This window comes from Ruegeria meonggei (assembly GCF_900172215.1).
In the GTDB taxonomy this organism is placed as follows: Bacteria; Pseudomonadota; Alphaproteobacteria; order Rhodobacterales; family Rhodobacteraceae; genus Ruegeria; species Ruegeria meonggei.
In genome coordinates this window covers 113,274-170,944 of record NZ_FWFP01000001.1, presented here as the reverse complement: position 1 = coordinate 170,944, position 57,671 = coordinate 113,274, and the positions used below count along the sequence as shown (strand labels likewise).

The following is a 57,671-nucleotide window of genomic DNA, read 5'->3' as shown; positions in this document are numbered from 1 at the left end:
AACCTGCTCCGAAGGTTTCGCCAACAAACCCTACCAAATCAGAGGGTCGGGTGAGTGTCAGACCTGCCACAGTACCGGTTTTGCCACCTGCCGGAGCTATGGCCGACGTGAAACCAAGTTTTTGCGCTTCTTTCAACCTGTTTTCGGTCTGCGGGGCGGGTCTAAGTGCCCCGGATAACGAGATTTCTCCGAAAACAACCGTGTCGGCGGGCAAGGCGGTGTCTTCACGCGCACTCAGCAAGGCAGCGGCGACGGCGAGGTCGGCAGCGGGTTCACTGATTTTCAGCCCTCCGGCGACGTTCAGATAGACGTCGAGCCCCGCAAACGGGATGCCGCAGCGCGCTTCGAGCACCGCGAGGATCATCGCCAGGCGCCCACTGTCCCATCCCACGACGGTGCGGCGGGGCTGAGAATGGGGTGAGGGGGCGACCAGCGCCTGCAACTCGACCAGCACCGGTCGGGTGCCCTCGATACCTGCAAACACGGCTGATCCAGGGCTGGGCGTGCCGCGTTCCGACAGAAACAGCGCCGAAGGGTTGGTGACCTGCGCCAGCCCCTTGCCAGTCATCTCGAACACGCCGATCTCATCAGCGGGACCAAAACGGTTCTTAACCGCGCGCAGGATGCGGAACTGGTGGCCGCGCTCGCCTTCAAAATACAGAACGGTATCGACCATATGTTCAACGACACGAGGGCCCGCAATCTGGCCTTCTTTGGTGACGTGGCCGACCATGATGATTGAAACGCCATGTCGTTTCGCAAACGTGGTCAATTCATGTGCTGCGGCCCGGACTTGTGAAACTGAGCCGGGGGCACTGTCCACATTGTCGGCCCACATAGTCTGGATCGAATCAATGATGGCAAGGCCGGGCTTCTCGGCCTCAAGCGTCGTCAGGATGTTGCGTAGGTTTGTCTCGGCCGCCAGTTGCACCGGAGCGTCTTCCAGTCCCAGACGACGCGCGCGCATGCGGACCTGCGCGCTGGCTTCCTCGCCCGAGACATAGATGGTTTTGACACCTGCACGCGAGAACCGCGCTGCGGCCTGCAACAACAACGTGGATTTGCCGATGCCGGGATCTCCCCCCACCAGCAAGGCCGAGGCGGGGACGAGGCCGCCGCCCAGCACGCGGTCCAACTCCTCGACCCCGCAGAGGGTGCGAGGTGGGGGCGTTTCCTCGGTGGACAAGTCCGTGAGTGTAATGGACTGGCCGCGCTTGCCACCGAGGGATTTTTTGGCGGGGCCAGCCGAAAGGGGGACGTCCTGCGTGATCGAATTCCATTCACCACAGGCGTCACAACGCCCGGACCAGCGCGAATGCGACGCGCCACAGGCCGAGCAGGAGAAAGTCGTCTTTGCCATGCGGCCCTTGGTGCCCGAGGATGGGCGGTTCTTCAAGCCCTTGCAGGGCTTTCATCGCCGCCGGTTGGGCGCCGTGTCCTCAGGCCCTTTGGACCATCGTCCGCAGCGGGCGCTGGCGCGCCTATTCCGCCGCGCGAGGCGGCGACATCGCAATGACGCTGGAGGGCTTGGGCGCGCGGTCCTTGGACGGTGTTTGTAACTGGGTTGACAGTTCCGGCAACAACTCGAACAATTCATCGCGCAGGCGAGTTAGTTGTGACTTGGCAATGGTTTCCTCCATCTCGACATCGCGTGTCCATTGCCGTAATTCGTTCTGGATCACCTGCGCTTCTTCGATCCGCTGCTGGAATTGTTCAATCTCTTCCTGGCGCTGTTGCAGGAACATACGGGCGCGCGAAACCTTGGTATCGCTGTAGGTCTCGGCCAGTTCGTGGCTAATCTGGCTCATCTGTGCGGCCAGCTCCAGGATCTCGGGCTCAAGCGCTTGCAGGTTGGGGTGGTGGCGCAGAAAGGCCATCCGCTCTTTGACCGCGTCAAATTCGGACGACATCACGAACAATCCGCCACGATCCTCGGCATGGGCCATCTGATAGGCATCAGCGATGTCGTGCATGTTCAGGGCAAACTTGCGATGGTTGCTTTCCAGCGCCATCATCCGCGCATTGGCTGGCAAGTAGAATGCCAGCATGAGAATCAGGGCGGTCAGGCCAATCTGAATGAACATCCCTGCATCGCTGACCGGGCCGGCGCCGAAGCCGGCCTGCATGGACAGCCACGGCAAGACACCAAGGGCGGATAAGAGGGTGGCTGTGACGGCGAAAAATGTCGCCGCGCTGATCAGGAAAAAAGTAAGTCGTAAAAAGGCATTCTGAAATTGCAATGTTATGTTGTGGAGGGCGGTCATGATCGACGATCTCCTTCTGGAACCGGTACACACCGGACCCAAGCGGAGGTCATCCAAAACACACAGATTGATCCGCTACGGATCCGAAAACTAAAAACTTACTGCTCGAAATATTAAGATGATACTCAGATAAATGTTTTCAATCAATTACGTCTGAGGATTTCGTGATCTGGATGTCATTTCCGTAATGTGACCCAGTGCGAGAGAGGCCAGAATACAGCCGGTGAACAAATAAAGGCCCCAAGCGGTTTCAATGGTCGCGTACGAGATGCCCTTTGCCAGTGTAATATAGAGCGCGATCAGGAAGATATCAGCCATCGCGAGCTTGCCCATGATGTTCAGTGCGGGTTGAACACGCGGGTCCAGAAGGTTCCATTGGATCAGCGCGGTGCCGATGGTTTTGATGTAAGGCGCGACTAGGGCGAAGACCGTGACGACCAGCGCCAGAAAGATGTCGGATTTCCAGAGGGACTGGAGCCCGGTGATAACGCTGATCTCACTCAGACCGAAGATCGGGAGGAGCCCTGCGCGCATCAATGGGGCGAACCATGCGATGGGGTAGAGGATCAGGAGCGAGAGGGTTGCGAGGCGGAGGATCATTTGTCGGCGCTAGGCGATCATTTTGTCAAAAGATACGGCCCAGCCAATAATGTAGATGAGAGCGATGGCGCTGACAGTGCACTCAGCAGCCACCTTATTTGATACTTCGGAGTGAAGTTTCCGGTGCAGAATGAAGCCTGAAACAACATAACCGGCTTCTGTAGCCCAGTTCACGATTGGACCTTCCAAGCTTAGCGCCTCCAACAAAAATAAAGATAACAGAACTGCTGGGAAGACGCCTTTTAATGCAGCGAGCAATACCGGAAGGAATATCACCTCGGCTTTAAGAAAGCGCGGAACTCCTGATTTTTCGCCAAAAAGATGAATGATGAACCAAGTTGCTACCACCGACACGAAATAGGTGAAGGGTAGTAGGTGCAGAATGAGCGCAATGGAATCCACTACCTCACCGCCTCAATCGGCCCCTCAGCACTCCCACTGATGAACTGCGCGACGTAGGGATCGCCCGAGGCATCCATCTGGGCAACAGGGCCGGTCCACTGGATCACCCCGTCATGCAGCATCGCTACGTTGTCGGCGATTGCGCGAACCGAGCTCATGTCGTGGGTGATGGTCATCGCGGTGGCGCCCATCTCGGTCACGATCTCGCGGATCAGGTCGTTGATGACACCCGACATGATCGGGTCCAGGCCTGTGGTGGGTTCGTCAAAGAAAATGATCTCGGGCTCGGCAGCGATAGCACGGGCAAGGCCCACGCGTTTTTGCATGCCACCAGATAGCTCAGAGGGAAAGCGGTCGGCCACGTCCGATTTGAGACCCACGCGGCGCAGTTTCTCAATTGCGATTTCGCGGGCATATTCCGGCGGGCGCTTGAGCGGGCCGCGCAGCAAGCGAAAGCTGACATTCTGCCAGACGGGCAGTGAATCAAACAGCGCCGCCCCTTGAAACAGCATCCCGAACCGGGCCAGAAACGCGTCTCGGTCGCCTTTTTTCGCGTCCTTGCCGTCAACATAAATCATGCCGCTGTCGGGCTTGATCAGGCCAAGGATGCATTTTAGGGCCACGGACTTCCCGGTGCCAGAGCCTCCGATGATGACCATCGACGTGCCTTTGGGAATCTCAAGGTTCATGCCTTGCAGAACCCGATTGTCGCCAAAGGTTTTTTGTACGTTCTCCATCCGGATCATAGCGAGAAGAACACCCCTGTCAGAATGAAGTTGGCGGCCAGAATCATGATTGCAGCGGATTCGACCGAAGACTTTGTGGCCCGGCCAACGCCCTGCGCGCCGCGACCGGAATTCATGCCGTAATAACAGCCCATTAGCGCTGCGATCAGACCGAAGACTGCACCTTTGACGAGGGATGAGACGATGTCGCGCAGCTCAAGGAAATTGACGGTGTTTTGCAGATAGGTCGCGGCGTTGAAGCCCAGGTTCTGGGTCGCCACAACATAGCCGCCCGCAATGCCGATGATATCGCCGATCCCAACCAACAGAGGCACGGTGATCAGCGCCGCCAGAACGCGAGGGGCGGTCAGGTATTTCATCGGGTGGGTGGATAGGGTGACCAGCGCGTCGATCTGCTCGGTCACTTTCATCGTGGCGATCTCGGCCGCGATCGAGGAAGTCACGCGCGCGGCGATCATCAGACCGACGAGCACCGGGCCAAGCTCGCGCACCATGCCGATGGCGACAATCTGGGGCACCACCGCCTCGGCGTTGAAGCGCGCGCCTCCTGCGTAGATCTGCAGGGCCAGCGCGCCGCCGGTGAAAATGGCGGTCAGGCCCACCACGGGCAGGGACAGCCAGCCGATATTCATCAGCGCAACACCAAACTCGCGCGGGTAATATGGCGGGCGAAAGACATGTGAGATCGCATCCATCGAGAACAGCGCAACTTGGCCAAACGTGGCCAACAGCGTCAGAACGGCGCGGCCCAGACCACCCAGCAGATACAAAGGGTTCATTCCACGTAGCCCCGGGAAAAGCGCGCGCCAAGCGATGTTAGGATTTCATACCCGATGGTGCCTGCGGCCTCGGCCAGATCATCAACGGTCTGATGGCCGTTCAGAATGCGCAGTCGATCGGGGTCTTCCGGCAGGTCGGTGACGTCGACGGTGATCAGATCCATCGAGATGCGACCGACCAACGGGCAGGGCTGGTCACCGGCAAAGGTGTCGATGCCGCCGCCAATAGCCCGGTGCAAACCATCCGCATAGCCTGCTGCAACGGTTGCAATACGGGACGGCCGCCGGGCCACCCAGCTGTTGCCATAGCCCACGGTCTCTCCAACCTCGACCGCGCGCACCTGAATAACGGGCAGGTCCACAGTGACGACGGGTTTGGCATCGACAAAGGGCATGCCGCCATAGAGGCCAATGCCGGGGCGACAGAAATCAAAATGAAAATCAGACCCCAGCAGCGTGCCGCCCGTGGCCGCCAGCGACCGGGCGGCTGTCACACCGTCGGTCATATCGCGGAAGGTTTTCAGCTGTTGTCGGTTCATCGGGTGATCGGGCTCATCCGCGCAGGCCAGATGGGACATGACCACCACTGGGTTCATGGCCTCCATCTCTGGCCGCAATTCGGCCCAGTCGGCGGGCTCAAGCCCAAGGCGATTCATACCACTGTCCAATTGAACTCCGAAGGGGCGATCCGGCATTGCCTGTTGGAGTCTCTTAAATTGTTCTGGCGAATTAATCAAAGGGATCAGATTGTCCGCATAAAGTAGGCCATTGTCCCCCTCCATAAAACCGGAGAAGACAAAAATCTGGGGCTCGGGCCCTACGGCTTCGCGCACTGCAACGCCTTCTTCGGCGGCGGCGACAAAGAACTTGCGGACACCTTCTTCGGCCAAGGTCGCGGACACAGGCCCAACGCCCAAACCGTAGGCGTCAGCTTTGACAACTGCCCCGGTCTCGACTTCTGTTTTTGCATCCAGCGCCCGCCAATTGCTGGCAAGCGCATGAAGATTGATCGTTAAGTGTGCGATACTCATGGCGCCGTTCATGACATTGGATTGCGGCAGGTCAAGGGGGTAGGTCGCAATTCTTGAGGAGATTTTGCGCGTGCTGAGCAGCTTCTGGCCGCTATTGCTGGGGCAATGGTGGAATTCCTGACTTTGGAGGGCTTTAGGGATGCCGCGGCATTGTATCCGTCACGTATTCAACGGATGTTATGTAAGTAAATCGTTTACTCTGTTCGGGACCATGAGGTGAGTGGAAACGCATGCTGAAACTGACCACCAACTACCACAGCCGGGCGACCGATCTGCCTGACCTGTTCCGCGATGTGTTTGCGGCGTCCGAGGGCGAAGAAGAGGGCACTTTGATCGGCGCGCTGGTCAGCGATCTTTTGGCGACGACGGAGAGAGATGATCTGATGGTGTCTCTGGCTCTGGACGGTGACTTGCTGGTGGGTTGCATTCTGTTTTCGCGCCTGCGCTATGATCAGGATCCGCGTCAGGTGTTTCTGATGGCGCCGGTGGCGATCAGGACGGATCGTCAAAAGACCGGTATTGGCCAAAAGCTGATCGGGTTTGGGTTGGAGGAACTGCGCCGGCGCCAGGTGGATTGGGCGGTGACCTATGGCGATCCGGTTTACTACACTAAATCCGGGTTCCAGCCGATCACCGAAGAGACTGCCCGCGCGCCAAAGCCGTTGAGCATGCCGCACGGGTGGTTGGGTCAGCCGCTGAATGGTGAGGCGATGAAGCCAATCAAAGGCCCGTCCCGCTGCGTCAGCGCCTTTGATAACCCAGGACTGTGGTAGGGGTCAGTAGCCTTCGATCTGACCGTCTTGTTGCCAGGGTTTGACCAGATTGCCAAAACGGGTGAATTGCGCCTCGAACGACAGTTCGACCGTACCGATGGGGCCGTGGCGCTGTTTGCCAACGATGACCTCGGCTTTGGCATGCAGGCGCTCCATGGCCTGCTTCCACTCTTCCATCTTTTCCAGCTCGTGATCGCCAGGCTTTTCACGTTCCTTGTAGTATTCCTCGCGGAACACGAACATCACCACATCAGCATCCTGTTCGATCGAGCCCGATTCCCGCAGGTCTGACAATTGCGGGCGCTTGTCGTCGCGGTTTTCAACCTGACGCGAGAGCTGGGACAAGGCGACCACCGGAATCTGCAGTTCCTTGGCGATGGCCTTCATGCCCATCGAAATCTCGGCGATTTCGTTGACTCGGTTCTCGGCCATGCCACGGCACAGCTGCAAATAGTCGATCACCAGCAGGTCCAGCCCATGGGTCCGCTTCAACCGCCGCGCACGCGCTGCCAGTTGTGAAATCGGCAGGGCAGGCGTGTCGTCGATGAACAACGGGCAGGCTTCCAGTTCCTTGGCGGCGTCCACGAAACGGCGGAACTCGGCCTCGGTCATGTCACCCTGACGGATCTTGTGCGACGAAATCTCGGACGCTTCGGCCAGAACCCGGCCTGCCAACTGCTCGGCGCTCATTTCCAAGGAAAAGAACCCGACCACGCCGCCATCAATCGCGCCTTCAGTGCCGTCGGGTTTCAACCCGCGCTTATAGGCTTTGGCCACGTTGAATGCGACGTTGGTCGCCAACGAGGTTTTTCCCATCGAAGGACGCCCAGCCAGAATGATCAGGTCAGAGGGATGCAATCCGCCCAGCTGTTTATCCAAGTCGGCCAGACCGGTGGAAATCCCTGCCATGCCGCCACCGCGCTGGTAGGCTTCGTTGGTGACGTTGACGGCTTCTGTGACCGCCTTGAGGAAGGATTGAAAACCTTGTTCGGTCTGGCCCTGCTCGGATAACTGATAAAGCTGTTGTTCGGCCTCTACGATCTGTTCTTTCGGCTCGCTCGCCACATCAACACGCGCCGCCTTGTCTGAGATGTCGCGGCCCAGCCGGATCAACTCGCGTCGGATCGCCAGATCATAGATCATCTGGGCGTAATCATGCACCGCAAAGGCGCTGATCGAGGCTCCGGCCAGTTTGACCAGATAAGCGGGTCCACCCAATTCCTTCAGGCCCTCATCTTCGGCCATGAAGGATTTCAGGGTCACCGGAGATGCCAGCGCGTTCTTGGCGATCCGGGTCGCGGCGACCTCATAGATGCGTGCATGGACCGGATCATAAAAGTGCTCGGCCCCGATGATCGAGGCGACCCGATCATACAGATCGTTGTTGGTAAGGATTGCCCCCAGAAGCTGTTGTTCAGCCTCAATGGAATGCGGCATGGTGTCGGCGTTCTGAATTTGCGCCGCTGCCTGCTCGATACTGCTGATCTCGTTCATATTGTCCCCGCTGCCCACGGTGGTTTTAGGCGCTTTTGTTGCCCTTAGGCTATCTGGAAATACCTGTGGCTAAGTTAGGGTAAAGCCTTGGGATAACTTTCGGGACGGCCAGAAGTTTATAATGGGTGTGCCGCATTATGTAGCAAACTGGAACAAAGTCACTAGATATTGTTCCGTCTGCATTGATTCTACTGGGCTTATCCCCAATCGATCCACAACAAGTTTACGTGGATTTATTGGTTTCCTGCCAGGCGCGCGGGTCGTCCAGAAAGGCCTCGACCCCGTCAAGTGTTTCGGGATCAAAGGCTTTCTGGGCTTTGGCCTCGGCCAGAACGTCCCACCATGTGCATAGGTGATGCAATTGCACGCCGTGATCGCCCAGCGTCTTCTCGGTCTCGGGGAAGATGCCATAGTAGAAAATGACCGCAGTGTGCCCGCAGGTCGCACCGGTGTCGCGGATCGCATCAACAAACGACAGCTTTGAGCCGCCATCAGTGGTCAGGTCTTCTACCAACAGAACGCGCTCGCCTTCACCCATCGCACCTTCGATCCGTGCGTTGCGCCCGTACCCTTTGGGCTTTTTGCGCACATAGGTCATCGGCAGAGCCATCCGCTCGGCGACGAAGGCGGCAAAGGGGATACCTGCGGTTTCGCCACCCGCGATGTTGTCAAATGCCTCAAACCCTGCATCGCGCATCACGGTGACCGTCAGAAAATCCATCAGGGTCGAGCGGATACGCGGATATGAGATCAGCTTGCGACAGTCGATATAGGTCGGGCTGGGCAGGCCCGAGGCCAGCGTGAATGGTTCGCGCGCATTGAAATGAACGGCCTTGATCTCCAGCAGCATCCGCGCGGTCAGGCGGGCGATTTCGGTGCTATCGGGAAAGGAACTGGGGATCATGGCGGAACCTCGGGGCAAAATGACGTTGCGGGCTGATAGCCTGTCCCCGGACCCGGAGTCGAGAGGGTTGCAAGCAAAAGAAAAGCGGACCTCGGGGGGAGGTCCGCTTTGGCCCTTGCGGGCAGGTGGCAGCCAAGGTGGGCTCAGCTGCTCATATCATAGGCCCGTTCGCCGTGTACCGACAGGTCGAGCCCGTTTGTTTCAGTCTCTGCGTCTACGCGAAGTGGCGTAATCAGTGCAACTAGCTTGATCAGGATAAATGTCACAACTGCCGTAAAGGCACCTACGATAACCAGCCCGCCCAGTTGTGCAGTCCAGGTGCCCAGACCAAAAGCGGCGATCATGATTGTTCCAAAGATGCCACCGACGCCGTGCACTGCAAAGACGTCCAGCGTGTCGTCGATATTGAAAACGTTACGAACCGCAGTAACGGCTTCCTGACACAGAATGCCCGCCACCGCGCCAATGATCAGTGCCTGCACCGGATCAACATAGCCCGAGGCCGGGGTGATCGAGGCCAGACCCGCAATCGTACCGGTCACCAGACCAACCATCGAGGCTTTGCCATACTTGATACGCTCCCACAGTGCCCAGCTGAGTGATGCCGTGGCGGCCGAAATATGCGTCACCGTCATCGCCATCGCAGCGCCACCGTCAGCGGCCAGTTGCGAGCCGCCGTTAAAGCCGAACCAGCCGACCCACAACATCGCGGCCCCGATCATAACGAAACCGGGATTGTGCGGTGGGGTTGTCCTATTGCGGCGTGGGCCAAGTGCAACGGCGATGATCAGCGCGGCCAGACCCGCTGTTTCATGTACCACTATGCCGCCCGCAAAGTCCCGAACGCCGACCTCACCCAGAATTCCGCCGTCTGTCAGAATGCCGCCACCCCAAATCCAGTGAACGACCGGTGCATAGCACAACAGCATCCACAGGCCCGAGAAGGTCAGAACAAAGCCAAAGCCCACCCGCTCTACATAGGCTCCGACGATCAGGGCTGGGGTAATGATGGCAAAAGTCATCTGGAAGGCAAAGAACAGCACCTCGGGCAGGTTGCCTGACAGGCTGTCGGCATCGACACCGTTCAGAAAAGCTTTGCCCAGCCCGCCCCACAGGCCCGAGCTGCCGTCGCCAAAGGCGATAGAATAACCCGCAACCAGCCACAGGATGCTCATCAAACAGGCGATGCTGAAACAGTGCATGAAAACACTCAGCACGTTGCGGGCGCGCACGAGGCCGCCGTAAAACAGTGCCAGTCCAGGCAATGTCATGAACAGGACCAGTGCGGTTGCAACTATGATCCAGGCGGTATCGGCTCCATTCATCTGCCGGTCTCCTCTTTGCGTCTTCAACTTGCTTGGCGCGGGTTGAAGCGCAGAGCGGGCGGGGAAAAAAGAGGCAAACCCCAAAAAGCACGCCTGTTTATAGGGCTTTTTGCTAACCGGTGATTAAATGAGCGTCATGTTGTGTGATTTGCCTTAATATTAGGCATCGTAGGAAAGGCCCTGAGACAACAGATCCAGCGCGTGGTCCCGTGCCGCACGGCGAACATTGTCGCGGCCAAGTGCTCCGAATTCGACGGTTTCCGTCACGGTTGGTTCCCCGCTGACGGCCAGCCCAAAACAGACACGCCCTTCGGGCTTGTACTCGGACCCGCCAGGGCCTGCGATCCCGGTTACGGACACGGCCAATTGCGCGCCAGAGTTCCGCAAAGCTCCTAGGGCCATTTCGCGGGCAACCTCTTCGGACACAGCGCCGTGGGTGTCCAGAGTTTCGGCCAGTACGCCCAGCATCTGCTGTTTGGCGGTGTTGGTGTAGGTGACAAAGCCCCGCTCGACCACGGCAGAGCTGCCGGGAATGTCCGTCAACGCGGCGGCGACCATACCGCCAGTGCAGCTTTCGGCGGTGGCGATCATCACCTGCTGCGCCTTGGCGCGGTCAAGAAGTTGAGCAACGGTCACAGGCCCAGTATCCCATGTGTAATGCCAGCCAGGATCAGTACGCCAATCGCTGCAAACACACCGGCAATCACGTCGTCCAGCATAACGCCCATCGCGTCATTGCGCCGATCGGCCCAGCCGACCGGGCCGGGTTTGGTGATATCGAACAGTCGGAACAGCAGGAAACCGGCCACCCAGCCGGGCCACAGAGCGGTGATCTCAATCCCATGGGCCCAGGACGGGTATGAAATAGCCCATAAAGCGATGAACTGTCCTGCGACCTCATCGATGACAATCTCGGACGGGTCGTGGTTTTCTTTGCCTGCTGTCATCGCCCGCGTGGCCCAAAGCCCGCCAAAGAAAACCGCAACAGTGGCGAGAGCCAGCAGGGGAAAGCCGCCCAACATGTGCAGACCCCAGGCTAGGGGCAGGGCGGCCAGTGATCCCCATGTGCCCGGCGCGGGGCGCAGGTATCCGACGCCGCAAACGGTTCCGATCCACTGAGCTGCGGTCATGATTTCACCAGACAGGCCGTGGCCAGCGACGCAATACCTTCGCTGCGGCCGGTAAAGCCCAACCGTTCCGACGTTGTCGCCTTGACCGAGACCTGATCACCGTGCAGCCCCATAATACGCGCCATCTCCGCGCGCATTGCGGGCGCATGCGGGCCAATCTTTGGGAATTCGCAGACCAATGTGCAGTCGATATTCGAGATGCAATATCCCATTTGCCCAGCCAATTCGACCGCGTGGCGCAGGAAAATCTCGCTGGCGGCGCCTTTCCATTGCGGGTCTGAGGGCGGGAAGTGCTGACCTATATCACCCTGCGCCAACGCGCCGTAAATTGCGTCGGTGACTGCGTGCATACCAACATCCGCGTCCGAATGGCCTTGAAGGCTACGGTCATGCGGTACTTTCACTCCGCACAAGATCACATGATCCCCATCACCAAATCGGTGTACGTCGTACCCGTTGCCCAACCTTACATCCATATCCGTTCCCAATATGCGTTCCGCCCGGGCAAAATCCTCGGGCCGTGTGATTTTGATGTTATCCGCATCGCCTTGCACGATGGCTACATCCATGCCCGCCGCGCGAGCAACTTCGACATCGTCCGCAGCACCGCCTGGATGCGTCTTATGTGCCGCAACAATCGAGTCATAGTGAAAACCCTGCGGGGTTTGCGCCGCAAAAAGACCCGCCCGATCCTGTGTTCCGGTTACAACGGACCCATCCACAGTCCACAGCGCATCGGTGACAGCTAGCCCGGGCGCGGCGGCGGGATGCTCTTGTAGCGCGGTCAGGACCTGTTGAATGGTCTCAGAGGACACGCAGGGCCGGGCAACATCGTGGATCAGGACGTTGGTGACTGACATCCCGTCCAGCACCTGCAACCCGTTGCGCACGGACCCGGCCCGGTCACGGCCACCTTTGGTCAAGATCAATGGGCTGTCCTGGAATTCCGCCCACGCGTCGTCGTCATCTTCGGACAGGACCAGAACGACGTGGTCGACTTGCCCGCAGAAACGCTTAATCGTCCAATCCGCGACACGGCGGCCCGCAAGCGGTCGCCACTGTTTCGGAACACCTCCCCCGGCGCGCAATCCACGTCCTGCGGCAACGATAATGGCGGCGGTAGTCATGGGGCGGTTTCTCCGGTGATCTAAGGGCAATGTTTAGGGTGCGGTGAATACAGAGGCAATCACCTGCGTTAAGCTGCCTAAAAAATAGGCAAGTGATGATTTTGCGGGCTTGCTGGCCGCCGATTTGTTGTTCATATGCGCGGAATTCGATATCAAAGCCGCAACTGCCCAAGGATTAAGCACGTTGACTCTGCTGCTCTCTAACAAAGATCTGAACCCGCCGGTGATGCTGGCCCCGATGGCCGGAATCACCGACCGACCCTTTCGCGATCTGGTGATGCGCTTTGGCGCAGGGATGGTCGTCAGCGAAATGGTTGCCAGCCAGGAAATGGTGCAGGCCAAGCCGGGCGTGCGCGAACGGGCCGAGCTGTCCGCGGACGTCGAAAACACAGCCGTGCAACTTGCCGGGCGCGAGGCGCATTGGATGGCCGAGGCCGCCCGGCAGGTTGCAGACCGTGGTGCGCGGGTGATTGATATCAACATGGGATGCCCGGCCAAAAAGGTCACAAACGGGTATTCCGGTTCCGCTCTGCTGAAGACCCCTGATCATGCGCTGACGCTGATCGAGGCGGTGGTCGAGGCCGTCGACGTGCCGGTGACGCTGAAGACGCGTTTGGGTTGGGACGACAAGCTGTTGAATGCGCCGGACGTGGCGCGGCGCGCACAAGAGGCTGGCATCAGTATGGTCACGATCCACGGGCGCACCCGCTGCCAATTCTACAAGGGTCACGCGGATTGGCACGCGATCCGGGCAGTGAAAGAGGCAGTGTCGATTCCGGTCATTGCCAATGGTGACATCGTGGATACCGCCGCAGCGCGCATCGCATTGGCGCATTCGGGTTCAGATGGCGTGATGATCGGGCGGGGGGCACAGGGCAAGCCCTGGCTGCTGGCTCAGGTTTGTCACGACCTGTTTGGGACAGGCGCGCCGGTTGTTCCAACGGGACCCGATTTGATCGACATGGTGCGTGCGCACTATCAGGCGATGCTTGGATTCTACGGTACTGATCTGGGCCTGCGTGTCGCGCGCAAACATCTGGGGTGGTACATGGATGAAACTGCCACACCCGCTGCTCTGCGTCGGGCTGTTCTGACCTCACGCGATACGGACGAGGTGCTGGGAATACTCGGGGACGCCTTGAATGCCGGTGCCGAGGTGGCCGCATGACCTCGGACCAGAACATTTGGACCTCGTTGCCGGTTCCGGCCTTCATCATTGATACCGAAGACCGGATTACAGATGTGAACTCGGCAGGTGAAGGATTCCTGAACGCATCCCGCAAGGCGGTGATCGGGCACCCAGTCTGGGATCAGATTGCGGTTGATGCACCGTTGGAAGAGTCTTTTTTGAGGGCCCGACAGCAGGGAACACCGCTGTTTGTCAACGACGTGGACGTGGGCTCGGGCAATCGGGCACCGCTGCAATGCGCGCTACAGATCGCACCATTGGCCGGGCATCCTGGATCGATGATTATGATCATCTCGCCGCGTGAATTGGCAGGGCGGATGACCGGGGGTAATACGGTAAAATCCGCAGCCCAGTCGGCCATCGGCATGGCCGAGATGTTGGCGCATGAGATCAAAAACCCGCTGGCTGGAATCACTGGTGCTGCACAATTGCTCAGCATGAATATCTCGCAGCAAGACCTTGAACTTACAGATCTTATCGTGGAAGAAAGCCGCCGAATCGTGAAACTTCTGGAACAGGTCGAGCAGTTCGGAAATCTCTCAGAGCCCGATTTCAAGCCAGTCAATATCCACGACGTTCTGGACCGTGCGCGGCGGTCGGCGCTGCTGGGCTTTGGTGCTCATATGACCATTATTGAGGATTATGACCCGTCCTTGCCGTTGGCTTATGGGGACCCGGATCAGTTCCTGCAGGTGGTGCTGAACCTGCTGAAAAACGCCTCCGAGGCGGCCGATCCCAAGGGGGGGAAAATTCGGCTGCGAACATATTTCGAACATTCCTTCCGCCTGCGCCGCAGTGACGGATCGGGCCATTCCCTGCCTTTGCAGATCGAGATCATCGATGACGGTCCGGGTCTGCCAGAAAAAATCCGCGGTGATATCTTTGATCCGTTTGTATCGGGCAAGGAAAACGGCACCGGCCTGGGGCTGGCGCTGGTCAGTAAAATTATCTCGGACCACAAAGGCTGGATTTCGGCTGACTCGGTTCCGGGGCGTACCGTGTTTCGCTTGTCTCTCAGGCGGGCACCGAGTGAAACAACATGAGAAGACACACGCCGACAAGAGCAGGAACAAGGAGAGCACCCGATGGATGGCACAGTACTGGTCGCAGATGACGACCGCACGATCCGCACCGTTCTGACCCAGGCCCTGACACGCGCCGGGTGCAAGGTGCACGCGACCTCTTCGCTGACAACACTGATGCGATGGGTGGGTGAAGGCAAAGGCGATGTGGTGATCTCGGATGTGGTCATGCCGGACGGGAACGGGTTGGAGATGCTGCCAAAGATTGCTCAGGACCGGCCCGGACTGCCTGTCATCGTGATCTCGGCCCAGAACACTATTATGACGGCGATTCAGGCGGCCGAGGCGGATGCGTATGACTATCTGCCCAAGCCGTTCGATTTGCCTGATTTGATGAAACGCACAGCGCGGGCGTTGGACCAAAAGCAACGCGTGCAGGCGGAAGTGGCGGAAACAACCGGGGATCGCCCCGAAGAGCTACCTCTGGTGGGTCGAACGCCCGTTATGCAGGCGTTGTACCGGCTTGTGGCGCGGGTGATGAACACTGATCTGTCGGTGATGATTTCCGGTGAAAGTGGCACGGGCAAGTCTTTGATTTCACGTGCTATTCACGATTTTTCAGACCGCCGCACATTACCGTTCGTGACCGCTACGGCAGCAGAACTGCGCGATCTGGAAGGCCCGGCGCGGGTAATGGCGCGGGTGCGGGGCGGAACGCTGTTGATCGATGAGATCGCAGATATCGAGGATGAGCTTCAGGCCCGTATCGTGCGGATGATGGACACCCCCGGCGATCACGTGCCGCGTTTCATGGCCACCAGTCAATCGGACATGACCGAGGCTATGGAAAACGGGCGTGTTCGTCAGGACCTGTATTACCGGCTGTGCGGTGCGACTGTGCATGTGCCGGCCCTGCGCGAGAGGGTGGACGATATCACCTTGCTTGCTGATCATTTCCTGGCAAGGGAAGAGCGTGAGCATGGCGCAAAACGTTGGCTCAGCCCCGACGCGGTTGAACTGGTGCGCCGGTATTCCTGGCCTGGCAATGTACGGCAGTTGGAAAACGCTATTCGCCGCCTCAGTCTGACCAGCCGCGCGGATGAGATTTCAAAGGCAGAGGTGGAAATGGTTCTCGGCAGCCAGCCCGAGGCGGAACCGATTCTGGGTGATGGCGAACGCGAGAAACTTTCGGCCTCGGTCGAGCGACATTTGCGCCGGTATTTCGACCTGCACGGGAATTTACTGCCCCCACCAGGCCTGTATCAGCGGATCCTGCGCGAGGTTGAAGCCCCTCTGATCGAACTTGCGTTGGACGCAACCGGCGGAAATCAGGCGAAATGTGCCGATCTGCTGGGGATCAACAGAAATACGCTGAGAAAAAAGATTACAGATTTAGATATTCAGGTGACACGCCGTCGCAAACTGATGTAATATCGCCACACAAACCGTGGCATCCGGGTCCGTTCCCGGCAACGACCACGATATATGGCGGTAAGCCGCGCAAGCGGCACATCAGAATGAGGGCAGACGGTGGCAACCCGGGCACAGAGCGGGCCGATTCCAGCGATCAATCGGTGGCGGAAATCCCGAAGACTGCGCAATTTTGGTACCTTGGGGCTGGTTCTCCTGGGTCCCATTTTGGCGTTTGCAACCTATCTGGTCATTGGCCCGTTTGATCTGGGTGCGACGGCGCCAACGCTGCGGCTGATTCTTCTGGCAGACCTTGTGTACGTGCTGGTCGTCGCGGGCCTTGTTCTGGGCCAGGTTGGGACATTGATTGCGGCCCGTCGGGCAAAATCAGCCGGATCGCGTCTGCACCTGAGGTTGATTGGTGCCTTTACGCTGTTGGCGCTGGTGCCGACTGTGACCGTTGCGGTTTTTGCTGGTCTGACGGTGAATATCGGCCTTGAAGGGTGGTTTTCGGACCGGGTGCGGCAGGTCGTTGGCTCTTCTCTGACAGCGGCCGAGGCCTATGAGCAGGAACACCGTGAAGGCCTGACGCAGGATGCAATTGTGCTCGCGCGGTTCTTGGACAATGCCCGGGCAGTGGATTTTTACATCTCGGACGCGGAACTGCGCGAGGTGCTGGCGCAAGGGCAGGGGCAAATCCAGCGTGGCTTGCGTGAGGCTTATGTGATTGATGGCAGTGGTGAGATTAAGTCCCGCGGGGACCGTTCTTACCTGTTCAACTTTGAACCGCCCACACCTGAGCAGGTTATTGCGGCCACAGATGACGGATTGCTGATCATTGCCGACTGGCAGAACAGTGAATTCCGCGCGCTGGTGCCGTTGCAGGCCTATCTGGACCGCTATCTGTATGTCAGTCGCGAGGTCGACGGGCAGCTGTTGACGTTGCTGGATGACACCAAGGAAACAGTGCAGTTCTACCAACAGTTGGAAAGCGAACGGGGCAGGGTGCTGTTCGAGTTCGGGCTGTTGTATCTGGGTTTTGCGGTGATCCTTATCCTGGCGGCGATGTCGCTGGGTATGTGGTTTGCCGAACGCCTGTCGCGCCCTGTAGGTCGTCTGACCACGGCGGCGCAGCGCGTAGGTGCCGGGGACCTGGGCGTGCAGGTGATCGAAGAGGCCAACGATGACGAGATTGCCATGTTAGGCCGTTATTTCAATCAGATGACGCGTCAACTTAAAGGTCAGCGCGACACGCTTTTGGAAAACACCCGTCAGATCGAACGCCGCCGACGCCTGTTTGACTCCGTGCTCAGTTCGGTCACGTCTGGTGTTGTCGGTGTTGATCCTGATGGTTGCGTGACCTTTGTGAACCGTTCGGCTGAACGTCTTTTGGATTGGGCGCAGGTAGATGAACAGCTTGCCATCGGTATTGCTGTTCCGGAATTCCTGCCCCTTTTCGAAGGTCTCAAGGCAGGGACCCAAGAGGCCGTTCAAGGAGAGATCAAAGTGTCCCGCAAGGGGCGGCTGGAAAACCTGCTGGTCCGAATGGCGACCCGCCGGGGTGAGGATGGTGGCCTGGAAGGCTATGTGGTCGCCTTTGATGATGTGACCGATTTGGTCAGCGCCCAACGAATGGCCGCCTGGGGCGATGTCGCGCGGCGGATCGCGCATGAGATCAAGAACCCGCTGACCCCGATCCAACTGAGCGCAGAGCGGATCAAGCGCAAGTTCTCACGCAAGCTGGACGAAGAGGATTGTTCCAGCCTCGAATCCATGACCGACGTGATCGTGCGGCAGACCAACGACCTGCGACGGATTGTTGATGAATTCTCAAAATTCGCGCGTATGCCTGAACCGGTTCGGCGCGAAGAAGACATTGTTGCGCTGGTGCGCGAGGCAGTTCTGCTGCAACAGGCCGGGCAGCCGGACGTTCAGATTGACGCGAAGCTGCCGGATCAGCCCGTTCTGGCGGATCTGGATGCAACGATGCTGAACCAGGCGCTGACCAACCTGATCAAGAACGCGGGTGAGGCCATAGAGACCTTGAAAAGAAAAGGCCCGCCAAAGAACCTTAAGCCGCAGATCAAGGTGGATGTGTCCAGCGACGAGGCGGGGACAGTTATTACCATCGCGGATAACGGCATAGGCCTGCCTGAAGATAGAGCGCGGCTGTTTGAACCATACGTGACGACACGGGACGAGGGCACCGGTCTGGGTCTGCCCATTGTCAAAAAGATAATCGAAGAACATGGCGGTGCGCTGACACTTGAGGATGCGCCCGTCTTTGACGGACAGGACCATTTTGGCGCAATGGCCGTGATCCGTTTACATGGGGGAAGCTTGTCCCCGACCGCAGCGCCACAGAAGCAGGCAATTCAATCAAACAAACTGAAAGCAGGCTAAAGATGAGCGACATTCTGATCGTAGATGACGAACGCGATATTCGCGAACTGGTGTCCGACATTCTGGAGGACGAAGGCTATTCAACCCGGCTGGCGGCAAACTCGGACGAGTGTATGTCGTCGATCAACGCCGAGCCGCCGGGACTGCTGATCCTGGATATCTGGCTGAAAGACAGCCGCATGGACGGAATCGACATCCTGAAATCGGTCAAGCGCGACAACCCCGATGTGCCGGTGGTAATCATTTCCGGTCACGGCAACATCGAAATTGCGGTGGCGGCAATCAAACAGGGGGCCTACGATTTTATCGAAAAGCCCTTTAATATAGACCAGTTGATGGTGGTCATTCGACGTGCGATGGAGACCTCTCGCCTGCGCCGCGAGAATGCCTCGCTGAAGCGCAAAGAGGTCACCAATTCGGATATGATTGGCAAGTCGGCTTCGTTCCGGGCGATGCAAAGCCAACTGGACAAGGTCACCAAGTCAAACGGCCGCGTGATGCTGAGCGGCCCGGCGGGCTCGGGCAAGGAAATTGCGGCCCGCTATATTCATGCGCATTCAAACCGGGCGAACGCGCCTTTTGTGACCGTGAACTGTGCCGGGATTGAACCCGAGCGGGTCGAAGAGGTGCTGTTTGGGCGTGAATCCACAGAACGCGGTATTGAATCGGGTCTGCTGGAAGAGGCCCATGGCGGTCTGATCTATTTCGACGAAGTGGCCGATATGCCGCTGGGTACCCAATCCAAGATCCTGCGTGTGCTGGTTGATCAGCAGTTTCAGCGCGTAGGAGGTTCGGACAAGGTGCGCGTTGATCTGCGGGTCATCTCGTCGACCAATCGCGATCTGGAAGAGGAAATCGCCGCCGACCGGTTTCGTGAAGAATTGTATCACCGGCTGAACGTGGTGCCGATCGCAGTGCCTTCGCTGGAAGAGCGGCGCGAAGACATCCCAGTTCTGGCACAACATTTCATTGAGATGTGTCATGAAACCCAGGGCCTGAACATGCGTGAAATCTCGGAGGAATCTGTCGCCTTGTTGCAGACAATGACTTGGCCTGGGAACGTACGTCAGCTGAAGAACTTGATTGAGCGTGTGCTGATCCTGGGTGACGGAAGCGGGCCGATTGAGGCCAAGGAACTTCCAACTGAGGAAGAAAAGACAGACGAGTCGGGTCGTGTGGTTTTGTCTGGCGCCCTTGCAACCTTGCCCCTGCGCGAAGCGCGCGAGGCGTTCGAGCGTGAGTACCTTCTAACCCAGATCAACCGGTTCGGGGGCAATATCAGCCGCACGGCCAGCTTTGTCGGGATGGAGCGCAGTGCGCTGCACCGCAAGCTGAAATCGCTGGGGGTTGTGACCTCGAATAAATCCGGTGCCCGCGTGGCGCAACTAGATGAGCCAGAACCGGCGGAGTGATCCGCCGGTCGTTATCCGGCCTGTCCGGGGGTGATGATCTGAAACGAGCCGTCGTCAAATTTCACAAAACATGATTCCGTGCTGAGCGGCGGAAACACACTTGTCCGAACCGCGGGCACACGCGACTTTACACCTTGCCGACAAGGCGGCAGGCTGACCGGGCGAAAGCCTTTGGCAGCCATGCATTGCGCCTCGACCGTATTGCGCAGCCCCTTGTTGACATCGACGGTGTAGACCCGCCCGGGTTCCCACCAGCCGGGGTTGCGATAGCACCGACCTCGGCCGTCGCAATAGGTGCGACCGGGCCAATAGGTAGGAGGGCTTTGGCGGACCTGATTGGCCACCGGCACATCCTTTAGCGCCTGAACCTGACATTTGGTGGTTTCCGTTTGCATACGCGAAACGCTCTCACCCTCGCGATAATAGAGCGAAAGCGGTCCGCACGAAGACAGGACAAGTATCGGAATAAGCAGACGAAGCACTGTTTTCATGGGCTTACCTTGCCTTAGCCGGGCGCCTATGACAATTCAATTGACCACTATAGGGGCATCTGTCATTCAAAGATTTCAGGCAGAAGGGCCAAAAACATGAAGGTCATCATTTGCGGTGCTGGTCAGGTTGGCTGGCAGATTGCACGGCACCTTTCGGGCGAACTGAATGACGTCACCGTGGTGGACAACAACCCCGATCTGGTGCGCCGCGCGACCGAGACGCTGGATGTGCAGGGGATTGCAGGCTTTGCCAGCTATCCGGATGTGCTGAACCGCGCCGGGGCCCGAGATGCCGATATGATCATCGCCGCGACCCATTCGGACGAGGTGAATATGGTCACCTGTCAGATGGCGCATTCCGTGTTTTCCATTCAACGCAAGATCGCGCGGTTGCGGTCCAAGTCTTACCTCGAGGCGATCCACTCGGACCTGTATCGCCGCGATCACTTGCCTATCGACGTGGTGATCAGCCCCGAACGCGAAGTGGCCGCCGCCGCAATGCGTCGCCTGTCCGCGCCATCCGCCTTTGACACTGAGCTTTTCATGGATGGCAAAGCACAGCTTTTGGGCATTCGGATCGATGAGGACTGCCCCATCGTCAACACGCCTTTGCGGCAATTGACGGACCTGTTTTCTACGCTCAGCTCTATCGTCGTTGGGGTCCGGCGTGAGGGCAGCTTGTTTGCGCCTGAATCCGAGGACCAGCTGTTTGTCGGCGATGAATGCTATGTCTTTACCAATGTCAAAGACGTCGCTCGTACGATGGAGGTCTTTGGCAAGACTCAAAAGAAACAAGACCGCGTGGTGATTGTGGGCGGCGGCAATGTCGGGCTTGAGGTTGCGCGCACGCTGGAAGAAAGCGAAAGCCGGGTGCGTGCCAAGATCATCGAACGGGACCGCCACTGCGCCGAGCTGGCAGCTGAAGCACTGGAGCGGACGATTGTTTTGAACGGCGACGGTCTGGATGCGGCGTTGCTACGCGAAGCCGGGATTGATCGTGCGGATGCGATGCTTGCCGTGACCGACGATGACCGCGCCAATATGCTGGCTGCCGTGCGCGCCAAGGCCGAAGGCTGTGCGCTGGCGATTGCACTGATCAATGACCCCAGCATGGTGGCGCTGATGGGGCCGCTTGGTATCGACGCTTATATCAACCCGCGCGCCACCACGGTCAGCTCGATCCTGCGCCACATTCGGCACGGTCGCGTGCGGCAGGTTTATTCTATCGGGGATGCCGAAGCCGAGGTGATCGAGGCCGAGGTGCTCTCTACCTCACCCATGGCCGGACAAAGGCTGCGCGACATTGATTTTCCCGAAGGTGTTCTGGTCGGTGCGGTACGCAAAGGCGATGAGCTGCTGCGTCCAACTGGCAGTTTAAGGATCGAAGAAAAGGACGTTGTTGCAATCTTTGCCATGGCCAAGGACGTACCCGAGGTCGAACGGTTAATGCAGGTTTCGATCGATTTCTTCTGATGGCACGGGCTAGAACACAACGGATCGGACTGGTGCGGCGATTGCCGCTGTTTCTGTTGATCTGGGGTGTGTTCGCATTTTCAATGTGGGTGCCGGCGATCTATGCTTTGGCGCTGGATGATCACGACGTTTCGCGGTCGTTCTTCTATTCGGGGTTACTGGGGTTGTTTGTGGTGGCGATTGTTGCGCTGGCCTCGTCAAACCGGGTGCCACGACGGGGGACGTTGGGCCAGTTGGCGGTTTTGCTGGGCTGCTTTACGGTTTTGCCTTTGTTTTTAGCGATTCCGCTGCATGATGCGCTTGGGAATACGACCTTTCTGAATGCCTATTTCGACATGGTCAGCGCGCTGACAACCACGGGGGCTGACCTGTTCCCTGACCCCGACCGCCTGACAGCGCCGCTGCATTTGTGGCGCGCGCTGGTGGGGTGGATGGGCGGTTTGCTGATGTGGATATCTGCGGCCGCTATTCTGGCCCCGCTATCGCTGGGCGGGTTCGAGGTGACGGCGCGCGGACAGCCCGGCCGCCCTGTCTCGGGTGTGGCTCAAAGTGAAAAGGTCGATCCACGGGGGCGTCTGATCCGGGTAACGCGGACGCTGACACCGGTTTATGCAGGCCTCACAGCTGTGATCTGGCTGTTACTGCTGATCGCGGGGGAACAGGGGCTGACTGCCATTTGCCATGCAATGTCGACCATGGCGACCTCGGGGATATCTCCGGTTGGTGGGCTGGAGGGCGCACAGGCCGGAATCACAGGTGAGGCTATTCTGTTTCTGTTTCTGTTCTTCGCCTTGTCCCGCCTGACGTTTTCGACGGACACGGCCACAACAGGGTATTCCCGGCTAGACAAGGACCCGGAGTTTCGGATCGGCCTGATGATTGTTGTCGCGGTTGCTGCGCTGTTGTTCTTTCGGGTGATGGCCGGGATGCAAGAAATTGGCGCGCAGTTGGAACCGTTTCAGGCCCTGAGCGTGGTTTGGGGCATGGTCTTTACGGTGCTGTCCTTCCTGACAACGGCCGGGTTCGAAAGTGCCAACTGGAACGACGCGCAGCAATTGTCGGGGCTGGGTACTCCTGGCCTGATCCTGATGGGGTTGGCTCTGATCGGTGGTGGTGTCGCCACAACGGCGGGCGGGGTCAAACTGCTGCGTGTGTTCGCGCTGTATCTGAACGGCGCGCGCGAGATCGATCGCCTGATCTATCCGTCCTCTGTCAGTGGCGTGGGCGGCGGCAATCGGCGTATCCAAAGCGATGGAGCCTTTATCGCGTGGATCTTTTTGATGATGTTTGCGCTGACTGCGGCCATGTTCAACCTGCTATTGGCCGCCATGGGGGCAGGGTTCGAACAGGCCATGGTCCTCAGCGTGGCCGCGCTCAGTACGACGGGTCCGCTGATCGAATTGGCGACCGATGTTCCGATCCGGCTGGTTGATTTGTCGGCAGGTGCCAAGCTGACCATGTGCGCCGCAATGGTGATCGGTCGGCTGGAAACACTGGCGATCATTGCCCTGATCACGCCAACTCTCTGGCGAGACTAAGAATCAACACCGGCGTTAATGACTGATTTTTAATCTGGAAACTCGGTTAACTCCACTCCATACTCCGCCGGAGGGAGCGCGTTGGTCCGCAGCGCGTAGCAAGAACAATGGCGAGATTATAAAAATATGGCTTCGGACAGACAGAATCTGCAGGACGCGTTCCTGAATAATGTAAGAAAAGCAAAAGTCCCGGTCACGATATTCCTGATCAACGGTGTGAAATTGCAAGGTGTAATTACCTGGTTCGACAATTTCTGCGTATTGTTGCGCCGCGACGGACAGTCGCAGCTGGTCTACAAGCACGCGATTTCGACCATCATGCCGTCGCAACCGATCAGCTTGTATGAGGGCGAAGACGCCTCTTGATGGAACACGACAGGACGCGCACCCGGGCTTGGGTGCTGCATCCGGAAATCAAATCAGATGAACAGCGCCGTGTCCCCGAACCAGCGCTGGAAGAGGCGGTGGCACTGGCCGTCGCGTTGCCCGATCTGGATGTGATCGGCTCTGAAATTGTACGCCTGCCACGGGCGCAGCCAGGTTTGCTGTTCGGCAGCGGCAAGATCGAAGAACTGGGAGAGCGCCTTCACGACAGCGAAATTGAACTGGTCCTAATCGATGGCCCCGTAACGCCGGTCCAACAACGCAATCTTGAAAAGGCCTGGAAGGTCAAGATTCTCGACCGGACCGGGCTGATCCTCGAAATCTTCAGCGACCGCGCGCGCACCCGCGAAGGTGTGTTGCAGGTCGAGATGGCCGCGCTCAGCTATCAGCGCACACGTTTGGTCCGAGCCTGGACGCACTTGGAGCGTCAGCGGGGCGGGTTGGGGTTTGTCGGCGGTCCGGGTGAAACCCAGATCGAGGCCGACCGGCGCGCCATCGATGACCAGTTGGTGCGGCTGCGCCGTCAGTTGCAGAAGGTGATCAAGACCCGGACGCTGCACCGCGCCGCGCGAGCCAAGGTGCCGTACCCGATTGTTGCGCTGGTGGGCTATACCAACGCGGGCAAGTCCACGTTGTTCAACCGCCTGACCGGGGCCGAAGTGATGGCCAAGGACATGCTGTTCGCCACGCTGGACCCGACCATGCGCCGGGTCGAGCTACCGGATGGTCCCGAAGTGATCTTGTCGGATACGGTGGGCTTTATCTCGAACCTGCCAACCGAATTGGTGGCCGCATTCCGTGCCACGCTCGAAGAGGTTCTGGGCGCGGATATCGTTGTGCATGTGCGCGACATCAGCCACAAGGATTCCGAAGCGCAGGCGCAGGACGTCGAAACGATCCTGACCTCGCTGGGGGTGGATGATGAACGTCCGCGGCTTGAAGTCTGGAACAAAATTGACTTGCTCAGCGCCGAGGATCGTGAAGCCACGCTGGCCCGGGCAGATCGGGATGCGTCCATTTTCGCTATCTCTGCGGTGACGGGCGAAGGTATCCCACCTTTGCTGGCCGAGATCGCGACCAAGATGCAAGGCGTTCGGCACGAGATCACGTTGATTCTGGGTTTTGCCGAAGGTGACAAACGCGCGTGGTTATTCCGACAGGATGTTGTGCGATCAGAACAGCAGACCGAAGACGGCTTTGAGATCACCGTCCTTTGGACCGATAGGCAAGCGGCGCAGTTTTCAGCGCTTTAGCCGCTATATTCCGGCGATCTGCCGTTGATAGTCCTCGGCATCAAACCAGCCTAGCGAGGACTGGACCTTGTGATCTTCTGTCATCTCCCATTCTTCCCAACCCCGGGTGACGACATGGTTGCCGGTTTTGGCATGATGGCCTTCCCGGGTCCACACAAAGATGGCGTGGGGCCCGGCCCAACGTAACATATCGCACCTAACTTCAAGATCGGGGAAATCGGCATAGTATCCGCGCGCCATTTCGGCCACCGCAGCGCGCCCAACCGTCGGCTCACCGCGGTTGATAATGATTTGTCCGTCCGGTGCAAAAAAGCTGGCGACCGCGTCTGCGTCGCCCGAGCTCCAAGCGATTGCGTAGTCGCGCGCCAGATTGTTCAGCCTATCCCGTAAACTCGCCATTTGTGCCCCCGGTCGCGATATGTCGACCTACAGATCGTATGCGAAAACGACCTCCAAGGTCCACGGTGCCCATTTCGCGGGGGCAAGGTATTGCCGAAACTGGGGAAATCAGCGCGGTATCAGGTTTGTCACGCCTACAGCGGCGGCCCGGGCGAGGTCCAGATCCAGCGACATTGGGATATATTCGCCCCGCCGCCACAGTTGGGCCTGATCGTCATAGTAGCGCGACAGGAAATGGCCGGATTGACCAGTTGCGGTGATAAACACTGAACTGTCCGGATCGGCAAAGTCATAGACCCCGCGATAGCCTGCGCCGTGCACGTTCTGGAATGGGTCAGGCCCTTCGCCAGAGGTGCGCCCGCGCAAAAGCGTATTGTCACCGCCGCTTGTCGATTGACGGATGTTCACAAAAAACCGCAGCACCGGGACCTTGCCAAGAACCGGGTGGTCATGAGTGGCCTGATGTGCATCGCCCCAGCGCAGAGATTGAAGCGCGCCGCCATAGTTTTCCGAGATCCAGATCAGCGCGTCATCCAGCGCCAGTCGTGCCATATCCGTGCAGGTCTCGGTCGGGGCGCTTTGACGGACATCACACCAGACTGATGCGCCGTCGATATCGCGATAAACCCGTTCGATGAACAGCGGCTCAACATGATTGTATTCGGCGGCCAGCGGGCCCAGCTCGTCCGAAATCAGCCGGGCTTGCAGCGCCCGTAGCCACGCGGCATAGATCAGGGGCTCGGGCAGGTGTTCGTTCATTTCCCCGTTCCATTCTGCCAGAAGGGACAAGGCGATCCGGCGCTGGCGATCTGGTGTGCCTTCGGGGGCGGATGCGCCAGTAAACCACAGGTCCGCACCGATCAGCGGCAACAGCGAGCGGGCGGTAAAGCTGACCGTGTCGAGCTGCGCTTCGATAAAGCTGTCGCGGGTGTGAACCTCGCGCGATTGCATCAGGCGTTCCCAGCGATGGATGCGCTGCGTGTCGCCCCATTCATACGAGACATGTTCAGGGAAGGGCCGGTCGATGATCTTGTTGTTTGTGTTGCCCAGAATACCACCAACAGGAGCCACGAATTCCGGGTTGTCGGCATAGGGTAGGCGTCCTTGCCACATGTTTTCCGCCAGCCAACCGGGGGTCGGGATGCGGCCCCGGCTTTGATTGCGCAGATCTCGCTTAGGCATAGCGCCTATCAGCTTCATGCCGATGGCGGTCTTGTCGACCAAAGACAGGTTCTGCGAGGGGGCGGTAAACAGTTCTGCCACATCAATGGCTTGCTCAACATTGTCGGCATTCATCAGCGCCATTGAGGCCGTCATCGAGGTGTCTCGTGCGCTGAGTGCAGTCCAAGACAGCGACGCTACATGGCCGGGCGGGGTAATTGTATCCAGATCATAGCGGCTGCCGGGCAGGACGGGACCATTTTCCGTCCAGCGCAGGGTCAGGGTGATCGGGGCCTCGTCCTTGATCTCGATGATTGATGGGCGAGTGCGGAACCGTTTGAACCCGTCCGGGGTCAGGTACTCTTCGGAATTGTCTGGGTTCAGCCGTTCAATATGGATGTCCTGATCATCCAGATATGAGGATGTCAGGCCCCACCCCAACCGGTCGCTGCGTCCGGTCATGACGGCGGGAATGCCAGGGATGGTTGCGCCGATCACACCGCCTTTGGACAGTTCCAGCCGGGCCAGGTACCAGACGCCGGGCGCGGTGAAACCCAGATGCGGGTCATTAGCCAGCAGTGTCCCCCCGCTGGCCGAACGCGATGGTGCAGCTGTCCACGCGTTTGAGGCACCAGCCAACCCGCGTTTCGAGACGGGCGACAAGGGCGTGTCGGGCATCGGTGTGCCGCGCGCATAGCGGGGCACGTTGGGAAACAGCGCCGCATATTCCGGCAAGGCTGTAATACCTGGGCCGGGCACATCGGGCAGGATGTCTACCAGCCTCGCGGGGTTGTTCAGCATCAGCGAGGTTCGGGCGCGCAGCACTTCGTCCTGCAAGTGGCCGGACAATTGCAGACTCATAAGCTTGATCACTGCGATACTGTCACCGGGCTGCCAGGGGGATACAGGCGCGTTGAACAGGAACATCTCGGGGGCGCCACGACCCAAAGCGGCTTCGTTGATCTCATCCAGGCGGGCGTTCACCCCTGCGGAATAGGCGCGCAGTGCTGCCTTGGTGTAGTCGTCCTGCTCCTCGACCGAGCGGTGGGCCAGACCGTACAGATCCAACCGTCGCAGCAGCTTGTCGATAGAAACCGTGCGCGCCCCGAACACTTCGGACAGCCGACCCTGCGCGGTGCGGCGCATCATGGTCATCTGCCACAGGCGATCCTGCGCATGAGCATAACCCAGTCCAAAAAATACATCGGGATCGTTGCCGGCAAGAATGTGGGGCACATTTGCAGTGTCGCGAATGATCTCAACCGGGGCACTCAGACCGTTTACTTCGACTGTCTGATCGTAATCGGGCAGGGATTGGCTGGCCAGAAAATACACCAGTGCGACGGCGGCCAGCGTCAGCAGGATCAGGCCCGAGGTGATACGCACCAGCCAGCGAAATACGAATCCCATTTACAGCCCACTATCCTGATCAAATTCCGGTTGCGGCGAGAGTAAAGGATGGCTGTGCCGACCGAAAGAGGAACAGCCCGGGAATATCCGTGTTTTCAGCGCTATAAACGCGAAACCCCGCCACAGCAGGGGCTGATGGCGGGGCCGCAACAGGGGGGTCGTTCTGTATTAGGGAATGATCCGCGTGTATTTGGTACCTTCGACCGTTGCACCGAATTTCAGGCCAGCCTGACCAAAGACTGCGGCCAGCACCGGCGAGCGCAGAGTGGTGGTGTCGGTCGACAGATTGTCACCGGTTGCGTCGACGACGTATCCGATATCGGCCCCGGCGGTCCAACCACTGGAGCGGCGGAAATCGTTCAGCGCATCCTGTGTCATGAAAAACAGGACATGAGCATATTGCTGCGCGCCGATCTGCAAGCCGGCACTGCCCGACACGGCCGAGTAGTAATCGACAGTTGCGCCCTGAATGCGCAGCGCGCCTGTGCCGTAGGCCCCGCCAAAGATAAAGCCCGCCTCGGTGATCAGCGGCATAACAAGCATGCCGGTGGCTTTGTTGGCGATCTCAACGGTGTTGGGATAGCTCGCGTACATTTCGGTCAGCGTGGCGTCGACGCGGGCGTCGATGGTAGCTGCGTTTGAGTTGCCGACGCCGTTGCCGCACGCGGCGGTCAGGGTCAGCCCGGCCATGCCAAAAGCAAAGCCGCGACGGTTCAGTCGGGGTAAAGTGGAACTGCTCATGTGTTTTTTCTCTGTATGACTGCCTGATATGTCGGGTCTTCCCGATCTTATGTGCAAGAATACGCCGATTGCGCCCCTGTGTCACGGGAAAGCTGCGGGAGCGCTCTGTAAGATCGGCGAAAACTCGCGAGGATTTGGGGTTTTAGCCCTGTAGGATGCGTGCGACTTCGGGCGCGAAATAGGTCAGGATGCCGTCACAGCCAGCGCGTTTGAAGGCCATCAGGCTTTCCAGCATAACTTTTTCACCGTCGATCCAGCCATTCTGCGCCGCCGCCTGAACCATCGCGTATTCACCGGACACTTGATAGGCGTAGGTCGGCGCGCCAAAGGTGTCTTTCACGCGGCGGCAGATATCCAGATAGGGCATCCCCGGCTTGATCATTACCATGTCGGCGCCCTCGGACAGATCTCGTTCGATCAGGCGCAGGGCCTCGTCCGAGTTGCCAGGGTCCATCTGATAGGTCTTCTTGTCACCGGTCAGCGCGCCCGATGCACCAACCGCATCCCGGAAAGGCCCATAAAAGGCGCTGGCGTATTTCGCCGCATAGCTGAGGATCATCACATTGTGATGGCTCGCGGCCTCAAGCGCCTGTCGCATAGCACCAATCCGACCGTCCATCATGTCGGACGGTCCGATGATATCGGCCCCGGCATCGGCCTGCGCCAGCGTCATCTTGACCAGCGCCTCGACCGTCTGGTCGTTCACAATCTCGCCATCGACGACAAAGCCGTCATGGCCATTGATGTTGTAAGGGTCCAGCGCTACGTCGGTCATGACCGCAATGTCCGGTGCCGCCGCCTTGATGGCGCGAATGGCGCGGTTGGACAGGTTATTTGGGTTCCAGGCCTCGGCGCAGTCTTCGGTTTTCAGGCTAGCATCGGTATAGGGAAAAATGCAGATCGCGGGAATTCCCAGCGCCTGCGCCTCGACTGCGGCTTTTGCGATCAGATCGACCGAACGGCGCATGACGCCTGGCATCGAGGGAACGGGCTCTTCCACACCCTCACCGTCACGTACAAAAACCGGCCAGATTAGATCATCTGTGGTCAACGTGTTTTCCCGAACCAGGCCGCGTATGGCTTGCGATTGACGCGCGCGCCGGAACCGGGTCATGGGATAGGGGGCGATGGTGGGTTTCATGTCGCGCTCTCCTTGAATAATTCCGCATTGGGTGGCATGAATTCCCGGTGGTCTCAAGGGTAACGATCGACGCGCTTGCGCAAAAATAGCCCCAAAGGACAGTGAACAAAGGGCTGACGCTTGGACTTATACTCTTCGATTTTCGAAATCATCGACATGCGCAGCTTTTCGAATCTGTGGTACTGGATCGGTCTGGCAGTGTTGTGGTCCTCGGCGAGTCACTGGGCGATGGGGGTTCCTTATGATCTGGTGTCACGCGCCCGCCGGGTCGGCGGTCAGGCCGAACAAGACCTTTTGGACATTGTTCGGATCAACGGGAACCGGTTGCTGTACATTGTGGATGTGTCCGGTCTGGCCATTCTGGCGCTAAGTTGTTTTTTCTTCACCGGGCTTGCAACGCTTGGGTTCTTTTATGGGGTCGAGTTCGCACAGGCGGTGTTCTTACTACTGTTTCCCGTGTGTTTTGTGATGCTGATCAACATATCAGCCGCCCGTAAACTGCGCCGCACAGATCCCGGGTTGGAGATTGTTACTAAAACCCTCAACCGGTGCAGGATTTACACCCAGATCATTGGCATGATTTCGATCTTGATTACGTCTCTTTGGGGGATGTATCAGAACTTCTCAATCGGCGCTCTGGGCTGATAAAATCAGAAAGGCAAGGCGATGACGGCGCTGAACCATTTGACGGTTGGCGGTGCCCCCGAGGGGTTTGACGCACAGCTTGTCCTGAACGAGATCGCACGTTCTGGCGGGCCGGTCTGTCATGTGGCGCGTGATGACAAGCGGATGGAGGCGATGCGGTCTGCGCTGGCCTTCTTTGCGGCGGATATACCGGTGTTTGTCTTCCCCGGTTGGGATTGTCTGCCATATGACCGCGTCTCACCCAACCCTGATATCGCGGCGGCGCGTGTGGCGACACTGGCCGCTTTGGTGCATCAGATGCCCGACCGTTTCGTGTTGCTGACCACGCTGAATGCCGCAACACAACGAGTGCCCGCGCGCGAGGTTCTGCGCGAGGCTGCGTTTACCGCGCGCGTCAATCACCGTGTGGACGAAACCGCGCTGCGCAACTTCCTTGTTCGTATGGGGTTTACTCAAAGCCCAACAGTCATGGAGCCCGGAGATTACGCAGTACGGGGCGGCATCATCGATATCTATCCCCCCGGCGACCAGGGGCCGGTTCGCCTTGATCTTTTTGGCGATGTTCTTGACGGGGCCCGCAGGTTCGACCCGGTGTCTCAGCGCACGACCGAAAAGCTTGAGGTGGTGGAACTGTCGCCTGTATCCGAGGTCATTCTGGATGACGCGGCCATCACACGCTTTCGGCAGAATTACCGCATTGAATTTGGCGCTGCCGGTACGGACGACCCATTGTATGAGGCCGTCAGCGCCGGCCGAAAACATCAAGGCCTTGAACACTGGCTGCCGTTTTTCCATGAAAAGCTGGAGACCTTGTTCGATTACTTGCCGGGGGCCACGATCTCGCTGGACGATCAGGTCACGCCTGCGCGTCTTGCCCGGTGGGACACGATTGCCGACCAATACGAAACCCGGCGGTTGGCACTGGAAAACCGCTCGCGCATGGATACGGTCTATAAACCCACGCCGCCTGCGCTGCTGTATCTGGATGATGCGGCGTGGGACCGGACAGTGAGTGATCGGCGGGTGATGCAGTTCAACCCTTTGCCACAGGCCAGTGGCCCCGGTGTGATCGACGCAGGCGGGCGGATCGGGCGGAACTTTGCGCCCGAAAGGCAACAAGAAAGCATCAGCCTGTTTGGCGCGCTGGCCAGCCATATTACCGACAAGATGGCTAAGGGGCCGGTGCTGATTGCCTCGTATTCCGAAGGCGCGCGCGAGCGTTTGACCGGGCTGATCGAAGACGAAGGTCTGGCCGAAGCCGTTCCGGTGTCCGGTGGCACCCGTATCGGCAAGCGCGGCCTGCATCTGGCTGTCTGGGCGCTGGAACATGGGTTCGAGACGCCCGGCATGACTGTGATCGCCGAGCAGGACGTGTTGGGTGATCGCCTGATCCGCCAACCCAAGAAACGCCGCAAGGCCGAGAATTTCCTGACCGAGACTCAATCCCTCAGCCCCGGTGATCTGGTGGTTCATGTGGACCACGGCATCGGGCGCTACATGGGGATGGAGGTAGTCACCGCTGCCGGGGCCGCGCATGAATGCCTGCTGCTGGAATATGCGGAACAGTCCAAGCTGTATCTGCCGGTTGAAAACATCGAATTGCTGTCCAAATACGGCCATGACGAAGGTCTTTTAGACCGGTTGGGCGGTGGGGCGTGGCAGGCCAAGAAAGCCAAGCTGAAAGAGCGTATTCGCGAGATGGCGGACAAGCTGATCCGGATCGCCGCCGAGCGGGCGCTCCGCAAGGCTCCGGCTTTGGACCCGCCGCCACACGCTTGGGAAGAATTCAGCGCACGCTTTCCTTATCAGGAAACCGACGACCAGTTGCGGGCCATATCAGAGGTGATGGAGGATCTGCAGTCCGGCGCGCCGATGGATCGCCTGATTTGCGGCGATGTGGGCTTTGGCAAAACCGAAGTTGCCATGCGTGCGGCCTTTGTTGCGGCAATGTCCGGGGTGCAGGTGGCGGTGATCGCGCCGACTACTTTGCTGGCCCGTCAGCACGCGGCATCTTTCAAAGACCGCTTTCGTGGTTTCCCGTTAGAAGTCCGTCAGCTGTCTCGTTTCATCTCGGCCAAAGAGGCACAGCAAACCCGAGACGGGCTGGCACGTGGCACGGTAGATATTGTGATCGGGACCCACGCCCTGTTGGCCAAAGGCATCCGGTTCAACAATCTGGGCCTGCTGATCATCGACGAGGAACAGCATTTTGGCGTCGGCCACAAGGAACGCCTTAAACAGCTTCGCAGCGATATTCACGTCCTCACCCTGACCGCGACGCCGATCCCGCGGACGCTGCAACTGTCCCTGACCGGAGTGCGCGATCTGTCGATCATCGGCACACCGCCCATCGACCGTCTGGCGATCCGCACCTATGTCAGCGAGTTCGATGCGGTCACCATCCGCGAGGCACTGCTGCGTGAACATTACCGTGGTGGCCAAAGCTTTTACGTGGTGCCGCGTATCTCGGACCTGCCCGAGATTGAAGAGTTCCTGAAGGAACAGCTGCCCGAGCTGACCTATATGGTTGCCCATGGGCAAATGGCTGCGGGAGAGCTCGATGACCGGATGAATGCGTTCTACGATGGCAAGTATGATGTGTTGCTCGCCACGACGATTGTGGAAAGCGGGCTGGATATCCCGACAGCAAATACGATGGTTGTGCACCGGGCGGATATGTTCGGACTGGCGCAGCTCTATCAAATCCGGGGTCGAGTGGGGCGGTCAAAAACCCGCGCCTATGCCTATCTGACAACCAAACCGCGTGCGCGACTGACCGCTACGGCCGAAAAACGCCTGCGGGTTCTGGGCTCGTTGGATACGCTTGGGGCAGGATTCACGCTGGCCTCGCAGGATCTGGACATTCGCGGCGCAGGTAACTTGCTGGGCGAAGAGCAATCGGGCCAGATGCGTGACGTCGGCTATGAGCTTTACCAGTCGATGCTGGAAGAGGCGATTGCCAAGATCAAAGCCGGTGAGATGGAGGGGCTGTCGGACGCCGATGAACAATGGGCACCACAGATCAATCTGGGCGTGCCGGTTCTGATCCCCGAGGATTACGTACCAGATCTGGATGTGCGTCTGGGCCTTTATCGTCGCCTGTCATCGCTGTCGACCAAGGTTGAACTGGAAGGCTTTGCAGCTGAATTGATCGACCGGTTTGGCAGCCTGCCAAAAGAAGTGAATACCTTGATGCTGGTCGTGCGCATTAAGGCGATGTGCAAACGGGCTGGGATTGCCAAACTGGACGGTGGGCCAAAGGGTGCAACGATCCAGTTTCACAACGACAAGTTCGCCTCACCCCAGGGGCTGGTCGAGTTCATCCAGAACCAGCGCGGACTGGCTAAGGTCAAGGACAACAAGATCGTTGTACGCCGCGACTGGAAGAAGGATAGCGACAAGATCAAAGGTGCTTTTGCTATCGCCCGCGATCTGGCTGAAAAACTTGTGGCCGAAAAGAAGAAGGCCAAGGCCTAGTCACCGCTGACAAAGGTACAAAGCTGCCACGTGCCCGCGTCTGATTTCACAAGTGCGGCGCGATGCCCGACCATGGACCACAGAAAGTCGCTGTGCATGTAGCCCGTTGTTCCGTCTGTCAGTAGAACGCGTTGGTACTCGGACGCATCCTGATATTCGGGGACGATCACGATTTCATGGCTGATCAACCCTAATATTGGAGCCCCGCGCAGCGCCTCCTGTCGCAGAGTCACATCCTGGCCGGTCACAAAAAACGCCTTATACGGGTCCAAAGTGGCAGGCAGGGTGATCTGCCATTGATGCGGCATCCAGAATTCACCCTCGTCATCGAAATAGCCGGGTTGGGACAGGGTGTTTTCCAGATCAGACCAGCGGTTTTCACGTATCTGATCTGCGTTCTGTTGGTCTTGGTCAGTCAGGGTGTCGGCGACCAGGGTCGCACGCAACTCGTCCGGTCCGCCATTGCCCCCATGGCTGAGGTAAATGTCCGGGCAGGCCGCAGCGAGAACACCATCAACATCCCGCGCCGCCACTTTGGCCAACAGATCGGTGCGAAAGGCCACAAGTGACGGATCCCGTTCGGCCTGATCGACAGGGGGAAAGGACTGACGGTCCGCCAGTGCGGGGCCGCAGATCAGGGCGGTCAGCAGCAAAGCGTATTTCATTCCGCAGCCTTCATTGCGGCCTGAGCGCAAAAGCAGGACGCCCCAACTGCCCGGTCCGCGCGCGCCAGGGACAAATCAAGACGTTGTTTGACCTGTGTGATCTCAGTGTTTTCGCCCCGTGCTTTCAGACAGTCATGCAACCCCTTGAGGCTCCAGACATTATCCGGATGGATCGAGGCTCGGCTTAGGGTGCCGCCCAGACCAAGATCCTCGCGATAAACCGCTTCGGCCTCGGCGACGTGGCCCTGCTCAAACAGCAATGCCCCCAACGCATGACGGGTCGGCTGCATCCAGCCCCAAGGTTCGTCATAGGGCAGCGTATCGTCCAGTTCGACCGAGCGGCGCAGATGGGCAAACGCGAGGTCATAGTTGCCCTTGCGATATTCGATCTCGCCTCGCAGCATTTCACGGGCAATCTCCAACAGATCGATTACGCGGTTATTGTGCAGCAATCGGGATTCCGGCACGCAGGCTTTGGCCGACAGGAACAGCTGCTCTTCCGCCTCAGCCTCGGCCACCTGATCTGTTGCGGCATAGGCAACTGCGCGGGCGTAATGCGTGGTTGCCGTCAGTGTACGGTAGAGGTCGGGATCAGCGGGCAATTCTAGTGCCTTGGCCTCTTCCCACCGGCCGAACCGGATCAGGATATGTGGCCCCATCGACATGTAGCTTTCGAAGTAATCCGCCATTGGCGGGCTTTCGACGCGCAGCATATCCTCGGGCGTGGTGTCCCACAGACCCTGATTGGCGCGCAGCGCAGGTTCCATCTGACCCAGAAACAGCGCGCCGTAGATGGCAAAATGGTAATCGTGCTGGCGATACCCGGTATAGATGTTGAATGCCCCTTCGCGTTCGTAATATTTCAGGTCGGCCTCAGTGGCTTTCTCGTTCCAGTAGACAACGTTGTGGTAATGCCCACAGAGCACGTCGATATGGGTTGGCATATGCACCAGATGGCCTGCATCGGGCACCAGCGTGCGCAGAACATCTCCGGCCTTCAGCGCCTTTTCAGGGGTTGGTGACATCTCCATCAGGTGGACGTAAAGATGCAGCAAGCCTGGGTGGGACATGGCGGCCGGATCATTGGTCATAGCGTCTTCCAACGCCTTCTGCGCCTCAAGCGTTGCGGCACCTTCGGCGGGTTGTCCGGTCTTTAGATCCCACATTTTCCACGGAGTCAGGTTCAGCAAGGACTCGACAAAGATAGTACGCACGTCCAGGTCGTCAGGTTGTGCGTCAAAGGCCGCCCGCATCGCCTTGGCGAAATCGTGATCCCATTTGTGTATGTCGGGAATTGGATCGCGTTGCGGATACCGGGCGGGCAGGGCGCGGATCAGGGCCTGTTCGACTGGCGTGCCGCGGTCGGCATGGGCCAGCGCCAGTTGCGTGGCATCATAGGCCAGCGCCAGCGACTTTTGCTGCCCCTGATCGTCGCGCAGATCCCACGGCAGGTTGTAATTTGGACCGGCGGCATAGGCGACGCCCCAATGGGCCATGACGCAATGCGGATCATACTCCAGCGCGCGCTGGAAACAGACCACAGCTTCTTCGTGATTGTACCCGTAGGTCCAGACCAGCCCGCGGTCGAACCACAGCTGCGCGTCTGGTGAGGAAGTGCTGACCTTGCAGGAATGTGTACCCAGATCGTAATAATCGCTCATTGAAAATCTCCCCTCGGATCGCAAGGAGATTAACGTGAATCATCACCTCTGCACAGATCAGGCGGGTACTCTGTCTTCGATCCGGCCCATATGCAGCATCAGGCCGAAGCCAAGGGTGCACATAATCAAAATGCCAAACGCCAGAGGCGCGATCGAGCCGTCAAACAACAAACCAATCGGGGCGGCGATCGCTGCTGCCAGAACCGTCGAAATCGCCCCGATGACCGAAGCAGCCATACCGGCGATATGGCCCATCGGTTCCATCGCGATGGTATTGAGGTTGCCCATCGTCATGCCGGCCATGAAGAAAAGAGCCGTCTGCCAGCTGACGAACAATGCGAAAGACAAGGTTGAGGACAGATCCATCGAGTTCAGGGCAATCACCGCAACCGTGAATAGTATCTGCGCGCCCAAGACCCAGGTAACAATCCGGCGCATTCCCAACCGCACGACCAGAGCGGCGTTCAACAAGCTGGCAGAGCCAGACATCAACGCCACAAAGCCGAACCAGAACGGGAAACTGTCGGCACTGTTGTGCACGACGTCATAGATCGGCTGAACCATGACCAGCATGGTGAACAGCATCCCAAGACATAGGGTCTGAACCATGATGGAAATTCGAACCGTCGGATGTGTCACCATCTGCTTGGCTGCGTCAATCATCAGCGGCAAGCGCAAGGGGCGGCGGTTTTCCACGGCCAGAGGCTCGGGGAGGCGCAGCGCCATCCAGACGATTGTGATCAGCGAAAACAGCATGAAAGACGCAAAGATACCACGCCATCCGGTCAGGGCGATCAGACCGGCCCCCAACATCGGCGCGATGGCGGGCACCAGTGTAAAGATCATCATGGCGATGGACACGATGCGTGCCATTTCGCGGCCGGAATAAAGATCGCGGATAATCGCCATGGCGACCACCCGTGGAGCCGAACATCCAACGCCTTGAAAGATACGTGCTATCAGCAGCACTTCGAGCGAGGAGCTGGCCCACGCAACCGCGGCGGACAAGATGTACAGCGCCGATCCGACATAGATAACTGGCTTGCGTCCAAACGCATCAGACAAGGGGCCAGTGAAAAATGTACCAACCCCCAGGCCCAGAACAAAGGAGGTCAGGATCAGCTGAGCTTTGTTGACATCATCGGGGCTTAACTGTGCCCCGATTTTGGGCAGAGCGGGCAGCATCGAGTCGATCGAAAACGCAATTGTCGCAAACATCATTGCGACAAGCGCGACAAATTCCCCCCGAGACATGCGATTGGCCATTGTGCCCTCCTGACCTGATGGCGCTATCATGGCAAGTCAGGCGGCGCTAGGGACCAAATTGCACAGAGGTCTGTGCTAATTTGCAGAGGAAGCCTCAAGTTGAGACTTTATCTCTCCGATCACTCTTTCCCACATTTCAGGGGGTTGCGCACCAGGAACCGCATGCTGGTTGGCAACGATGAAGGTCGGAACAGAACTGACGCCCATCTGGCGCGAATGGGTGTCGCGGGTACTGATATCTTCGCGGTCGGCATCGGATTTCAACAGTTTCAGTACCACCGCGGCGTCCATTCCCGCTTGGTCTGCGATATCGGCCAATACCTCGTGATCGCCAATGTCGCGGGCTTGCACGAAATAGGCGTCGAAAAGGGCATCCACCACGGCATTCTGCTTGTTCTCGATCCCGGCCCAATGGATCAGGCGATGAGCGTCCAGCGTATTGGGTGTGCGCTTCATCCCTTCAAAATCGATACTCAGTCCGGCTTTTTCGGCATGTTCAACCACTGGGGCATAAGCCTCGATGGCGCCTTTTTTGCCGCCAAACTTTCGCTCAAGATACTCGCGCCGATCCATGCCTGCATCCGGCATGTCGGGGTTCAGCTGAAAGGGATGCCATTCGATGACAAAAGGATGATCAGGAACAGCGGCCAGAGCTTTGTCCAATTGGGTCTTGCCTATATAGCACCATGGGCAGATCGGGTCTGACATGATATCAAGCTTGACGGTCTGGGTCATGGGTGGGTCGCCTTGAAATAGGCCGGCAAAGCCCGGCGCAGGAGTTTGCCGTTACCGCCGGTCGGCAATTCAGGCAGATGGATGAACGCGCGCGGCTGTTTGTACCGCGCCAGGTTTGCTTTGACATATGTCTGCAAGGCGTTGTCGTCCAGCTTTTCCGGACCAGTATAGAAGGCGGCAATCACAAATGTGTCCTGTTTGACTTCAACCGCAGCGGCGCCGACCTGAGTTATTCCGGGGAATTTGGCCAGCGCGGCCTCGACCTCGACCGGGGAGACACGATAGCCGCCTGCGTTCATCATGTCGTCATCCCGCCCTAGATAGGTGATCTGCCCATCGACAGCCATTGCGCCCTGATCTCCGGTTAGGAACCAGTCGCCCTGCATGCGGGAATTGGCTTCTTGCGGGGCGTTCAGATAGGTCAGCATCAGGCCAGGGTCTGACCGGTGAATGGCGATGGTGCCTTCCTGCCCTTGCGGGACAGGTCCGTCCGGTCCCAGAATCGCAATGCGCCGGCCGGGTTGCGGCTGGCCCAGGGATTCTCCGCGGGCCGGATGATCGGGGCTGGAGGAGATGAAGGTCGAACACTCCGACATGCCATAAGCCTCGTACAGTTCGGTCCCGGATGCCTCGGCCCATCTAGCATGCAAATGCCGTGACAGCTTCTCTCCGGCGCATAGGCCGTGGCGCAGGTCGGGCAAGTGCAGGACCTCAGGCGTGTTCAATAGTTTGCGGAACACGCCGGGGGCGGCCGCGAATATTGTCGCTCTGTGCTGACGCAGCAGTGCAGGCAGATCTTCCGGCGCGGTTCCGGGCTGGGGGATCAGGGCGGTGGCGCCGATAGTCCAGGGATCCATCAACCCGGTTCCCAGAGTGTAGGTCCAGTTGAATGCCCCGGCGTGGCACAGACGGTCGGTGTCACGCAGCCCGTACCAGCCGTCCACCATCATCTGGCGCGCCCAGATGGCGCGATGGGCATGGGCCACGGCGCGCGGCTTGCCTGAGGTGCCCGAGGTGTAGACCACATAGGCCATTTTGTCCGGGTCACCCATTTGGAGCGCGGCGGGCGGCAGGTCGCGCATTTGGGACAGATCGGACAGCTCGATCTGAACAGGATGCGGCGCACAGGCGACCGACGGATCCCTGAGAATGGCAGCGGGACTCAGATCCTCGACCATGCGGGCCGTTTCAGGGTCTGTCAGCTGCGACGATGTGGGAACCGGCACAATCCCGACCGCGATCGCTGCAAGATAGGCGATAGGGAAATCGACCGTATTGCCCAGCCGCATCAACGCGATGTCACCTGGTTTCAACCCCGCTCGCAACAACCCCGTGGCTGTTCCCAGAATGGCTGATTGCAGGGCTTGATAGGTCCAATCCTCGGTCCCGTCATGTCGCAGGACGGAAAGCGCGATTTTGTTTGCGTTTTGATCGGCCTGCCGCAGCACATGCGCAGCCAGATTAAACGGCGTAGGGCAGGCCAGAGGCGGGCCGTGATCGAATACAGATAGCATGGCAACTGGCTATCGCGGTGCATGGCGCGTTGCAAGCATGACAGGCTACGCCTATAGAGTGGCCCATGACCACGCGAGAACAGACATCATTGATCCGCATCGCCCGCGATTCAGGGGACCACACAGAACTTGAGCCGCTAGATCTGGGGGCCCGCGTGCGCCAGCTGCGCAAAGCGCGGAACTGGACGCTGGAGCAGGCAGCAACGCAAGCAGGGCTGGCGCGGTCAACGCTCAGCAAGATTGAGAATGGCCAGATGTCGCCGACCTACGACGCGCTGAAAAAACTGGCGACCGGGTTGGAGATATCCGTACCTCAGTTGTTCACCCCACCGCAGCGCGACCAGGTCATTGGCCGGATGGCTGTCACTCGGATGGGCGAGGGGACCAGCCACCCAACGGTCACCTACGAGCACGAGTTGTTGGCTGAGACGCTGACAAAAAAGCAGATGCTGCCCTATCGCGCCCGCGTGCGGGCCCGGTCAATGGACGAGTTTGACGGCTGGGTGCGCCATGACGGCGAAGAGTTTCTGTATGTTCTGACCGGTGTGGTGAAGCTGTTTACTGAATTTTACGAGCCCGTCGAAATGCGACGGGGTGACAGTGCCTATTACGATGGCAGCATGGGCCACAACGTAATTTCCATCAGCGACGAAGATGCAACGATCCTTTGGGTGACATCACTTACCTAAGGCGCTGCTAAACTCGCGGTTCAAACCTTCGGTGAACAAAAAGTCCTCCAGCTCTTCGTGGGCTTCGTTCACGGTCAGGTGGTGGCGTTCGGCGAGGTATACTTCGAACCCCTTGCGGTCTCGGCTTAGCCGCCGCTTGTCCTGATCGCGAAGGTTTGGAAATCGCCGCTTTGCACGCGTGTACATGGCGTCCCAGTCTTGCGTCAAATCAGTCCATTTTAACATAAGCAAGCTTTCCATGTCTTGGGTTTCAAGGCTGCCCGGTCCTCAGTTTGAGGGTACGAACGGTTCAGCAATGCAAGTGCATGACAAAACGTCGCAGCCGGATGAGGCCAACCTGGGGGCAAGTGACCCGCTGCGGGCAATCCGCAACGGGCCGACGGACCTAGGTTTGGAGTGAGTGGAGGCCGGTCCGTAAAACCTGGGTTTCAAGCGCCCGCGAAAATGCTATCCCATGAGATTCGCTGAATTAAATCGACAAGGCGCCGTGCCATTTGATCCGCAGGCTATAACGCAGAGGCGCTTTACGTAAAGCCTCTTGTAGAAGAAAATTTGGCACTGGCTGAAAATAGGTGTCAATTCTACTTGTGGCGGCCCGCCTGCGTACGCGCCACAATATCAAGTGTGCTCAGGCCCGTGTGCCAATTTCCGCCGATGGTCATGGATCGCTGGTTTTGCGGGCGCGGTGGCTTTCGGATCGCAGCCGTTCAGACACTGATCCCCGCACAGGTAGACCAATCAGTGCCAGCCGGTCCTTTTTGCCATCACTTTTCATACCACCACATCTGAGGCATGTATTCCGGCCCGTCGCCATAGATCGGCAGGATTTCAGGGTGTTTCAGTTCTTTGGCGTGGGCGATGCGGCCAACATCAAAATTCCAGATCGGAATGACATAGCGCCCTGCGGTCAGAACACGGTCCAGCGCGCGGGTGGCAGCGACAAATTCCTCATGGCTATCCGAAGCCAGCATCGCGTCGATCAGCCCGTCTACAGCCGGCGAGGCAACGCCCATCAAGTTGCGCGTGCCGGGTGTGTCCGCGTTTTCGCTGCCCCAGTACAGGCGTTGCTCATTTCCGGGCGACAGGGACAATGCACGGCGGAAGAAGGTCATGTCAAAGTCCAGCTCAGTCTTGCGGCCAGCAAACTGCGCACTGTCCACCCGTTCGGTGGTCACCTGAATCCCCAGTCGTTCCAGCGCGCGGGTATACATTTCTATCGCGGTTTCGCTTTCAGTATCCCCCTGCTGCAACAGGACATTGATCTTGAACAAGTCGCCGTTCTGATTGCGCAGCGCTCCGTCCTGAATGGTCCAGCCCGCCTCATTCAGCAGTTTTGTCGCCGCGCGGACGTTGGAGCGGTTGCGGGCTGTGCCGTCGCCCTGAGGCAGGTCATAACCGTCCAGGGCACCGGGGGGCAGGTCATCCGCATAGGGCTGTAACAGTTCGGCAACCCGTCCGGTTGCCGGGCCAGGCTGCATCGCCAGGTCCGAGCCTGCGAAATATGAGGTGATGCGCGGTTGCGCACTGCCGGTGATGGTGTCGTTTATAAACTCAAAATTGAACGCCAGCAGCAGCGCCTCGCGCACGCGCCAGTCGTCAAAGGGGGCCTTGCGCGTGTTCATCACAAACCCGGTCATGCCCGACGGCTTGCCGTGCGGGATCTCGGTCTTGATCACGTCGCCGCGCTGAACAGCAGGGAAACTGTATTGGTTGGCCCATTTATCGGCGTTGAATTCGCGTACGGCAGTCAGTTCTCCGGCCTTGAAGGCCTCGAACAGAACGGTGCCGTCGCCATAAAACTCGATCCGCATTTCGTCCAGGTTCATGGTGCCCTGGCGAAAGGGAATATCCGTGCCCCAATAGTCTGGATTGCGGCGCAGGTTCACATAGCGACCGGCCTCATAATCCTCGACCACATAGGGGCCTGAACCGATTGGGATATCTTGCAGCGGGGCGTTGGCAAAGTCTTTCCCTTGCCATTGTGCCTGTTGCAGGATCGGGCGAAGGCCCGCAAGCAGCGCCAGCTCACGATCTGGTTCGTTAAAGGTGATCCGAACCGAGCGTGGGCCGGTTTGTTTGATACTGTCGATCTTGTCCCACAACCCGCGATAGCGCAGATGCCCCTCGGTTCCCAACGTCTCGTACGACCAGATGACATCGTCAACCGTGACCGGTGTGCCATCCGAGAATCGGGCGCCGTCACGCAGGGTGAATTCGACCCATGACCGGTCCGGCGCCGTCTCAACTGATTCGGCTAACAGGCCGTAAAGAGTGAAAGGTTCGTCCCAGGAACGACCCATCAGGCTTTCATGGGTCCAAAATCTTAGCTGCCACGGCGGGGTGCCTTTTTGCACGAAGGGGTTGAGTGTGTTAAAGCCCCCGGTATTCCCAAACACGACCTTGCCGCCTTTTGGCGCGTTGGCGTTTGCATAGGGTAGGGACACAAAATCCGGTGGAAGGGCCGGGTCCCCGTACATAGCTATGCCATGAGCCGATTCTGCATGGGCAATTGTGGCAATAAAAACGGAAGCGATTCCCGCGAACACAAGGCGAACGGGGCGTAGATAATCGGGGCGCATTTTGGAAACAATCCTGCTCTGGCCTTATTTTGTTGGGATTCACCGTACCGATGATTTTTCTTATTATCAAACTTTTAGCTTGGATGAATGCAAGGAATTGCTTATAAAGGTTCCACTGCTCGATAGGTTTCTTGCCTGTATGAAACCTGCCTCAATAACTTAACGCCCGCTTCGTGCGGGCGTTTTTTTTGGGCTTGTTTCTACCCGATTGCGGTCACCAGATGTTTCCCGTTTTCTTTGCAGGTGCAGCATGGCACTGTGCAGCTGAAACGGATTTTGCGGGAGAAAACTCATGAGCCTGTCGGGGAAAACTGCGATCATCACAGGGTCGAATTCGGGGATCGGTCTGGGGGTCGCATGGGAGCTGGCAAAGGCCGGGGCTGATGTTGTTCTGAACTCATTCACCGACCGCGACGAGGATCACGCGATCGCTGCCGAGATGTCAAAAGAGACCGGGACCAAGGCGCGCTACATCAAGGCGGACATGACAAAGGCCGAAGAATGCCGTGATCTGATCCGGCAGGCGGGTGCATGCGATGTTCTGGTGAACAACGCGGGCATCCAGCACGTGGCACCCATAGATGAGTTCCCGGTCGACAAATGGGATGCGATCATCGCGATCAACATGAACTCGACCTTTCACACGATGGCGGCGGCCTTGCCGATGATGCGCGCGGCCGGGTGGGGCCGGATTGTGAACATCGCCTCGGCGCACGGGTTAACGGCGTCTCCGTTCAAGGCGGCGTATGTGGCGGCGAAACACGGTGTGGTTGGTATGACCAAAACCGTGGCACTGGAAACAGCGCAAGAACCGATCACCTGCAATGCCATCTGCCCCGGCTATGTGCTGACCCCGCTGGTCGAGGCGCAGATTCCGAACACGATGAAGGAATACAACATGAGCCGCGAGGACGTGGTCAAGAACGTCCTGCTGCAGCGACAGCCGTCAAAAGAGTTTGCCACGGTCGAACAATTGGGCGGCACCACGATCTTCCTGTGTTCGGATGCTGCGGCGCAGATCACCGGCACCACAATCTCGGTGGACGGGGGCTGGACGGCCCTTTGATTTAGGAGGACCAAGTTGAAACGCATCAATCTGGCACTGCAAGGCGGCGGGGCGCATGGCGCCTTTACCTGGGGCGTTCTCGACCGGTTTCTGGACGAAGACGATATCGAGATCGCAGCGATCACCGGGACCTCGGCAGGGGCGCTGAACGGTGCTGCGTTCAAATCCGGCATGGTACATGCGGGCCGGGACGGGGCTCGGGCCAATCTGAATGGGCTCTGGGCGCTTATGGGGGCCGTGGGGGATATGCGCCTTGCCAACTGGATGCAGACGATTGAACCGTCTCAGATCGCTCAGGCGATGGAGTATTCACTGCCCTTTTCAATTGGCGATGCCTGGTCGCGGATGGTGTCGCCTTATGCCTATGGCCCGTTTTACCGCAACCCGCTGGAGCCGGTGGTAGACCAGTTCAACTTTGGCGAGATTTGCGCCGACGAAGGGCCGGAGTTGTTTGTCTGTGCGACTTGTGTGCGCAGCGGCAAGATCCGGGTGTTTACCGGCGAAGAAATCTCGACCGATGCCATTCTGGCCTCGGCCTGTTTGCCAAGCTTGTTTCAGGCAGTTGAGATATACGACCCCAAAACCGACCGGACTGAAGCGTATTGGGACGGCGGTTACACCGGAAACCCAGCCTTGTATCCTTTGTTTAACAATGATTTGCCCGACGACGTTGTGATTGTGAATATCAATCCATTGGAGCGGGATGAGGTCCCGAAGACGCCACAGCAAATCCAGAACCGGATCAACGAGATCAGCTTTAACTCATCGCTGTTTCGGGAGTTGCGGGCGATCAGTTTTGTTCAACGACTGCTGTCCGAGGGCAAGCTGAACGCGGGCGAGATGAACCGCGTTCTTGTGCATATGATCGCTGATGACGCGTTGATGAATGACCTGTCGGTGGCGACAAAAACCGTGCCGAACCCAATTGTACTGCACAAACTGAAAGAGGCTGGGCGCGCGGCGGCAGATGGGTTTCTAGCCGCTCATAAAACGGACCTGGGTCAGCGCAGCACAGTCGATCTGCCCGAGATGTTTGGCTGATTATTCAGGCGGTTCCGTGGGGTCTTTGTCGTTGGGATAAACCAGACCGGCAGAGATCACCAGTTTGGCGGCATCCTCGATCGACATGTCCAGCATGATGACGTCTTCGGTCGGGAAAAACAGCAGAAAACCCGATGTCGGGTTTGGGGTGGTGGGGACAAAAACGCTCAGCATCTGGTCGCTGGTTTCGGCACGTTCACTGACCTCACCCTTGGCGGTGGTCGAGATAAAGCCGATGGCCCAGATGCCCCGGCGTGGGTACTGAATCAGGCAGGCTTTGTCGAAGGACCGTTCGGTTTGCGCGAATACCGTCTCTGAGATTTGTTTGATACCGGAATAAACCGACCGGACCACTGGCATCCGGTTCACCAGACCTTCGGCAAGCTGGATCAGCGACCGGCCCAGGATACCCTTGGCGACCCAACCTACCAAGATGGTGAAGATCAGGAAGATGATCACCCCAACGCCACGCAGATTGACGCCTACATATTCCTGTGGCTGAAACTGCTGCGGCACCAGCGGCAGCACAGCGCTGTCGATCCAACCGACCACGGACCAGATCAGCCAGATGGTCAGCCAGACAGGCGCAATGACAACGATGCCCGTCAGAAATGACGCGCGCAGCCGGGAAAACAGGCCCGGGCGTCGATTGGGTTCTTGGTCAAACGGCGTGTTCATTGCGGTCCTGAGTGGTTTGCGGATTTAGTTAAGCAGTCCGGTGCCTTGGTACAATAGGTTTATGTCAATCGCTTTGGCCGGACAGGGCGCGCGCGATACCTGCAGCCAGCCGGGCGTTGTTCCGGACCAGCGCGATATTGGCCGTCAGCGAGCGGCCCTTGGTCTGTTCGTAAATTCGCTGCAGCAGATAGGGCGTGACACCCTTTCCGGTAATCCGGTGGGCATCCGCGTCGGCCTGGGCTGAGGCGATGATTGGTGCCAACTCGTCTGACGGGATCTGATCTTCGGCAGGGATCGGGTTGGCGATCAATTGACCGCCAGGCAGGCCAAGCGCGCGGCGGGTGGCATGGGCTTTGGCTATATCTTCGGCGCTGTCCATTCGCAGCGGAGCCGCCAGCGGAGACCTGGCGGACCAAAAGGCCGGGAACTCATCCTGACCGAAGGCAATGACCGGAACGCCCAATGTTTCAAGCACTTCCAGCGTTTTTGCCAGGTCCAGAATGGCTTTGGCCCCTGCTGCCACAACAGTGACCGGAGTTTGCGCCAGCTCATGCAGATCGGCCGAGATATCGAACGAGGTCTCGGCCCCCTGATGCACACCGCCGATACCGCCGGTGGCAAAGACCTCGATCCCGGCATATTGTGCGGCGATCATCGTCGCAGCGACAGTGGTGGCCCCTGTGCCGCCGGTCGCCAAGCAAGCCGCCATATCGGCGCGGGACAGTTTGGCGACGCCCTGGGCCTGACCCAAAGCTTTCAGGTCGTCCGCCTCCAACCCGACATGCAGTGTACCGTTGATCACGGCCATCGTGGCCGGAACGGCACCAGAATCGCGAATGTCCTGTTCAACCTGCGCTGCCACTTCGATGTTCTGTGGGTAGGGCATGCCGTGGGTGATGATGGTGCTTTCCAGTGCAACGATGGGCTGGTCCGCATCCTTGGCGGCGCGGACTTCGGCGGAATAGTGGATGTCGATCACAGTGGTGTCTCTCCGGAAACGTAAGTTGCGGCGGCGTGCAAGGCGCGGTTCAGGGCGGTATCGCTGGACGCGCCGCTGACCTCGGATGCGATATGGGCTGCCATGAAGGTGTCGCCCGCGCCAGTCACGCGGGTGACCAGAACGGAAGGGGGCGTTTGGGTCAGGATGCCTTCGGCATTACCGACGGTGGCTGAATTGCCGCCGTCGGTGACCAGAACCCGCACCGCGCCGCGGTCTAGCAGGCCTTTGGCGGCACTGTCGGAATCCTTGAATTCGCGCTGGCACAGAATGCCGGCCTCTTCCAGGTTCACGTAAAGCGTGGCGCGGGCATGTTTGAGAAACGGCAGCAGGCGTTCGGCCTTACCGGGCGAGGCTGGGGCCACGCGCAGATCGGCGCGCGCAAAAGCAGGGCTTTGGGCGATTTCCTCAAGAAGATTCAGTGTCAAGTTGCCGTCCAGCGCAATGGGGCCTTTAAACGGCGTGGTCTCATCACCCAGCGGCCCGTGCAGCAATGGGTGCAGGATTTTGGCACCTGCCGCCTCCAGCGAATGCGCGTCAGCGATTGCGGCAATCAGACCGTTGGCACCTTCGACGGCCATATACCGGTCAGTGGGCAGATCCTGCGAGCGATAGATGTGGTCTGTGACCATCCCAAGCCGGGCGCATGAATTAACCAGCTCATCCCCTTCGGGATCGCGGCCAATGGCGGTCAGCAGGGTTGGGGTCATGCCGAACCGCACCAACGTCATGGCGATGTTCATGGCCACACCACCGGGCAGGCGGGTGATCCGCCCCGGCACGTCCGATCCGTGCCGCATGGCACTGGCCGAGCGTCCAATCACGTCCCACAGGACCGAGCCGGTACACAGGATTTCGCTGTTACTTTTCATGTCGGTTTCATGCCGCAGCCCCGACGCAGGCGCAAGGGTTAACGCTCACAGCGTCAGCCCATGGCGTCAGTCAGGGTGGTCAGCGCGGCCAGCGGGTCATCTTGCGACCAGATCTCGTCTCCGACGCCAAAGAAATCGGTGCACGGGCTCAGGTCGCGGATCAGGTCCGGGGTCAACCCGCCTTCGGCTACCACTGGAACCTCGATCACTTCGGACCACCACTTGAACAAGTCGTGCTCTGCTGTGGTGCCATCGCCCAGCGTTGATGCCCCGACGGGGCCAAACGCCACATAATCCACACCTGCTTCGCCAGCGCTCATGCCATCGTGGTTAGAAGTGCCGCAGAAACTGCCAACAATCGCGTCGGCGCCCAGTTCCTTGCGGGCGGCCCGAACCGAACGTGCGCCGTCGTCCAGGTGGACCCCGTCCAGCCCCAGTCGCTGTGCCAGAAGAACATGGTTCGAGATCACCAGTGCAACGTCACGCGCATGGGCCACCTCGCGGCAGGCATCGGCAGCACGGGCGATGGTGTCTTCATCGCCACCAGCCAGTGCCATTCGGATACAGGCGATATCTGCACCGTCCAGCACGTGGGCCAATTGGTCGGGGAAGGTGCTCAACGTGATCGCGGGTGGGGTGATCAGGTAAATCTGCGGCTGCTCGGGGGTGTCCATTGGCGCGTCCTTCGCTTTCAGTCTTTTGCGCGGTTTAGCCGATTGCGGCGGGGAAGCAAACTTTTATACCTATTAGTGCGGGAATTGCTGCTTCAATGGCTTGCCCTGACAGGGTGCGCCGCTTACAGCAAGCCAAGTTTTCGGAGACAGCCATGCCCAGCGATACATCCCAGCCTTCTTTCGTGCTCGTGCGCCCCCAGATGGGGGAAAACATCGGTGCCGCTGCGCGGGCGATGTGGAATTTCGGTCTGGATCGTATGCGGATAGTGGCACCCCGCGATGGCTGGCCGAACCCCAAGGCGGTTGCCATGTCCAGCGGGGCCGGACGTTTGCTGGACGAAGCGCAGTTGTATGACGATCTGGCTGGTGCGCTGGCGGACAGCACCTTTGTCTTTGCCACCACGGCCCGGCAGCGCGGGCTGACCAAACCGGTCTACAGCCCCGAACGCGCCATGCAGATCGCCGCGGAAAAGGTGGCGGCGGGCGAGAAGGTCGCCGTCCTGTTCGGCCCCGAACGGGCCGGGCTTGAGAACGAGGATATCGCCAAGGCCAACGCCATCATCTCGGTCCCGGTGAACCCGGAATATGCCTCGCTGAACCTGGGCCAATGCGTGTTGCTGACCGCTTATGAGTGGATGCGCCAATCCGGCGATGTGGTGCATGAGGCCACCGATCTGGGCAAGGGCGATTGGGCCACAGGTGTCGAGGTTGAGAAACTAGTTGAACATTATGAGGACCGGCTGGAGGAGGCCGGCTTCTTTTATCCGCCCGAAAAAGCCGAAGGCATGAAGACCAACCTGCGCAACCTGTGGTCACGGATGCGGATGACACGGGCGGATGTGCAGATGCTGCACGGTGTCATGCGGCAGATGGTCCGCTGGAAAGACCGGGGTTAAACCACGGCTGAGGCTGGACCTCGGCCCCCGACAGCCCTAGCTTGCGACGAAATCAAGACATGAGGACAGCATGAGCGGAAAGCGCAGCATCTTCGAAGACGTCTCGGACACCGAAAAACAACAGGCCGTTCAACCCGGTATGATTGATCGCGGCCGGGGTGGCGCGCGCTGGGCCATTCGCGCCTGGTTGATGATCCTGTTTGCACTTGTGGTTGTGATGATCGCCGTGGGCGGGCTGACGCGCCTGACCGACAGCGGGCTGTCGATCACTGAATGGCGACCGATCACCGGGGCCATTCCGCCTACGACTGAGGCTGACTGGCAGGCCGAGTTCGACAAATACAAACAGATCGACCAGTGGCAAATCCAGAACCAGTGGATGGAGCTGGGTGATTTCAAAACCATCTATTGGTGGGAATGGGGTCACCGTCAGCTGGGCCGTGTGATCGGTCTGGTTTGGGCGATTGGGTTCTTTGGATTTCTGATTGCACGCAAGATTCCCACCGGATGGACCACGAAACTGCTGATCCCCGGCGTATTGGGCGGGGTTCAGGGTGCTGTTGGCTGGTGGATGGTCGCCTCGGGCGTGACGCAGGGCGAGGGGATGACCGCCGTTGCCAGCTATCGTCTTGCCACGCATCTGGGGCTGGCTTTTGTGATCCTGGGCTTTCTGGCCTGGTACATCTTTGAGCTGGGCCGTGAAGAGCGCGATCTGATGCAGGCGCGGCGCGCCAAAGAGGCCAGGCTGTTCTCGCTGTCCACCGGGTTGATGCATTTCGCTTTCCTGCAAATCCTGATCGGTGCGCTGGTGGCGGGTATAGATGCCGGGCGGTCCTATACTGATTGGCCGCTGATCGGCGGGCAGGTCTTTCCACCTGATGCCACAATGCTGGAACCGATGTGGCGGAACTTCTTTGAAAGCCCCGGCCTTGTGCAGTTCATCCATCGCTGCGCCGGTTATCTGCTGTTTGCATTTGGTTTTGTGGTCTGGCGACGCGGCAGCACCAGCGCTCATCCGCAGACGCGCTTTGCCTTTAACGCGGCTTTTGCAGCCCTGTCACTGCAGGTTGTTGTAGGCATCGTGACGGTTGTCTACGCAGCCCCATGGCAGATTGCCATTTTCCATCAGTTCATGGCCGTTGTCGTTTGGACCCTGATCCTGCGCGCGCGCTTCCTGACGGCCTATCCAATTGCAACCTCAATTCGCGGAGCTTGACCCTGATGAGCGCTTACGACGACCTGATGGCCTTTCAACGCGAAACCTCGGCGCTGGGGCAAATCGCCGGGCGGTTGGGATGGGATCAGGAAACCGTCATGCCGCGCGGGGCCACCCCGCAACGCGCCGAGGAAATGGCCGCAATCGAAGCAGTCCTGCACGCGCGTCGATCAGACCCTCGCGTGGCTGAGTGGCTGGAGCAAGCCGACCCACAGGACGACGTTGGCAAAGCACAACTGCGAGAAATTCGCCGCTCGTACGAGCGTACGATCAAGGTGCCCGCTGACCTGGCGAAAGCCATCGCCCGGGTCACCTCGGCGGCGCAAGGCACATGGGCGCAAGCGCGTGCGCACGAGGATGTGGCGGCGTTCCTGCCCGTTCTGCAAGAAGTTGTCGCTCTTAAGCGCGAAGAGGGCGCGGCGCTGGCTCAGGGCGGCGATATTTATGACGCCATGGTCGAAGATTATGAGCCCTATACGACCGGCACTCAGATTGCCCGGATATTTGACCAGATGCGCCCGCGTCTGGTGGCCTTGCGCGCGGCTGTTCTGGACAAAGCCAGACCCGCAGCCTTGACCGGGACCTTTGACGAACCGACCCAGTTGCGGCTGTCTCAAAAGCTGGCTGAAACCTTCGGGTACGATCTGACCACAGGTCGGGTTGACAAGGCCGTTCACCCGTTCAGCTCTGGCAGTGGGTTGGACGTGCGGATTACCACCCGTACCAATGAGGCCGACCCGTTCAACTGTTTCTATTCGACCATTCACGAGGTCGGCCACGCCGCTTATGAACAAAACATCGACCCGGCTTATCTGTTGACACCTTTGGGGCAGGGCGTGTCGATGGGTGTGCACGAAAGCCAAAGCCGGATTTACGAAAACCAACTGGGTCGGTCCCGTGCCTTCACTGGCTGGCTGTTTGAACAGATGACCGACGCATTCGGCGATTTCGGAATTGCAGACGCCGATGCGTTCTATGCCACTGTAAACGGTGTCCATAATGGGTACATCCGCACCGAGGCCGACGAGGTGCAATACAACCTGCACATCATGCTGCGCTTTGATTTAGAACGCGCTTTGATGAGCGGTGACCTGCAGGTTAGCGACCTCGAGGCCGCCTGGAATGACCGATTCAAGGCTGATTTCGGCTATGGGGTCGATAGGCCCTCGAACGGGTGTTTGCAGGATGTGCATTGGTCGGTGGGCCTGTTTGGATATTTCCCGACCTATGCGTTGGGCAATGTCTATGCCGGGTGTCTGAATCAGGCCTTGCGCGCAGCGGTTCCGGGGCTGGGCGGGCAATTGGCACAGGGCGACACGTCCGGTGCGACAGGATGGTTGCGGGATAATCTTCAGTGTTACGGCGGGCTTTATGCACCCCGCGACACAATCCAGCGCGCCAGCGGTGTCGAACCGGGGCCTGAGCCGTTGCTGGAGTATCTGGAGCAGAAGTTTGGGGCGCTTTATGAGTTGTGAGGATGCCTAGTGGCAAGTTTCTGGTAAGATTCGCGGTCGTTTCAACATCTGCAATCGCCTTGTTCTTGGCGTCGCAAGGCCCTCAAACAAAAGATTCACTGGCGTACCTGTATCAACCATTGGATTGTGGTAGCCTCGGTGCTCCTTGCGATGTGGCTGGGCGCCATTACAGTGCATTGATCCCGAAAGGCGATGGCCCGTTTCCCGTAGTTCTCTTTTTCCACGGATCTGGAGGTACTGGCCAACTGACCATTCAGAATAGCGCTTTGGTTCGGCCAATTCTGGAACGTGGATATTCCATAGTCGCACCGACGGCTCTTGAAATAGACTATGCTACCGGACCGGGAACCGGTTGGGTCTGGAATGCCGAAAACTATGATTGGATTGATTTTAGTTTTAGCTCCGACGTCGTTAACGATGCGGTCAAGCGTTTTCCAATTGATCCGGAGCGCATAGTCGTCGCGGGCCATTCACGCGGCGGGAGTTTTGCGTGGTATTTGGCCTGTTCCGAAATTGACACGCGCCTGCGGGCATTTGCACCGATTGGAGGAACTCCTGTGCGAGGTCGGCCAGGCCCATGTCAAACTTCAGGATTCAAGTTCGATGTGCTGCACAGCCACGGGTATGCCGACACCGTCATTCCATTTGCTGGCTCCGGTGCGACTATAGGGTGGCCGGGTTATCTAGGCGCAGTTGAAACCGTTGAAGGCATGGCCGTCGCTATAAACTGCGATACGGTAAAGGTTTCCCATGCGAAGGGTTATGACCAACGTAGCTATGATGGATTCGCTGAAGACAAAAACATATCGGTGATCGCCCATCCGGGGGGACATGGAATACCAGAGATATGGGTTGGGTTAATGCTTGATTGGTTTGACGGTCTTACCGAGTGAATGACAACGGACCACAAGGCGTTTTCTTGTGGCCCACCGACGAAAAATTTCAAGGGTGCGGCTATTCTTCCGTCTCGTCCTCATCGCCCTGATCGGCGATCCAGGCAACGCTGACGACAACTTCACCCTTGCCGGTGTTGAACACTTTGACACCGCCTGCGCTGCGCGAACGGAAGGATATCCCTTCGACCGGAACGCGGATTGACTGACCCTTTGAAGTGGCCAGCATGATCTGGTCGTCCATCTCAACCGGGAAAGAGGCAACCAATTCGCCGCCACGCATCGCCTTGTCCATCGCGGCCACGCCCATGCCGCCACGTCCCCGAACCGGGTAGTCGTGGCTGGAACTGAGCTTGCCAGACCCGCTTGCGGAAATGGTCAGGATTAGGTTCTCGGCTGCGGACATTTCGGCATACCGCTCCTGTGGCAGGACGCTGTCGGCGTTGCCCTCATCCTCATCACTTTCGGTTTCGTCCGTGACACCGGCCATCAGGCGACGCATCTTGAGATAAGCGGCGCGTTCGTCCGAGGTGGCCTCGAAATGGCGGATCACTGACATGGAAACGACACGGTCGCCATTTGTCAGCCTGATGCCACGCACACCGGTGGATTTACGACCTTTGAAGACCCGCACGGCAGTGGTCTGGAACCGAATTGCCCGGCCGGAGTTTGTCACCAGCATTACATCGTCGTCTTCCGAACAGATGCGCGCATTCACCAGTTCCACGCCCTCGGGCAGGTCCATGGCGATCTTGCCGTTGCGTTTGACGTTGGTGAAATCGCTCAGCGCGTTGCGGCGGACGTCACCGGCGCTGGTGGCAAAGACGATCTGCAGGTTTTCCCATTCTTCATCCGGCACGTCCACGGGCATGATCGCCGCAATGGAAACCCCGGTCGGGATCGGCAGGATGTTGACGATGGCCTTGCCTTTGCCGGTGCGCCCGGATTGCGGCAGGCGCCAGGTCTTGAGCTTGTAGACCATCCCATCCGTGGTGAAAAACAGCAACTGCGTGTGGGTATTCGCCACGAAGAGGTTGGTAACGACATCCTCTTCTTTGGTCTGCATGCCCGACAGTCCTTTGCCGCCACGCTTTTGCGCCCGGAAGTCAGCTAGCGGGGTCCGCTTGATATAGCCGCCTGACGTGACCGTCACGACCATGTCTTCGCGTTCGATCAGGTCCTCGTCATCCATGTCGCCAGACCAGTCGACGATCTCGGTGCGGCGGGTTACGGCAAACTGCTCGCGGACCTCTCGCAGTTCATCACCGATGATGGACATGATGCGCTCGCGTGAGGACAGGATCTCAAGGTATTCCTTGATCTTGCCTGCAAGTTCTTCCAACTCGTCGGTGACTTCTTTGACGCCGATCTGGGTTAGGCGTTGCAACCGCAGTTCCAGAATGGCGCGGGCTTGCGTTTCCGACAGGTTATACGTGCCATCTTCGTTTGCAGTGTGGGTCGGATCATCGATCAGTGCGATGTATTCCAGAATAGGTTGCGCCGGCCAGCGCCGCGTCATCAACTTTTCCCGCGCCTCAGACGCATCAGCCGATTGACGGATCGTTGTGACGATTTCATCGATATTGGTCACGGCCACGGCCAGACCACACAGAATATGGCTGCGCTCGCGCGCCTTGCGCAAAAGATAGGCGGTGCGGCGGGCGACCACGTCCTCGCGGAAATCGATGAAGCTGGTCAGGAACCGGCGCAGGGTCAGTTGCTCGGGCCGACCACCGTTCAGGGCCAGCATGTTACAGCCGAAATAGGTTTGCATGGGCGAGAAACGGAAAAGTTGGTTCAGCACCACTTCGGGCGTCGCGTCGCGTTTCAGTTCGACGACAACCCGCACACCATTGCGGTCGGATTCGTCCTGCACATGGGCGACGCCTTCGATCCGCTTTTCTCGCACGGCTTCGGCGATCTTTTCGATCATCGAGGCTTTGTTCACCTGATAGGGAATCTCATCCACGACGATGGCATAGCGATCCTTTCGGATCTCTTCGACGCGGGTCTTTGACCGGATGATGACGCTGCCACGACCCTCCAGATAGGCCTTACGCGCGCCGGACCGGCCCAGCATGACGCCGCCGGTTGGGAAATCGGGGCCGGGGACGTAATCAATCAGCTGTTCCGATGTCAGGTCCGGATCGTCAATCAGGGCCAGCGTGGCGTCGACCACCTCACCCAAATTGTGCGGCGGGATGTTGGTCGCCATACCGACGGCGATACCACCGGCACCGTTGACCAGCATGTTCGGGAACCGCGCGGGCAGGACGGTCGGTTCTTTGTCTTTGCCGTCGTAGTTGTCTTGAAAATCAACCGTGTCTTTTTCGATATCGGCCAAAAGGGATGCGGCCGGTTTGTCCATCCGCACTTCGGTATAGCGCATGGCCGCCGGGTTATCGCCGTCCATCGAACCAAAGTTGCCCTGACCGTCCAGCAACGGCAGCGACATCGAGAAATCCTGCGCCATCCGCACCAGTGCGTCATAAATCGCGCTGTCGCCATGAGGGTGGTATTTACCCATCACGTCGCCGACCGGACGGGCCGATTTACGGTACGATTTGTCGTGCGTATTCCCGGTTTCATGCATCGCGTAAAGAATACGGCGATGAACCGGCTTCAACCCGTCGCGCAGATCGGGGATCGCGCGGCTGACAATGACGGACATCGCATAATCGAGATACGACGTGCGCATCTCGGATTCGATGGACACCGTCGGGCCGTCGTAAACGGGGCGCTCGGGCGGGGTTTCATCCATGTTTTCGGGGATTTCTGGCGTATCGCTCACGTAAACTGCCCGTTTATTGTGCTGGGTCTATATCTTGTGGATATACCTTATCAGACCCGGCACATAAGGTGCAAGCAGGCAACGATTTTGCACATGAAATACCCCGGTAACATCTGCGTAACATATTGTTAACTAAGGGTTAGGCAGTTTTGGTGTTATGATGAAGAGACCTTGCAAGAAATTGGAGGTCTGCATGGAGCAAAGCGAAACTGAATTAATGCTCAAGGGATACGGGCTGACGACGGCGGAATTCTTCTACCGAATGCCCGACTATATCCACGTTCTGAACACGTTCATTTGGCAAGAATACGACCTGGCGCCGGATCATCCTAAGCTGTTCGATTTCATCGACTTTTGGCAACGCGAAATGGAAGGCCCGCTGCATTCCGTCCGGTTCACGCATCGCAAGATGGTCGCACCGGGGGAATGGCGCAATGTCGTGGGTGAGTTTCGGGTAAATTGACAGCTGGGCCAGATTGAGTGCCACAAAAGTACTTCAGCGTATTTCATTCGCGGGTGCGTGGGCTAGGGTGTTGACCACGCGACCGGTCAGATAAGGAATCACCCATGCCCAGATTGTTGTTTATTGCCGCTGCCGTTTGTCTCAGCGGCCCCGCCGCAGCTGACGGCGTTTTGGACACAATCAAAAAAGGTGCCGAGAAAACCGCCACTGCCATCGGGCAAGGGGCTGATGCTGTTGGCAATACCATTGATAAAGGCGTGAACGCTGTCGAGGGCACTGTGGACTCGACTTCAGAACTGCTGAGCAACGAAGCCACTCCTGAAGAGACACGCGCCAAGCTGGATGGGATGGCCACCGAAATTCTGGATCAACTATTGGCGGAAAACCCAAAAGCGCAATCGCTGTATGAAATCTGCGCCGGTTACGCAGTTTTTGATTCTCGTAAGGTTACGGTGTTCCCAGTTTCAGCTGGCTATGGGCGCGGCGTGGCGATTTCGAAAGATACGGGTCAGCACACATATATGAACATGGGAACAGGCGGTGTCGGTGGGGCGATCGGCATTGGCGGGTTCGAATCCAAGTTCGTGATCATGTTCGAAACCCCGACCGACTTGGATAAGTTTATCGCGGATGGTTACGATGCCACCGCTGAAACGGGGGCGATGTACGGAGACGAAAGTACCGCAGAGACCGTGCGCTTTACTGACGGCCGATCATTCTTTCAGCTGTCGAAAACAGGCTGGCGCGTGTCGGCCGGTGCGTCCGGTACAAAATTCTGGAAATCGCCCGAACTGAACTGATCAGCCCGAACAACTGGCCCCGCCCAAAACACAGAACTTGGCGCAGTGCGGGTGGTTGAGGTGCACATCCGCCTCCGCCTCGGCCAGGGTGTGGCCCATTTCGAACTCGGGTTCATAAGGCAGTAGGGTGCAGGCCAGAACAGCTGGTTTTTCAGCACCTTTGCGTTTGACCACCATACGGGCGCTGGCGCACATCACCGCGTCTGGTGACTTGTTCAGGATGCCCCAACAGGCGTTGGTGATTTCAGGCACCTCTACGGTTTCGTCCATTTCCGGGAACAGAACGGTCATGCCGGGATTTTGCGCGTCGATGTCAAACCCGTGCTGCACAAAGAACGCTGCATACCCGGCACGGCTTTCGGCGTCGCTGTCACCCCAGACAGTGCGCCCGGCCACGGCCATGTTGAAACCGTTGTCACGCAGCCACTCCATTCCGGTCACGGTCCTTGCGAAACTGCCTTTGCCGCGTTCCTTATCGTGAAGCTCGGGGCGGTAGTGGTCGACTGAAATCCGCAGGGTCAGTTTATTGCCAAACTCGCGCTGCAGCTCCAGCAGCCCCTCACGCATCTTGCGGCG

At 58.6% G+C, this 57,671-nt stretch carries 52 protein-coding genes (2 of these 52 cut by a window edge); 21 read left to right on the top strand and 31 right to left on the bottom strand.

The window, feature by feature from the left end:
- The 7 genes from radA to alr form a co-directional block, all read right to left on the bottom strand.
- A protein-coding gene (radA, locus tag RUM8411_RS00795; RefSeq protein ID WP_085820740.1) for a DNA repair protein RadA crosses the window boundary here: on the bottom strand, nt 1-1,360 show its 5' portion. The gene continues 2 nt to the left of window position 1, outside the view; the window shows 1,360 of its 1,362 coding nt (coding positions 1-1,360); its start codon is at nt 1,358-1,360; the stop codon is cut by the window's left edge — 1 of its three bases falls inside, at nt 1.
- A 121-nt stretch (nt 1,361-1,481) separates the two neighbouring features.
- Nucleotides 1,482-2,264, bottom strand: coding sequence for a DNA repair protein (locus RUM8411_RS00790; protein WP_085820739.1), 783 nt, complete (start codon nt 2,262-2,264; stop codon nt 1,482-1,484).
- Between the two features lie 147 nt (nt 2,265-2,411).
- A complete protein-coding gene (locus tag RUM8411_RS00785) occupies nt 2,412-2,864 on the bottom strand; it encodes a paraquat-inducible protein A (protein WP_085820738.1) in 453 nt (150 codons plus the stop codon).
- A gap of 9 nt (nt 2,865-2,873) precedes the next feature.
- Nucleotides 2,874-3,266 carry a hypothetical protein gene (locus tag RUM8411_RS00780; RefSeq protein WP_085820737.1) on the bottom strand — a complete coding sequence of 131 codons (393 nt, stop codon included), beginning with the start codon at nt 3,264-3,266 and terminating at the stop codon, nt 2,874-2,876.
- Nucleotides 3,266-4,012 (bottom strand): ABC transporter ATP-binding protein, encoded by a 747-nt coding sequence (locus tag RUM8411_RS00775; protein WP_085820736.1) that lies wholly within the window; start codon nt 4,010-4,012, stop codon nt 3,266-3,268. Before RUM8411_RS00775 ends, RUM8411_RS00780 begins: the two co-directional genes overlap by 1 nt.
- Nucleotides 4,009-4,791, bottom strand: coding sequence for an MlaE family ABC transporter permease (locus RUM8411_RS00770; protein ID WP_085820735.1), 783 nt, complete (start codon nt 4,789-4,791; stop codon nt 4,009-4,011). Before RUM8411_RS00770 ends, RUM8411_RS00775 begins: the two co-directional genes overlap by 4 nt.
- Nucleotides 4,788-5,822, bottom strand: coding sequence for an alanine racemase (alr, locus tag RUM8411_RS00765; RefSeq protein WP_085820734.1), 1,035 nt, complete (start codon nt 5,820-5,822; stop codon nt 4,788-4,790). The genes RUM8411_RS00770 and alr overlap by 4 nt, the downstream gene beginning before the upstream one ends.
- Nucleotides 5,823-6,052: 230 nt before the next feature.
- Here alr and RUM8411_RS00760 point away from each other — a divergent pair, with 230 nt between their 5' ends.
- Nucleotides 6,053-6,595, top strand: coding sequence for a GNAT family N-acetyltransferase (locus RUM8411_RS00760; protein ID WP_085820733.1), 543 nt, complete (start codon nt 6,053-6,055; stop codon nt 6,593-6,595).
- A gap of 3 nt (nt 6,596-6,598) precedes the next feature.
- Here RUM8411_RS00760 and RUM8411_RS00755 read toward each other — a convergent pair whose 3' ends face one another.
- From RUM8411_RS00755 to RUM8411_RS00730, 6 genes are all read right to left on the bottom strand, one after another.
- Entirely contained in the window at nt 6,599-8,089 is a 1,491-nt protein-coding gene (locus RUM8411_RS00755; protein WP_085820732.1) for a replicative DNA helicase, read from the bottom strand.
- A gap of 223 nt (nt 8,090-8,312) precedes the next feature.
- The gene (locus RUM8411_RS00750) at nt 8,313-8,993 is read right to left on the bottom strand and encodes an orotate phosphoribosyltransferase (RefSeq protein WP_085820731.1); all 681 of its coding nucleotides are present in this window, start codon (nt 8,991-8,993) and stop codon (nt 8,313-8,315) included.
- Between the two features lie 143 nt (nt 8,994-9,136).
- Complete coding sequence (locus RUM8411_RS00745; protein WP_085820730.1) at nt 9,137-10,318, bottom strand: ammonium transporter; 1,182 nt, start codon at nt 10,316-10,318, stop codon at nt 9,137-9,139.
- A 159-nt stretch (nt 10,319-10,477) separates the two neighbouring features.
- Complete coding sequence (locus RUM8411_RS00740) at nt 10,478-10,954, bottom strand: CinA family protein (protein ID WP_085820729.1); 477 nt, start codon at nt 10,952-10,954, stop codon at nt 10,478-10,480.
- Nucleotides 10,951-11,448: a phosphatidylglycerophosphatase A family protein gene (locus RUM8411_RS00735; protein ID WP_085820728.1), complete on the bottom strand. Its 498-nt coding sequence runs from the start codon at nt 11,446-11,448 to the stop codon at nt 10,951-10,953. The genes RUM8411_RS00740 and RUM8411_RS00735 overlap by 4 nt, the downstream gene beginning before the upstream one ends.
- The gene (locus RUM8411_RS00730; protein WP_085820727.1) at nt 11,445-12,575 is read right to left on the bottom strand and encodes a bifunctional 2-C-methyl-D-erythritol 4-phosphate cytidylyltransferase/2-C-methyl-D-erythritol 2,4-cyclodiphosphate synthase; all 1,131 of its coding nucleotides are present in this window, start codon (nt 12,573-12,575) and stop codon (nt 11,445-11,447) included. The genes RUM8411_RS00735 and RUM8411_RS00730 overlap by 4 nt, the downstream gene beginning before the upstream one ends.
- 184 nt (nt 12,576-12,759) lie before the next feature.
- On the opposite strand from RUM8411_RS00730, the gene dusB reads away from it, so the two are divergent.
- The 5 genes from dusB (at nt 12,760) to ntrX (ending at nt 20,011) form a co-directional block, all read left to right on the top strand.
- Nucleotides 12,760-13,743 carry a tRNA dihydrouridine synthase DusB gene (gene dusB, locus RUM8411_RS00725; protein WP_085821063.1) on the top strand — a complete coding sequence of 328 codons (984 nt, stop codon included), beginning with the start codon at nt 12,760-12,762 and terminating at the stop codon, nt 13,741-13,743.
- Nucleotides 13,740-14,807 (top strand): two-component system sensor histidine kinase NtrB, encoded by a 1,068-nt coding sequence (locus RUM8411_RS00720; RefSeq protein WP_085820726.1) that lies wholly within the window; start codon nt 13,740-13,742, stop codon nt 14,805-14,807. Before dusB ends, RUM8411_RS00720 begins: the two co-directional genes overlap by 4 nt.
- A 42-nt stretch (nt 14,808-14,849) precedes the next feature.
- Nucleotides 14,850-16,217: a response regulator gene (locus tag RUM8411_RS00715; RefSeq protein WP_085820725.1), complete on the top strand. Its 1,368-nt coding sequence runs from the start codon at nt 14,850-14,852 to the stop codon at nt 16,215-16,217.
- 99 nt (nt 16,218-16,316) lie between these two features.
- Entirely contained in the window at nt 16,317-18,599 is a 2,283-nt protein-coding gene (locus RUM8411_RS00710; RefSeq protein WP_085820724.1) for a sensor histidine kinase NtrY-like, read from the top strand.
- Between the two features lie 2 nt (nt 18,600-18,601).
- Complete coding sequence (gene ntrX / locus RUM8411_RS00705; RefSeq protein WP_085820723.1) at nt 18,602-20,011, top strand: nitrogen assimilation response regulator NtrX; 1,410 nt, start codon at nt 18,602-18,604, stop codon at nt 20,009-20,011.
- An 11-nt stretch (nt 20,012-20,022) separates the two neighbouring features.
- On the opposite strand, the gene RUM8411_RS00700 is transcribed toward ntrX, so the two are convergent.
- Entirely contained in the window at nt 20,023-20,502 is a 480-nt protein-coding gene (locus RUM8411_RS00700; RefSeq protein WP_085820722.1) for a hypothetical protein, read from the bottom strand.
- A 96-nt stretch (nt 20,503-20,598) separates the two neighbouring features.
- On the opposite strand from RUM8411_RS00700, the gene trkA reads away from it, so the two are divergent.
- The 4 genes from trkA (at nt 20,599) to hflX (ending at nt 25,150) form a co-directional block, all read left to right on the top strand.
- A complete protein-coding gene (gene trkA / locus RUM8411_RS00695; RefSeq protein ID WP_085820721.1) occupies nt 20,599-21,975 on the top strand; it encodes a Trk system potassium transporter TrkA in 1,377 nt (458 codons plus the stop codon).
- Complete coding sequence (locus tag RUM8411_RS00690; protein ID WP_085820720.1) at nt 21,975-23,513, top strand: TrkH family potassium uptake protein; 1,539 nt, start codon at nt 21,975-21,977, stop codon at nt 23,511-23,513. The genes trkA and RUM8411_RS00690 overlap by 1 nt, the downstream gene beginning before the upstream one ends.
- Nucleotides 23,514-23,639: 126 nt before the next feature.
- The gene (gene hfq / locus RUM8411_RS00685) at nt 23,640-23,879 is read left to right on the top strand and encodes an RNA chaperone Hfq (protein ID WP_010440340.1); all 240 of its coding nucleotides are present in this window, start codon (nt 23,640-23,642) and stop codon (nt 23,877-23,879) included.
- On the top strand, nt 23,879-25,150 hold the full coding sequence (gene hflX, locus RUM8411_RS00680; RefSeq protein WP_085820719.1) for a GTPase HflX: 1,272 nt from the start codon (nt 23,879-23,881) through the stop codon (nt 25,148-25,150). The genes hfq and hflX overlap by 1 nt, the downstream gene beginning before the upstream one ends.
- A gap of 3 nt (nt 25,151-25,153) precedes the next feature.
- On the opposite strand, the gene RUM8411_RS00675 is transcribed toward hflX, so the two are convergent.
- From RUM8411_RS00675 to hemB, 4 genes are all read right to left on the bottom strand, one after another.
- Nucleotides 25,154-25,549: a nuclear transport factor 2 family protein gene (locus tag RUM8411_RS00675; protein WP_085820718.1), complete on the bottom strand. Its 396-nt coding sequence runs from the start codon at nt 25,547-25,549 to the stop codon at nt 25,154-25,156.
- A 108-nt stretch (nt 25,550-25,657) separates the two neighbouring features.
- On the bottom strand, nt 25,658-28,120 hold the full coding sequence (locus RUM8411_RS00670; RefSeq protein ID WP_085820717.1) for a penicillin acylase family protein: 2,463 nt from the start codon (nt 28,118-28,120) through the stop codon (nt 25,658-25,660).
- A gap of 168 nt (nt 28,121-28,288) precedes the next feature.
- Complete coding sequence (locus tag RUM8411_RS00665; RefSeq protein ID WP_085820716.1) at nt 28,289-28,861, bottom strand: lipid-binding SYLF domain-containing protein; 573 nt, start codon at nt 28,859-28,861, stop codon at nt 28,289-28,291.
- 142 nt (nt 28,862-29,003) lie between these two features.
- Complete coding sequence (gene hemB / locus RUM8411_RS00660) at nt 29,004-30,002, bottom strand: porphobilinogen synthase (RefSeq protein ID WP_085820715.1); 999 nt, start codon at nt 30,000-30,002, stop codon at nt 29,004-29,006.
- Nucleotides 30,003-30,122: 120 nt separating this feature from the next.
- Between hemB and RUM8411_RS00655 the strand changes: the two genes are divergently transcribed.
- Entirely contained in the window at nt 30,123-30,647 is a 525-nt protein-coding gene (locus tag RUM8411_RS00655) for a component of SufBCD complex (RefSeq protein WP_085820714.1), read from the top strand.
- A gap of 21 nt (nt 30,648-30,668) precedes the next feature.
- The gene (gene mfd / locus RUM8411_RS00650; protein WP_085820713.1) at nt 30,669-34,124 is read left to right on the top strand and encodes a transcription-repair coupling factor; all 3,456 of its coding nucleotides are present in this window, start codon (nt 30,669-30,671) and stop codon (nt 34,122-34,124) included.
- On the opposite strand, the gene RUM8411_RS00645 is transcribed toward mfd, so the two are convergent.
- The 5 genes from RUM8411_RS00645 to RUM8411_RS00625 all read right to left on the bottom strand — a co-directional run bounded on the left by RUM8411_RS00645 (nt 34,121) and on the right by RUM8411_RS00625 (nt 39,965).
- Nucleotides 34,121-34,789, bottom strand: coding sequence for an SH3 domain-containing protein (locus RUM8411_RS00645; protein WP_085820712.1), 669 nt, complete (start codon nt 34,787-34,789; stop codon nt 34,121-34,123). The genes mfd and RUM8411_RS00645 overlap by 4 nt on opposite strands.
- On the bottom strand, nt 34,786-36,450 hold the full coding sequence (locus tag RUM8411_RS00640) for a hypothetical protein (RefSeq protein ID WP_085820711.1): 1,665 nt from the start codon (nt 36,448-36,450) through the stop codon (nt 34,786-34,788). The genes RUM8411_RS00645 and RUM8411_RS00640 overlap by 4 nt, the downstream gene beginning before the upstream one ends.
- A gap of 57 nt (nt 36,451-36,507) precedes the next feature.
- Nucleotides 36,508-37,716 carry a multidrug effflux MFS transporter gene (locus RUM8411_RS00635; protein WP_085820710.1) on the bottom strand — a complete coding sequence of 403 codons (1,209 nt, stop codon included), beginning with the start codon at nt 37,714-37,716 and terminating at the stop codon, nt 36,508-36,510.
- 75 nt (nt 37,717-37,791) lie between these two features.
- Nucleotides 37,792-38,451 carry a DsbA family oxidoreductase gene (locus RUM8411_RS00630; protein ID WP_085820709.1) on the bottom strand — a complete coding sequence of 220 codons (660 nt, stop codon included), beginning with the start codon at nt 38,449-38,451 and terminating at the stop codon, nt 37,792-37,794.
- A complete protein-coding gene (locus tag RUM8411_RS00625) occupies nt 38,448-39,965 on the bottom strand; it encodes a class I adenylate-forming enzyme family protein (protein WP_085820708.1) in 1,518 nt (505 codons plus the stop codon). Before RUM8411_RS00625 ends, RUM8411_RS00630 begins: the two co-directional genes overlap by 4 nt.
- A 65-nt stretch (nt 39,966-40,030) precedes the next feature.
- Here RUM8411_RS00625 and RUM8411_RS00620 point away from each other — a divergent pair, with 65 nt between their 5' ends.
- Complete coding sequence (locus RUM8411_RS00620; protein ID WP_085820707.1) at nt 40,031-40,654, top strand: helix-turn-helix domain-containing protein; 624 nt, start codon at nt 40,031-40,033, stop codon at nt 40,652-40,654.
- On the opposite strand, the gene RUM8411_RS00615 is transcribed toward RUM8411_RS00620, so the two are convergent.
- Both RUM8411_RS00615 and RUM8411_RS00610 read right to left on the bottom strand, forming a co-directional pair.
- Nucleotides 40,643-40,879, bottom strand: a complete 237-nt coding sequence (locus RUM8411_RS00615) for a hypothetical protein (RefSeq protein WP_085821062.1) — start codon at nt 40,877-40,879, stop codon at nt 40,643-40,645. The genes RUM8411_RS00620 and RUM8411_RS00615 overlap by 12 nt on opposite strands.
- Nucleotides 40,880-41,418: 539 nt before the next feature.
- Nucleotides 41,419-43,233, bottom strand: a complete 1,815-nt coding sequence (locus RUM8411_RS00610; RefSeq protein ID WP_085820706.1) for an extracellular solute-binding protein — start codon at nt 43,231-43,233, stop codon at nt 41,419-41,421.
- A 292-nt stretch (nt 43,234-43,525) separates the two neighbouring features.
- Between RUM8411_RS00610 and RUM8411_RS00605 the strand changes: the two genes are divergently transcribed.
- Together RUM8411_RS00605 and RUM8411_RS00600 are read left to right on the top strand one after the other, a co-directional pair.
- The gene (locus tag RUM8411_RS00605) at nt 43,526-44,299 is read left to right on the top strand and encodes a 3-hydroxybutyrate dehydrogenase (RefSeq protein ID WP_085820705.1); all 774 of its coding nucleotides are present in this window, start codon (nt 43,526-43,528) and stop codon (nt 44,297-44,299) included.
- A 15-nt stretch (nt 44,300-44,314) separates the two neighbouring features.
- The gene (locus tag RUM8411_RS00600; RefSeq protein ID WP_085820704.1) at nt 44,315-45,340 is read left to right on the top strand and encodes a patatin-like phospholipase family protein; all 1,026 of its coding nucleotides are present in this window, start codon (nt 44,315-44,317) and stop codon (nt 45,338-45,340) included.
- Here the strand turns inward: RUM8411_RS00600 and RUM8411_RS00595 are convergent, their stop codons facing one another.
- The 4 genes from RUM8411_RS00595 to RUM8411_RS00580 all read right to left on the bottom strand — a co-directional run bounded on the left by RUM8411_RS00595 (nt 45,341) and on the right by RUM8411_RS00580 (nt 48,561).
- Complete coding sequence (locus RUM8411_RS00595) at nt 45,341-46,018, bottom strand: DUF502 domain-containing protein (protein ID WP_085820703.1); 678 nt, start codon at nt 46,016-46,018, stop codon at nt 45,341-45,343. It lies immediately after the preceding gene.
- Nucleotides 46,019-46,082: 64 nt separating this feature from the next.
- Nucleotides 46,083-46,997: a pseudouridine-5'-phosphate glycosidase gene (locus RUM8411_RS00590; RefSeq protein WP_085820702.1), complete on the bottom strand. Its 915-nt coding sequence runs from the start codon at nt 46,995-46,997 to the stop codon at nt 46,083-46,085.
- Nucleotides 46,994-47,887, bottom strand: a complete 894-nt coding sequence (locus tag RUM8411_RS00585; protein ID WP_085820701.1) for a PfkB family carbohydrate kinase — start codon at nt 47,885-47,887, stop codon at nt 46,994-46,996. Before RUM8411_RS00585 ends, RUM8411_RS00590 begins: the two co-directional genes overlap by 4 nt.
- Nucleotides 47,888-47,940: 53 nt before the next feature.
- Nucleotides 47,941-48,561 carry a thiamine phosphate synthase gene (locus RUM8411_RS00580; RefSeq protein WP_085820700.1) on the bottom strand — a complete coding sequence of 207 codons (621 nt, stop codon included), beginning with the start codon at nt 48,559-48,561 and terminating at the stop codon, nt 47,941-47,943.
- 152 nt (nt 48,562-48,713) lie between these two features.
- Between RUM8411_RS00580 and RUM8411_RS00575 the strand changes: the two genes are divergently transcribed.
- From RUM8411_RS00575 to RUM8411_RS00560, 4 genes are all read left to right on the top strand, one after another.
- Entirely contained in the window at nt 48,714-49,457 is a 744-nt protein-coding gene (locus RUM8411_RS00575; protein WP_085820699.1) for an RNA methyltransferase, read from the top strand.
- A gap of 70 nt (nt 49,458-49,527) precedes the next feature.
- Nucleotides 49,528-50,673, top strand: coding sequence for a heme A synthase (gene ctaA / locus RUM8411_RS00570; RefSeq protein WP_085820698.1), 1,146 nt, complete (start codon nt 49,528-49,530; stop codon nt 50,671-50,673).
- A gap of 5 nt (nt 50,674-50,678) precedes the next feature.
- Entirely contained in the window at nt 50,679-52,148 is a 1,470-nt protein-coding gene (locus RUM8411_RS00565) for a carboxypeptidase M32 (RefSeq protein ID WP_085820697.1), read from the top strand.
- A gap of 2 nt (nt 52,149-52,150) precedes the next feature.
- Nucleotides 52,151-53,041 carry a CE1 family esterase gene (locus RUM8411_RS00560; protein ID WP_085820696.1) on the top strand — a complete coding sequence of 297 codons (891 nt, stop codon included), beginning with the start codon at nt 52,151-52,153 and terminating at the stop codon, nt 53,039-53,041.
- Nucleotides 53,042-53,102: 61 nt separating this feature from the next.
- Here RUM8411_RS00560 and gyrA read toward each other — a convergent pair whose 3' ends face one another.
- On the bottom strand, nt 53,103-55,802 hold the full coding sequence (gene gyrA / locus RUM8411_RS00555) for a DNA gyrase subunit A (RefSeq protein ID WP_234995114.1): 2,700 nt from the start codon (nt 55,800-55,802) through the stop codon (nt 53,103-53,105).
- A gap of 223 nt (nt 55,803-56,025) precedes the next feature.
- Here gyrA and RUM8411_RS00550 point away from each other — a divergent pair, with 223 nt between their 5' ends.
- A complete protein-coding gene (locus tag RUM8411_RS00550) occupies nt 56,026-56,295 on the top strand; it encodes an usg protein (RefSeq protein ID WP_085820694.1) in 270 nt (89 codons plus the stop codon).
- A 104-nt stretch (nt 56,296-56,399) separates the two neighbouring features.
- Nucleotides 56,400-57,095, top strand: a complete 696-nt coding sequence (locus RUM8411_RS00545) for a lipid-binding SYLF domain-containing protein (RefSeq protein ID WP_085820693.1) — start codon at nt 56,400-56,402, stop codon at nt 57,093-57,095.
- Here the strand turns inward: RUM8411_RS00545 and RUM8411_RS00540 are convergent, their stop codons facing one another.
- Nucleotides 57,096-57,671 carry the 3' portion of a radical SAM protein gene (locus RUM8411_RS00540; protein WP_085820692.1) on the bottom strand. The gene runs 378 nt beyond the window's last position, so 576 of the gene's 954 nt are visible here — the last part of the coding sequence; its start codon lies beyond the right edge, outside the window; the stop codon is at nt 57,096-57,098. It lies immediately after the preceding gene.

Bases quoted from the DNA above. Each gene is read 5' to 3' on its own strand.
- RUM8411_RS00790 (WP_085820739.1), bottom strand. From the start codon at position 2,264: ATGACCGCCCTCCACAACATAACATTGCAATTTCAGAATGCCTTTTTA.
- RUM8411_RS00785 (WP_085820738.1), bottom strand. From the start codon at position 2,864: ATGATCCTCCGCCTCGCAACCCTCTCGCTCCTGATCCTCTACCCCATC.
- RUM8411_RS00775 (WP_085820736.1), bottom strand. From the start codon at position 4,012: ATGATCCGGATGGAGAACGTACAAAAAACCTTTGGCGACAATCGGGTT.
- RUM8411_RS00770 (WP_085820735.1), bottom strand. From the start codon at position 4,791: ATGAACCCTTTGTATCTGCTGGGTGGTCTGGGCCGCGCCGTTCTGACG.
- alr (WP_085820734.1), bottom strand. From the start codon at position 5,822: ATGAGTATCGCACACTTAACGATCAATCTTCATGCGCTTGCCAGCAAT.
- RUM8411_RS00760 (WP_085820733.1), top strand. From the start codon at position 6,053: ATGCTGAAACTGACCACCAACTACCACAGCCGGGCGACCGATCTGCCT.
- RUM8411_RS00755 (WP_085820732.1), bottom strand. From the start codon at position 8,089: ATGAACGAGATCAGCAGTATCGAGCAGGCAGCGGCGCAAATTCAGAAC.
- RUM8411_RS00750 (WP_085820731.1), bottom strand. From the start codon at position 8,993: ATGATCCCCAGTTCCTTTCCCGATAGCACCGAAATCGCCCGCCTGACC.
- RUM8411_RS00745 (WP_085820730.1), bottom strand. From the start codon at position 10,318: ATGAATGGAGCCGATACCGCCTGGATCATAGTTGCAACCGCACTGGTC.
- RUM8411_RS00735 (WP_085820728.1), bottom strand. From the start codon at position 11,448: ATGACCGCAGCTCAGTGGATCGGAACCGTTTGCGGCGTCGGATACCTG.
- RUM8411_RS00730 (WP_085820727.1), bottom strand. From the start codon at position 12,575: ATGACTACCGCCGCCATTATCGTTGCCGCAGGACGTGGATTGCGCGCC.
- RUM8411_RS00720 (WP_085820726.1), top strand. From the start codon at position 13,740: ATGACCTCGGACCAGAACATTTGGACCTCGTTGCCGGTTCCGGCCTTC.
- RUM8411_RS00715 (WP_085820725.1), top strand. From the start codon at position 14,850: ATGGATGGCACAGTACTGGTCGCAGATGACGACCGCACGATCCGCACC.
- ntrX (WP_085820723.1), top strand. From the start codon at position 18,602: ATGAGCGACATTCTGATCGTAGATGACGAACGCGATATTCGCGAACTG.
- RUM8411_RS00700 (WP_085820722.1), bottom strand. From the start codon at position 20,502: ATGAAAACAGTGCTTCGTCTGCTTATTCCGATACTTGTCCTGTCTTCG.
- trkA (WP_085820721.1), top strand. From the start codon at position 20,599: ATGAAGGTCATCATTTGCGGTGCTGGTCAGGTTGGCTGGCAGATTGCA.
- RUM8411_RS00690 (WP_085820720.1), top strand. From the start codon at position 21,975: ATGGCACGGGCTAGAACACAACGGATCGGACTGGTGCGGCGATTGCCG.
- hfq (WP_010440340.1), top strand. From the start codon at position 23,640: ATGGCTTCGGACAGACAGAATCTGCAGGACGCGTTCCTGAATAATGTA.
- hflX (WP_085820719.1), top strand. From the start codon at position 23,879: ATGGAACACGACAGGACGCGCACCCGGGCTTGGGTGCTGCATCCGGAA.
- RUM8411_RS00675 (WP_085820718.1), bottom strand. From the start codon at position 25,549: ATGGCGAGTTTACGGGATAGGCTGAACAATCTGGCGCGCGACTACGCA.
- RUM8411_RS00670 (WP_085820717.1), bottom strand. From the start codon at position 28,120: ATGGGATTCGTATTTCGCTGGCTGGTGCGTATCACCTCGGGCCTGATC.
- RUM8411_RS00665 (WP_085820716.1), bottom strand. From the start codon at position 28,861: ATGAGCAGTTCCACTTTACCCCGACTGAACCGTCGCGGCTTTGCTTTT.
- hemB (WP_085820715.1), bottom strand. From the start codon at position 30,002: ATGAAACCCACCATCGCCCCCTATCCCATGACCCGGTTCCGGCGCGCG.
- mfd (WP_085820713.1), top strand. From the start codon at position 30,669: ATGACGGCGCTGAACCATTTGACGGTTGGCGGTGCCCCCGAGGGGTTT.
- RUM8411_RS00645 (WP_085820712.1), bottom strand. From the start codon at position 34,789: ATGAAATACGCTTTGCTGCTGACCGCCCTGATCTGCGGCCCCGCACTG.
- RUM8411_RS00640 (WP_085820711.1), bottom strand. From the start codon at position 36,450: ATGAGCGATTATTACGATCTGGGTACACATTCCTGCAAGGTCAGCACT.
- RUM8411_RS00635 (WP_085820710.1), bottom strand. From the start codon at position 37,716: ATGGCCAATCGCATGTCTCGGGGGGAATTTGTCGCGCTTGTCGCAATG.
- RUM8411_RS00630 (WP_085820709.1), bottom strand. From the start codon at position 38,451: ATGACCCAGACCGTCAAGCTTGATATCATGTCAGACCCGATCTGCCCA.
- RUM8411_RS00625 (WP_085820708.1), bottom strand. From the start codon at position 39,965: ATGCTATCTGTATTCGATCACGGCCCGCCTCTGGCCTGCCCTACGCCG.
- RUM8411_RS00620 (WP_085820707.1), top strand. From the start codon at position 40,031: ATGACCACGCGAGAACAGACATCATTGATCCGCATCGCCCGCGATTCA.
- RUM8411_RS00615 (WP_085821062.1), bottom strand. From the start codon at position 40,879: ATGTTAAAATGGACTGATTTGACGCAAGACTGGGACGCCATGTACACG.
- RUM8411_RS00610 (WP_085820706.1), bottom strand. From the start codon at position 43,233: ATGCGCCCCGATTATCTACGCCCCGTTCGCCTTGTGTTCGCGGGAATC.
- RUM8411_RS00605 (WP_085820705.1), top strand. From the start codon at position 43,526: ATGAGCCTGTCGGGGAAAACTGCGATCATCACAGGGTCGAATTCGGGG.
- RUM8411_RS00595 (WP_085820703.1), bottom strand. From the start codon at position 46,018: ATGAACACGCCGTTTGACCAAGAACCCAATCGACGCCCGGGCCTGTTT.
- RUM8411_RS00585 (WP_085820701.1), bottom strand. From the start codon at position 47,887: ATGAAAAGTAACAGCGAAATCCTGTGTACCGGCTCGGTCCTGTGGGAC.
- RUM8411_RS00580 (WP_085820700.1), bottom strand. From the start codon at position 48,561: ATGGACACCCCCGAGCAGCCGCAGATTTACCTGATCACCCCACCCGCG.
- RUM8411_RS00575 (WP_085820699.1), top strand. From the start codon at position 48,714: ATGCCCAGCGATACATCCCAGCCTTCTTTCGTGCTCGTGCGCCCCCAG.
- ctaA (WP_085820698.1), top strand. From the start codon at position 49,528: ATGAGCGGAAAGCGCAGCATCTTCGAAGACGTCTCGGACACCGAAAAA.
- RUM8411_RS00565 (WP_085820697.1), top strand. From the start codon at position 50,679: ATGAGCGCTTACGACGACCTGATGGCCTTTCAACGCGAAACCTCGGCG.
- RUM8411_RS00560 (WP_085820696.1), top strand. From the start codon at position 52,151: ATGCCTAGTGGCAAGTTTCTGGTAAGATTCGCGGTCGTTTCAACATCT.
- gyrA (WP_234995114.1), bottom strand. From the start codon at position 55,802: ATGGATGAAACCCCGCCCGAGCGCCCCGTTTACGACGGCCCGACGGTG.
- RUM8411_RS00550 (WP_085820694.1), top strand. From the start codon at position 56,026: ATGGAGCAAAGCGAAACTGAATTAATGCTCAAGGGATACGGGCTGACG.
- RUM8411_RS00545 (WP_085820693.1), top strand. From the start codon at position 56,400: ATGCCCAGATTGTTGTTTATTGCCGCTGCCGTTTGTCTCAGCGGCCCC.